Source organism: Nocardia sp. NPDC127606 (assembly GCF_042671725.1).
In the GTDB taxonomy this organism is placed as follows: domain Bacteria; phylum Actinomycetota; class Actinomycetes; order Mycobacteriales; family Mycobacteriaceae; genus Nocardia.
In genome coordinates, this window is the sequence record NZ_JBHXWQ010000006.1 from 339,802 (window position 1) to 381,614 (window position 41,813).

The following is a 41,813-nucleotide window of genomic DNA, read 5'->3' on the forward strand; positions in this document are numbered from 1 at the left end:
TCGCTTGCCTGCCCACCGCGCGAAGGCCTCGGCCTCGAACCAGCACACGTGCACCACCGGCTGATCGAGCCGCAGCGGGGTGCGGACGCCGAAGGCGGTGCGCGTCCACCCGTCGCCGTCGCGCTCCCAGAACTGCGGAGCGACCAAGCCCGCCTCCCTGCGGTGCGCCCAGCCGCGCTCCGACCACAGCTCGGACCGGTCGTAGCCGCCGTCGTCGATGAAGGCGAGGAACTGCCCGTTGGTCACCGGCGCGACATCGATCGCGAAGCCGTCGACGTGCACCGGATGGGCGGGACGTTCGTTGTCCAGCGCCCACGGGTCGGCCGAGGTACCCATCAGGAATTCGCCTGCGGGAAGGATGATTTCGCCACCGGCCGGTACCTGGGCGACCGGCGCGGGCGGGGCCGACAGCACCGGCGCGCCGATCCGCAATTGATGGGTGGCGAGCATGGTCTCGTCGTGCTGCTGTTCGTGCTGAGCGATCATGCCGAACGCGAAACCATTGTCCACCAGCGGATTGCCGGCCAGGTCGCTGGAACCGAGGACGTCGAGGACCTTTTCGCGCACCGAGCCGACGTAACCGCGCGCCTGCTCGGGGTTGAGCAGCGGCAGCGCGGGGCGGTTCGACCTGGCGTGTTTGAACGCGTCGTAGAGCTCGTCGATATCGGCCCGCACCGCATCGCGACCACCGACATCGCGCACCAGCCACAGCTCTTCCTGGTTCCCGATATGCGCCAGGTCCCAGACCAGCGGCGACATCAGTGGCGAATGCTGCGCGACGAGATCGGCTTCGTCCACGCTCTCGGTGAGCAGGGCGGTACGGCGGCGAGCACGCGACAGGACCTCGGCGATGCGGGCGCGCGTCCGGTCGCGGTCACTGTGGTCGGCGGGGGCGGAAAGAGTCACGAGAGCTCCGAAACAGACAGGTCGACTACGACTTCGGGCAGAAAGGCAGCGGCAGGCCGGCCACGGACGGTCGGCGGCGAGACCGTCACGGCCCGCCCGAGCCGTTGCGTGCCGAGTCGACCTCGGCGAGTGGACTGCGGCCCGCACTACATCGGCGGGCCGCGGCGGCCAATTCCGCGGCGGCGGACGGTGTTCGCGCATGGGCAGCGGCCAGGTCGAGGACGTCTACGGCCGCGCGGCGCAATTGCGGGTCGAGCAGGCCGCAACGCGCGGACGTCAACCACTCCCCCGCGGTGGGCGCGGCGAGGGCTGTCGCCTCGGCGACGACAGCGGGGGTCGACAGCAGGGCGTCGAACAGGTGGATCGGGGTGGTCCACGCGTCACCGGGCTGGGTGTCGAGGTAGCGGACCTCGAGGTGACCGGACGCCCGGACCGGAGGAAAGAGGGTGGTCAGGTGGTAGTCCAGATCGGCGCGGGTCGGGCGGCGGCCCACTTCGTCGTCGAGGGCGCCGGACAACCAGTCGGCGAAGGTGGCGCCGGCAGGCGGGGACCAGTCGGCGTCGGCATCGGTGCAGCGCACACACAGCAGCGGCACGTCGAGCGCCCAGTGGGCGTACGAGGTGATCGGGTCGGCCCAGTCGGCCACCGGGGGCCTGGTGCGGGCGGGGTCCAGGCGCAACCAGGTGCGCATTCGCTGAGACGCCCAGTCGCCGCGCGGCACGCCGTGCAGGCGCGGTGAGCAGGCGAAGGCGGCGATGAGGGTGGGGCCGAGGACGTAGAGGGCGGTCCAGCGCGCCCGCACCTCGGCGGGATCGGCGCCCGCGTCCACGCTGACCTGCGTGGCGGCGGTATTGCACATCATCAGGGTGCCGAAGGGGCCGACGCCGTCGAAATGACGTTCCATCGCCGCGTAGCGGGGCAAACGGAGCAGGCGCTCGGCGGGACGGCCCGCATCGGCGGCGGTGGCGAAGATGCTGATCTCTCGGGCGGCGAGCAGGTCCCGCAAACGGGCCGCATCGGCGCGCAGATGCTGCGTCAGCGCGGCCGGATCAGCGAACGGTGCGCTGGAAAGTTCTATCTGACCACCGGGTTCGACGGTGACCAGGCTCCCGCCGGGCAGGGGAACCGCGGCAGAACCGGGAGCGAGGGAAGTCGGTGCGTGCGGCCCGAGGGCCGCTGCCAGCTGGTCGAGCGAGGGCCTCGAACCGGTGGGACCGGCGGTGAGCCACTCCAGTTCGGCGCCGATCAGCGCAGGTGGACCGAGCTTGAAACAGACGCCGCCGACATAGGCCTCCGCCGCCGCCCTGGACGACATTTCGCCCTGGTCGGGAGCATAATCGGGCCACGACGAACGTTCCAGGGTGACCGCCATACCAACCTCCACGTGCTGCGTGCTGCCGGGGAACCTGCGTTTCGCTCATTCCAGAGTAGCGAGGTCCACCGACAGGAAAAGTGACGAAAAGGGGAACGACTCGGGGCGCTATCGTCGACACCATGCTTGACCTCGCCGCGATCAGAGCCGACACCGCAGGACTTGCCAACGGTCAGGTCTTCCTCGACAGCGCCGGATCGTCGCTGCCGCCGAAGATCGTCCTCGACACGATGATCGCCCACTTACACCGCGAAGCCGAGATCGGTGGCTATCGGGCGGCTAACGAGCGCCTGGACGATCTCGCCGCGGTGAAGACCTCGATCGCGACGCTCATCGGCGCCACGCCCGACACCATCGCCCTCAGCGACAGCGCGTCCCGGTCATGGGCCGATTTCGCCTACTCGGTACCGCTGCGCCCCGGCGACCGGATCCTGATCTCCGGCGCCGACTACGCCAGCAACGCGATCGCCGCGCTCCAGCGCGCGAAGCACACCGGCGCGGTGGTCGAGCGCATTCCCAGCGACGACACCGGCCGTCTCGACACCGACGCGCTCGCCGACATGCTCGACGAACGCGTGCGGCTGGTTTCGCTCCAGCACGCCCCGACCAACGGCGGCCTCGTGAACCCGGTCGCCGAAGCCACCCGAATCGCCCACGAAGCCGGTGCGCTGGTGCTGCTCGACGCCTGCCAGTCGACCGGCCAGCTGCCCATCGACGTCACCGAACTCGGGGTCGACGCCATGTCGACGACCGGCCGCAAGTGGTTGCGCGGCCCCCGCGGCACCGGATTCCTGTATGTCCGTTCCGAATTGGCGCAGACGATGGAACCGACCCGCCTCGACCTGCACAGCGCCGCGTGGGTCGGTCCCGACGAATACCGCCTGGCCGACGACGCGGCCCGTTTCGAATTCTGGGAGTGCGGTGTCGCCGCCCGCCTCGGCCTCGGCGCCGCTGTCGACTACCTGCTCGCGCAGGGCCCTGACGAGGTCTACGCGGCGGTGGCCACCCGCGCCGAGTACCTGCGCAAGACCCTGCCGGAACTGCCCGGCGTCACCGTGCGCGATCTGGGCACCGAGCACAGCGGCATCGTCTCGTTCACCGCCGACGGCCACGATCCGGAACAGCTGCGCGATCGGCTCGCCGAGCACACGATCACCGTCACCGTCAGTCACGCGGGCTCCACCCTGCTCGACATGTCCGAGCGCACCCTGCCCGCCGTGCTGCGGGCCTCCCCGCACTGTTTCGTCAGCCCGGCCGACCTGGACCGCTTCGTCGCGACGCTGGCCGAGCTCACCCGCTGAGCCCCGCGAGGTGCTCGCGGACGATCCGGTCCGCGAGCACCCGCGCGTCCTGATCGGGCGCAACGATCTCCAGCGTCCGGTTGACGGCGATCGTCGCCAGCCCGTGCACATTGGTCCACAGGGCCAGCGCGCGCTGCGGCGCCGACTCCGGCGCCACCGCCGCGACCAACTCCACCACCTGCCCGTACAGCGGCCGCGTCGTCGCCCGCAGGTTCTCGCCGGAGCCCGCCAGCAGATCGTGGCGAAACATCAGCGTGAACATCTCGGGCCGCGACACCGCGAAATCCACGTAGTCGACGGCCATTCGACGCAACCGTTCACGCGGGTCGTCGATCGTGGCGAGCACCGCGAACCGCTCGATCAGCTCCCCGAATCCGCGTGCCGCGATCGCCGCGAGCAGCGCCGCGTGGGTGGGAAACCACCGCCGCGGCGCGCCGTGGGAGACACCGGCGGCCCGCGCGATCGCACGCAGCCCGAGTGCGCCGAAGCCGTCGGTCTCGAGCAGATCGACACCGACGTCGACCAGGCGCTCGCGCAACGGTTCAGGCATACCGGCAATTCTGCACACCAGCTCGCAGAGCTTCGCGGTCGCATGCGTAGACAGTGTCTACTAGTCTTTCGTAGACACTGTCTACGAAGGGTCTGCCCATGTGGTACCTGTTGTGCAAATACGTCCTCATCGGCCCGGCGCTGCGCCTGCTCGGACGCCCGCACGTCGAAGGGCTGGAGCACATTCCACGCACCGGCCCGGTGATCATCGCGGCCAATCATCTGGCCTTCATCGACTCGCTCTACCTGGCTCTGGTGATCCCCCGGCCGCTCACCTTCCTCGCGAAGCAGGAGTACTTCACCGGCGCGGGGCTCCGGGGACGATGCAAGCGCTGGTTCTTCTCCGCCGCGGGCCAGGTACCGGTGGACCGAACCGGCGGCGACGCGGCCGCCGACGCGCTCGCGGCGGCCACCGCGATCCTCGATGGCGGCGGCGCCTGGGCAATTCACCCGGAGGGCACACGATCACGGGATGGCAGGGTCTATCGTGGTCGCACCGGGGCGCTGCGCGTTGCCATGGCCACCGGGGCACCGGTGGTGCCTGTGGTCCTGGACGGTACCGATCGCATGAATCCTCGCGGTCGGAAACTGTTGCGTTTCACCAAGGTACGCATCACCGTCCACCCCGCGAGGCACTATCCCGCAGCAGTTCATCACGCCCAGGTCAGAGCGGCAACGGACCTGCTGATGCGGGAAATTGCCACGTTATCGGGTAGACCATATGTAGACCGCTACGCAGCCACCTTCGCTGTCCAGGGCGCAACAGCAGGGGTGCTGGAGTGTCAGCCCGGGTTAACACGCGCGGGGCGGGGCGGGATTTCTTGTTGGGAGTGCAGAGCACGGCCGTAACCGATCGTTGGCGTAAAGGGAGACCGACGTTGAGCAGGTTCACCGACGAAATGTTTGGCACAGCGTTGACCAGCCCCAAGGGGCTGGTCACCGGAGAGCCGGAGGCACCACTGCGGCAGACCTGGGGGGAAATTCACCGTCAGGCGCGGCGGATGGCGGGTGGTCTCGCGGCCGCCGGGATCGGGCACGGCGACGCTGTCGGCGTGCTGGCCGGCCTGCCTGTCGACATCGCGCCTGCCTGCCAGGCCATCTGGATGCGTGGCGCTTCCATCACCATGTTGCATCAACCGACGCCACGCACCGACCTCGCGGTCTGGGTGCGTGACACCGAAACGGTGCTGCACATGATCGACGCGAAGGCTGTCGTCCTCGGCGCGCCGTTCGCGGCCGCCGAGCCGGTGCTGCGGGAACGCGGGATCATCGTGGTGCCGATCGAGGAGCTGCACCAGGGTGTCGATACCGATCCCGTACCGACCACCGAGGGCGACATCGCGTTGCAGCAGTTGACCTCTGGGTCGACCGGATCACCCAAGGCGGTCCGGATCACCCACGGCAACTTCAACACCAACGCGCACGCGATGTTCAACCGGGTCAAATTCCAGCTCGACGACGACGTGATGATCAGCTGGCTGCCGCTGTTCCACGACATGGGCATGGTCGGATTCCTCAGCGTGCCCATGCAGTTCGGCGCCGAGGTGGTGTGCGTGACACCGCTGGACTTCCTTGCCCGGCCACTGCTGTGGGCCGAGCTGATCGACAAGTATCGCGGAACAGTCACCGCCGCACCGAATTTCGCGTACTCCCTGCTGGCCCGGCGCCTGCGTCAGGCCGAACCGGGCACCATGGATCTGTCCAGCGTGCGCTACATGTGGAACGGCGCCGAACCCGTCGACCCCGACACCATGATCGCCCTCGCGGCGGCGGGAAATCAGTTCGGGCTCAATCCGATGGCACTCACGCCGGTGTACGGCATGGCCGAGACCACCCTGGCCGTATCGATTCCCGACCCCGGCAACGGGCAGGTGCTCGATGTGATCGATGCCGACCTGCTCGAGGTTGTCGGCAAGGCGGTACCGATCGCCGAGGACGGCCACCACGGCACCCCGCGCAGGCTGCCGACGCTGGGTCACCTGGTCGACGATCTGGAGGGACGCGTCGTCGACGACGAACGTCAGCCGCTGCCCGTTCGCTCGGTCGGTGTCATCGAATTGCGCGGCCCCGCTGTCACTTCGGGCTATGTCACCGTCGACGGCTTCCGCCCCGCCCAGGACCCCGACGGCTGGCTCGACACCGGCGACATCGGCTACTTCACCGAAGACGGCCTGATGGTGGTGTGTGGGCGCATGAAGGACGTCATCATCATGGGCGGGCGCAACATCTACCCCACCGATATCGAACGAGCCGCACTGCGCGTACCGGGCGTCCGCCCCGGCAACGCGGTCGCGGTGCGCCTGGACGCGGGGGAGAAACGCGAAAGCTTCGCGGTGGTGGTCGAATCCAACGATCACCAGGACGCCGACGAGGTGAAGCGCATCGAGCGGGAGATCGTCCACGAGGTCTTCGCCGAAGTAGGCTCGCGCCCCCGCACGGTCGCCGTCCTCGGGCCGGGAGCCCTGCCGAAGACCTCCTCCGGCAAACTCCGACGCTCTGCCACCGCGGTGCACTTGCGCTGACACCACGACCAACCCCGCACATCCCGACCCCGAGGAGGGATCGCCGACGACGTCGGCGGTTCGCGCCCGTCCCGTCGATCAGGTGCCGTTGCGTAGGCGACGAAGGAGCAAGCAACGGTGCCTGATCGACGGGACCGCCGGGGGCGCGAACTCGAGCGCGCCAGCGCTCCAAAGACTCAGTGCAGGTTGTTCTGGGCCGCTTCCAGCCCGACCTTCAAGAGCAGCTCCACCGCGTCGGCGGCCTGCTCCACGATCACCGGAACCTCTTTGCGCTCCGGCGCGGCGAAGGGCTTGAGGACGTAGTCGGCCGGATCCTGTCGACCGGGCGGGCGTCCGATCCCGATCCTGGTCCGCAGATATTCCTTGGTGGTCAACGCCTGCGAGATCGACCGCAGCCCGTTGTGACCACCTTCGCCGCCGCCCTGCTTGAGCTTGAGCGTCCCGAACGGCAGATCCAGCTCGTCGTGGACCACGATCACCTGATCCACCGGCACCGAGAAGAACTTCGCCAGCGCGGCCACCGGCCGCCCGGACAGGTTCATGTAGGTGCGCGGCTTCGCGATGAGGATCTGGCGTCCGTCCAGTCGCGCCTGGAGCAGGTCGGCGCCGGACTTCTTGTGCACGGCAAAACGGCCGCCGACGCGCTCGGCGAGCACATCGGCGACCAGGAAGCCCACATTGTGGCGGGTGCGCTCGTACTCGGGGCCGGGGTTACCCAGTCCGACTACGAGCGCGGGCCCGGAGGATTCGGTCATTGCCCGAATCGTAGTGCGCGGTCTTACTCGGACTCGGGAGCGGTCTCCGCGGTCTCGGTGTCGGCGGCGGTGCCTTCACCCTCGTCGTCCATCTGCGAGGCGGACGGCGCTTCGATCACGTTGACGATCAGCGCTTCCGGGTCACCGGCCAGGGTGACGCCCTCGGGCAGCGCGATGGTGCCGGCCAGGATCTGGGTGCCGGGCGCGATGCCGTCGACCGAGACCTCGATGGTCTCGGGCAGGTTCATCGCGTCGGCCTCGATCGACAGGGTGTTGAGTTCCTGGGTGATCAGGGCGCCGGAGACGGCATCGCCGGTGACGACGACGTTGACGTCGGTGGTGACGCGCTCGCCACGCTTGACGATCAGCAGGTCGGCGTGCTCGATGTAGCGACGGATCGGGTGGACGACGACCGACTTGGTCATCGCCAGCTGCGGCTGGCCGTCGATCTGCAGGTTCAGGATGGCGTTGGTGCCGTGCAGACGCAGGATCGCGGCGAACGCCTTGGCGTTCAGCGACAGGTGCTGCGGCTCGGCGTGGTGGCCGTACAGCACGGCGGGCACGTTGCCGTCGCGACGGGTACGGCGAGCGGCACCCTTACCGAATTCGGTGCGGACGGCGGCTTCGATCAGATTGGCGTCGGACATACTGAATGCGCTCCTACGGCTGGTCATGGGTGACCCAACTCCGGGGTCAAGGTCTACTCGTCGGACGAAAGAACGAACGAGGACGGCCCAAACAACTCAGCCGAGCCGCGTCGATCACGGTGTGCGCACCAAACGGGCACTCACCCTCGCCGAGACAACCCGCCAACCATACCGCATAGCAATCCGCGATCTAAAACCGCCATGACCGCACTCCGAACCCCGCACCTGCGACCCCTAGGGAGCAGCGGCCACAGAGTGGCCGGTCGCGGCCGGGTCGCCGGTTAGCCGCCGGGGCGTACGCGACGAAGGAGCAAGCCCCGGTGGCTAACCGGCGGCCCCCAGGGGCCGCGACTCGAGCGCGCCAGCGCTCCAAAAAACACAGCGTCAAACCTCCTGGGACTACCGAACAATTGATCCCCCCTGTGACCACCCCTTCAGCCCCTCGTACCCTGGAAAGGCTGCCCCCACCGAAAGGCTCCCCTTTGTCCGAGTCCGGAGAGAACGTCGCCCCCACCCCCCGCGGGTTGCCCGCCGAGGTGGCCCGTCGGCGCACGTTCGCCGTGATCTCGCACCCCGACGCGGGTAAGTCGACGCTCACCGAAGCGCTGGCCCTGCACGCCAGGATGATCTCCGAGGCGGGCGCCATCCACGGTAAAGCCGGTCGCAAGTCGACGGTGTCGGACTGGATGGAAATGGAGAAGGCGCGCGGCATCTCGGTGAGTTCGACCGCGCTGCAGTTCAACTACCGCGTCGCCGGGTCCGATATCGACAATGTGATCAACCTCGTCGACACCCCCGGCCACTCCGATTTCTCCGAGGACACCTACCGGGTGCTCACCGCCGTCGACGCCGCGGTGATGCTGATCGACGCGGCCAAGGGCCTCGAACCACAGACGCTCAAGCTGTTCCAGGTGTGTCGTCACCGCGGTATCCCGGTGATCACCGTGATCAACAAGTGGGACCGGCCGGGTCAGGCCCCGCTCGAACTGCTCGACGAGATCAGCGAGCGGATCGGCCTCACGCCCACTCCCCTGTTCCTGCCGGTCGGCATCGCGGGCGATTTCCGCGGCCTGCTGCGTCGCGGACCGGAAGGCGAGGCGGCCGAGTACATCCACTTCACCCGCACCGCCGGTGGCGCGACCATCGCACCCGAGGAATACCTGACCGCCGACGAAGCCGAGGCGCGCGAGGGTGAGGCGTGGACGACCGCGGCCGAGGAGAGCGAACTGCTCTCGGCGACCGGACAGGACCACGATCAGGAGATGTTCCTGGCGGGCCAGACCTCGCCGGTGATCTACGCCTCGGCGATGCTGAACTTCGGTGTGCGCCAACTGCTCGAGACGCTGGTGGAGCTCGCGCCCGCGCCCGGCTCACGCGAGGACGTGACGGGCAAGGAACGCACGACCGGTGACCCGTTCAGCGCGGTGGTGTTCAAGGTGCAGGCGGGCATGGACACCGCCCACCGCGACCGGCTGGCGTTCATGCGGATCGTCTCCGGCGAATTCGAGCGCGGCATGGTGGTGACCCACGCGCAGACCGGTCGCCCGTTCGCCACCAAATACGCGCTGACGGTCTTCGGCCGCGAGCGCACCACGGTCGACACGGCCTACCCCGGCGATGTGGTCGGTCTGGTCAACGCCACCGCGCTCGCGCCGGGCCACACGCTGTTCGTCGAGAAGAAGGTGGAGTACCCGCCGATCCCGAGCTTCGCGCCCGAACATTTCGCGACGCTGCGCGCGCAGAGCGCGGGCAAGTACAAGCAGTTCCGCAAGGCCATCGACCAGCTCGATTCCGAGGGTGTGGTGCAGGTACTGCGCAACGACGCCCGCGGTGACGCCACCCCGGTACTGGCCGCGGTCGGTCCGATGCAGTTCGAGGTGGTGACCGCCCGGATGCAGGGCGAGTTCAACGTCGAGACCCAGCTGGACTTCCTCCCCTTCACGCTGGCGCGGCGCACCGACGCGGAGTCGGCGCCCGAGCTGGATCGCCAGCGCGGGGTCGAGGTGTTCACCCGCACCGACGGCGTGATCCTGGCGCTGTTCAGCGACAAGTGGCGGCTGCAGTACATCGAGAAGGAACACCCGAAACTCACGCTGGAACCGCTGGTCGCGACCGCGGACTGACGCTGTCTGGGTCGGGAGGGTCAGGCGGCCGGTCCGGGATTGCGTTCCACCGAGGAGATGTGGTTCTCCTGCGCGATCATTCCCCAGCGGCTCGCGGTGAGCCGCAGGCTGGGTAGATCGCTGAGCGAGAGCACTACCTCGTAGGTGCGCTCGTACCCGGTGTGCGAGATGCGCCAGTGCCCGTCCTCGCAGCGCACGTAGCTGTCGGTATAGAAGGCGGCGCCGCGCAGGCACATGTTGTGCTCGGGGATGATCACCGTGTCGGCCAGGTACCAGGTGCCGCTGGCGGTGTCACCGTCGACATCTATCTCGGGGTGGTCGCAGCGATGCTCGGTGATCACGTGTGGCCCGAGGGTGTTGCGCAGGAAAGCCAGGAAGGCCTCGCGCGACTCGAACTGCAGATATTCGCTGTAGGTGGCGGTGGCCTCGGGGACCAGTGTGTCGGCGAACTCGTCCCACGACTTGGTGTCCAGGCTGCGCAGGTAGCGGTACTTCAACCTGCTGATCGCGATGAGGTCGTCGGGGTGATCCGGCGGGCGCTCGATCGGTGCGGGCTGTTCGTCGTCGTCCGACGGCGCTGACGCCATCCAAGCCTCCCCCGGGTCCGACCCGACGACCAACGGCTCGTCCTCGCCGGGCAGCAACGGCACAGGCCCTGTCCACGCGGACGCGACAGGTTCGTCGACGTCCACGTTCGGTGATTCCGGGCCCTGCTCCATCTCTCCACGATCCCACCAGAAACGGCTCGCCGCCCGTTCTGTATCAGATCGCTATCACTGCCGACACCGGAGTGTGACCTCCGGCGCCGGCTGTCCCGGCTGTCTGGGCTACCCGATGGTGAAGCAGGTGCGGCAGAAATCCTCGCCGAATTCCGAGAGACGCAGGCTCTTGCGCACGATCTTGGGCGCGCGGCCCGCCTTCTTGAGTGCGTGCTCCACGACGGGTTGCACTTCCAGCACCATGTACCGGCTCAGCACCACCGGATCGTCGGAGGTGAGCGTGAGTCCGAGCCGGTTGAGATTGATCAGGTAGGACCGAGCGCGGTCCGGGTAGCGCACGCCCGCCTGTTCGGGAACCGAGGTCAGGTCGCCCTGCACCAGCTCCGAGCCGATGCCGAGCGGACGGTTGGTGCGCACGTCGACCGAGGGTTGCGGGCCGTTGAGGGCCATGAAGCGCAGGATGCGGGCCTCGTCGGGAGCGACCTCGTCGAGGATGCGGTCGTAGGCCGGGTGCACGTCTTCGGTGAAGTACACGTCGGCCGAGCGGGCCAGCAGCGCGTCGCCGCGTCGCCGCAGGTCATCGGTAGTGGCCGAGCGCAGGTACGGGCCGACGGTGATGGCCTGCTGCGACGCGCCGTTCGGTGTCGGCACGTAGCTGACGATCTCGCGCACCGACCCCTCGGTGACGCCGAGTGCGCTGCGCGCGATGGAGCGCAGGGCATTGCCGGTGCGCTCGGCGATATCGGCGGAGGATTCGCCGTCCAGCGCCGCCTGCGCCAGTTCCTTGGTGACCTCGTAGGTGGTGCCGACAGCCCACTGACTGCCGCGCACCGCGGTACCGGCGGCCAATCCGGCGGCGCGGAAGACGCCACGGATCAACCGTGCTTCATTACTGATCTGTCGCTGCTCGACATCCGAGCTGCGCTCGACGGCGCGGGTACCGGCACGGGCCAGGTCCTGTCCGGTCCTGTCGTCTGTCACGTCCTACTCCGAAGTCTCGCCATGTGAACAGTGCCACCACCCACCGCGCGTCCCCTCTGCACGGTATTTGTGGCCTGTCACGAAAGGTGGTGGTGGTCATTGTGTCCGACTCGCCAAGGCGAGTACGCCATTCGGGACAGGTTCTGTGACTGATGTCTCAGACACTACCCTGTGGCCTGACGCACGACGAATGGACCCAGTTCCTCATCTCACAGTAGGGTCACCTCGCCGCGGGGGTGATAAATTTTGGTTCTCGGTGAGGCGGTGGTCACCGGGTATCGGCAGGAGGGCGTGTCGTGTTGGAGAGTGTGTTCGGGTTACACCCGACACTCCTGCTAGAAATTCTGACCATTCCTCTTTTCACAGGAATTATCGGCTACATAACCAACTGGTCCGGCATTCTCATGCTGTTCCAGCCGATCAAATTCCATGGATTCCGACTGCCTGGTTTGCGCGCGGTCTTCCCTTATCTACCCAAGCGGATCCAGGTGTTGCCGCTGCTCAGCTATGACGGCCGGATCGGCTGGCAGGGCATCGTGCCCTCGCGCGCCGACAAGATGGCCAGCATCGCGGTCGACAAGGGGCTGTCCAAGCTGGGCAGTGTCGCCGACTTCTACCGCGAGCTCGACCCGGAGAAGCTGGCCGAACATCTGGCCGAGGTGGCCGACGCGCAGATCCGCGACATCGTCGAGGTGATCCTGCGCCGCGAGCATCCGCAGCTCTGGTACAACCTGCCTGTTCAGGTCAGGGAGATGATCCATCAGCGGGTGCGCTCACAACTGCCCGAGATCCTGCGCGACCTCACCATGGAGCTCGGCGCCAATATCGATCAGCTGCTCGATGTGAAGCAGATGGTGATCCGCTACTTCCAGGCCCGACCGCAATTGCTCAACCAGCTGTTCCAGGTGCTCGGCGCCAAAGAACTGCGATTCATGCAGAACTTCGGCTTCTATTTCGGCGCGCCCTGCGGGCTGCTGCTGGTGCTGGCGCTGCACACCACCGGGCTCTCGGCGCTGGTCGTACTGCCGGTCGGCGGGATCATCATCGGCTGGGTGGTGAACTGGATCGGGATCAATATGATCTTCGCGCCCGCCACACCGAAGTGGTGGTGCCCGTGGCGGCAGGGTCTGCTGATCAAGCGCCAACCCGAAATCACCGCGGGATACGCGGCATTGGTGTCCACCGAAGTCGTCACGGTGGCCAACATCGGCGACGAGCTGCTCAACGGCCCCCGCTCGGACCGGACCCTGCAGATGCTGGAGGACACCCTGCGCCCGGCCGCCGACCGTGCGCTCGGGCCCGCGCGGCCCGCGGTGAAATTCATGCTCGGCAGCCGCGAATACGACACGCTGCAAACAACTCTCACCACGCAGGCCATGACGATCGCGCCCATGGCGTTCGCCGACCCCGCGTTCAATGCTCAGCAGAGCAGGCAGGTCAACGATTACATCGCCCGGCAAATGTCCGCACTTTCCCCCCATGACTTCGTGGACATGCTGCGCTCGGCGATCAAACAGGACGAATGGTTACTTTTCGTCCATGGCGGCGCGCTGGGACTGCTCGCCGGATACGCTCACATCCTGGTCTTCGGAACAGGAGTAGCGACGACATGGATGTAGACGACGGGACCCCGTCCACCGACATGGTGCGACGATCGGTACCGCCGCTCGAGGTATCCGCCGACAGGCGTGGCCTGCTGCCCGTCTCCCCGGTGCGCACGGTTCGGGCGGCGACCGGGGTGGCTCGGGTCGCGCTGACCGCCGCCTCGGGAATGACGCTGTGGACCCTGGACACCGCGCTCGGGGTGACCGTCACGGTGTTGCGCGGCAGCATGGCGGGCAACCCGCCCAACGAGGTACTCGCGGAAGCGGAAACCGAAGTGCGCGACCGGCTCCGGCACGCCCTCGGCCTGCCGACTGGTGCCGAACACCACCGGGAGGACGGCACGCCGACCCTGCGTGAGCAGGGCGCCGAACTGCTGCGCCTGTCCGCCAGCACCACCGCCGCGCAGCCCGATACCCATCCGGCCTACCCCGGCATCCTCGCCGAGATCACGCCGGACGAGGCACGGATCCTGCGCTTCCTGCACGTCGACGGACCGCAGCCCGCCATCGATGTGCGCACCGGGCGGCAGCGGGCGTTCGGTGGCGAGCGGTTGATCAGCGGACTCACCATGCTGGGCGACCACGCCGGCCTGCGGTTTCCGAACCGGGTGCCGCAGTACCTGCCCAACCTGCGCAGGCTCGGGCTCATCGAGTCCACCCGCGAACCCGTCGGCAACCCGCACCGCTACCAGGTCATCGAGGCCCAGGAGCAGGTGCGCGAGGCGATGAAGCGCCCCGGTTTCGGGACGAAGGTGAGCTACCGCAGCATCCTGCTCACCGAATTCGGGGCCGACTTCGTCCAGACGTGTTTACCGGTCGTCATCAACGACGGCCGCGAAACCGCGACCTAGCTCTCCCCGAGCTCCGCGAGTTCCATCCAGCGCTCTTCCGCTGCTTCCTTTTCGGCGACGACAGCCTTCAGCTCCGAACCGAGCGTCACCAGCTTGTCCGGGTCGGTCGCGGCGTCGGCGAGGGCGGCATGGAGTTTCTGTTCGCGCTCGTCGAGCTTGGCGATGCTGCGTTCGACCTTCGACAGTTCCTTGCGGGCGGCGCGGCGGTCGGACGAGTCCGTCGAGGTGCCACCGGTCTTCGCGGTGAGCGGCTTGGCGTTGCCTGCCATGGTGGCGCGCTTGGCGAGGTAGGAATCGATGCCGCCGGGCAGGTTGGTGAGTTTGCCGTCGCCGAACAGGGCCCAGGTGGAGTCGCAGATGCGCTCGACCAGATAGCGGTCGTGACTGATGACCACCAGCGTGCCCGCCCAGTTGTCGAGCAGATCCTCGAGCTGCTGCAGGGTGTCGATGTCGAGGTCGTTGGTCGGCTCGTCGAGCAGCAGGACGTTCGGTTCGGCCATCAGGATGCGGGTGAGCTGCAGGCGACGACGTTCACCACCGGAGAGGTCACCGACCGGGGTGCGCTGGCGGGCCGGGGTGAAACCGAGCCGTTCGGCGAGCTGACCGGCCGAGATCTCCTTGTCGCCGAGCATGATTCGCTGCGCGACCTGCTGCACGGCTTCGAGCACCCGCATATCGGTGGGCAGGTCGTCGAGTTCCTGCCGCAGCCAGCCGATCTGTACGGTCTGACCCTGGATCCGCTTGCCCTTGGCGGGTTCGGTCTCCCCGGCCAGCGCGCGCAGCAGCGTGGTCTTGCCCGACCCGTTGACGCCGACCAGGCCGACCCGCTCGCCCGGCGCGAGCCGCCAGGTGAGGTCGTCGACCAGCACCCGGCCGTCGGGGGTGGTGAGGGCGGCATCCTCGAGTTCGATCACCACGCGGCCGAGGCGCTTGCGGGCGAACGCGGCCAGCGAGACCGAGTCGCGCGGTGCGGGCACATCGGCGATCAGTGCCTCGGCGGCCTCGACGCGATAGCGCGGCTTGGAGGTGCGGGCCTTGGCGCCGCGCCGCAGCCAGGCCAGCTCCTTGCGGGCCAGGTTCTGCCTGCGCGACTCCGAGGCGTCGGCCTGCCGCGCGCGTTCGGCGCGGGCGAAGATCCAGTCGCCGTAGCCGCCCTCGTAGACCTCCACCTTGCCGCCGACGACCTCCCAGGTGCGGTTGGCGACGGTGTCGAGGAACCAGCGATCGTGGGTCACGACGACGAGCGCGGTGCGCCGGGCGACCAGGTGTTCGGCCAGCCACTGCACACCCTCGATGTCGAGGTGGTTGGTCGGCTCGTCGAGGACCAGCAGGTCCAGGTCGCGCACCAGCGCCGCCGCCAGGGCGACGCGGCGGCGTTCGCCACCGGAGAGGTTCGTGACGAGGGTGTCCAGGCCGAGATCGGCGATGCCGATGCCTTCGAGGATCGAGCGCACGCGCGAGTCGGCGGCCCACTGGTGGTCGGCGATGTCGGCGGTCGACAGGTCGTCGGACAGCCCGGCGAACACGATCGACCCGATGCTGGCGCCCTCGGGCAGCACGCCGCGCTGGGTGACCACGGCCATCCGCAGGCCACCCACTCGGCTCACTCGGCCCTTGTCGGGCGGCTCCAGTCCGGTCAGGACCTCGAGCAGCGTGGTCTTACCGCCACCGTTGAGGCCCACCACCCCGATCCGTTCCCCCGCGTGAATTCCGAGGGAGACGTCATCCAGCAGCGGCTTGACGCCGAAGCTCTTGGAGACCTGTTCCAGGTTGATCAGGTTGGACATAGGTGTAGCCTGTTCCGCCTCCCCGCGACTTCTGGCCAGACTCAGGCGCGGGGAGGCGGTGCGTCGGCGGCCTACGTTGGATTGCTGGATCAGTGGGCCCGTCCCCGGCGAGTTACCCATGTCCATACGAGATCTGTTACTTGCGATCATAGAGGACCGGCCGTCGGCCGCTCTGGCCCGCCACCGCGGCCGGGCCCATCAGCGTTTGGACGACGCCTCGGCGTCGAGCACTCGCGCGCCTGGAACCGGCCCGCTCGCGGTACGCACGCTGCGACACACGCCCGCGCCTGCCAGCTCCGCGGCGACACCGATCGCGGCCTCCTCGGACTCGCAGAGGAAGGCGCAGGTGGGGCCGGAGCCCGAGACCAGCCCGGCCAGGGCGCCCGCGCCGACGCCCGCGCGCAGGGTGCGGCGCAGTTCCGGCTTCAGCGAGAGGGCCGGGGCCTGCAGGTCGTTGCCCAGCAGCGGCGCGAGGGTGTGCGGGTCGCCCGCGGCCAGTGCCTGCATGAGTTTTTGGGGGTCGCCCAGGCGGGGCGGCTCACCTTCGGCGCGCAGCCGGTCGAGTTCGCGGAAGACCGACGGGGTGGACAGACCCTCCTTGGCCAGCGCGAGGACCCAGTGGAAGGTGTTGCGCGACAGCACCGGAAGCAGGCGTTCGCCGCGGCCGGTGCCCAGCGCGGTGCCGCCGTGCAGGGAGAACGGGACGTCGCTGCCGAGTTCGGCGGCGATCGTGGACAGTTCCTCACGGGTCAGCCCGAGGTCCCACAGCTCGTTCAGCCCGACCAGGGTCGCGGCCGCGTCGGCACTGCCGCCCGCCATGCCACCGGCCACCGGGATGCCCTTGGTGATGTCGATCTCGACCAGCGGGGCACGGCCGGCCAGATGCGCCAGGCGGACCGCGGCCTTCCAGACCAGGTTGGTGCGATCGGTGGGCACCTCGGCGGCGCCTTCGCCGCTGACCCGCACGGAGAGCGAGGCCGAGGGAGCCAATCGGAGGTCGTCGGCGAGGGACAATGCCTGGAAGACGGTGGTCAGGTCGTGGTATCCGTCCGGGCGCAGATCAGCGACTCCGAGATGCAGGTTCACCTTCGACGGAGCTCGCACGACGACCGGGCTGGGCACAACTGACAGCACGATTACCCAGCGTAATAGGTTCCACCGACTAGTACGCACGTCGAATGCCCGGCACCCGATCGAGGGGTTGCGTCAGGTACCCTTGGGGGGTATGTTCATTCGTGTCGGGGACATACCCCTGGACCGTATGTTCGAAGAGCGAAGGAGTCGGCCATGGCCACCACCACCTACACCGTCACGGGGATGACCTGCGGACACTGCGTGAGCTCGGTCAAGCAGGAGATCGGCAAGATCGACGGCGTCACCGGCGTGGATGTCGACCTCGCCAGCGGCCTGGTTCGCGTCGACAGCGCGGGCGAACTGGCCGACACCGAGGTAGCCGCCGCGGTCGACGAAGCGGGCTACGCGCTGAGTGCCTGACTCCACCCCTGCTGGGCGAGCAGGCGCCGCGCGCGTCCAGCTCGCCCAGCATCGACCGAGTCCGTGACTACGCCCCCGTTCACCGTGGGTTCACCCATATCAGGACGTGTCACGAATCATCCACAATGTCATCCACATCCCTCCCCAGACGTGATGGAGGGCGGATTTCCGGGTTCCACCGGGAGCGTCACCCGCGGATCATGATCAACTCCGGATGCGGCGAAAACCGGTTGTCCACAATTGCTTTCACAGGGGCGCCACACCCCGCGCCGGTGAACGGCCGGTGTACTGCGGGTTCTCCTGCGGGAGCCGCAGATTCGTCGAGCGGGGCGGACCGCTCGCGCCGATCAGGTCGTCGCAGCCAACCGGACGAACGCCGCCGTCTCCAGGGTCTCGCCCCGTGCCGTCGGATCGATCCCGGCGGCGACGAGCCTGCGCTCGGCCTCGGCGGGCGAGCCGGCCCATCCGGACAGCGCCGCCCGCAACGTCTTTCGCCGCTGCGCGAACGCCGCGTCGATCACCTCGAACACGCGCCTGCGATGCGCGTCGTCCATCGGCCACGGCGGTTCGGCGTAGCGGTCGATCCGCACCAGACCCGATTCGACGCGCGGCACCGGCCAGAAGACCTGCGTTCCCACGTGACCGGCCCGCCGGACCTTTCCGAAGAAACCCGCCTTGACACTCGGCACCCCGTACACCCGGTTCCCCGGCTCGGCGGCAAGCCGGTCGGCCACTTCCGCCTGGACCATCACCAGCGACACCATGATGCTGGGCAACGTCGCGAGCAGGTGCAACAGCACCGGCACGGCCACGTTGTACGGCAGGTTCGCCACCAGCGCGGTCGGCGCCGCGGGCAACTGCTCCGGACGCACCCGCAGTGCGTCGGCCTCGACCACGCGCAGACGCTCGACCAGGCCGGGCGCGCGATCGGCGACGGTTTCGGGCAGGTAGTTGGCGAGCACGGGATCGATCTCGACGGCGACCACCTGGTCGACCACGTCGAGCAGCGCCAACGTCAGCGAGCCGAGACCCGGGCCCACCTCGAGCACGGTGTCGCCCGCGCCGACACCGGCCGCGGACACGATGCGCCGCACGGTATTGCCGTCGTGCACGAAGTTCTGTCCGAGCTGCTTGGTGGGTCGGACGCCGAAACGTTCGGCCAGGGTCCGCACCTCGGCGGGACCGAGCAATGCGGCACGGCTACCTCGAGCGGAATTCTCTGGTTCGGACACTGCTAGAACCTACCAACCTCGTTGATCGGGCAGCTCAGCGCTGTGTCGGGGCGGCGTTGACGCGCGCGAGGAAACCGTCGATGGCGGCGAGCTGCTCGGGCGAGACCGAGCCGTGCTGGCCGGTGCCGGTGACCACCTGCTGGTCGACGCCGTTGGCCGCGAACTGGGCGACCAGCGCCGCGTGCAACGGGGACGGCACGATCGTGTCGGTGACGTTCATCGTGAGCAGGATCGGAGCGTCGTAGCCGCTGGTCGGCAGCATCATGTACGCGGCGAGGGGGTCACGCAGCGGGGCGAGCGGGCGCGCCAGGAATTCGGCCGAGGTCACGCCCTTGGTCGCGGCGATGATCTCGTCCAGGCACTGGGTGCCCGCGTCGTCGACGAGCGCCTTGCCGCGCTCGGTCAGATAGGAGTCCACGTCGAGTTCCGGGTGGGTGGCGCGCAGCCCGGCCAGGATGCTGACGATGAACGACGTAGTGCCCGAAAGGCCGGGCACCGAGGGAACATCGGGCCCGAGGAACGGCAGGATCTTCTCCACATCCGAGGCCGCGTCGATCGCGGCCGTGCCGCGGAAGTCCAGTTCGGGAGCGTATTCGGCCTGCACATGTGCCGCGCTCAGCGCCGCGTGACCACCCTGGGAGGTGCCCGCGGCACTCCAGGTCCGCGACAGTTCGGGGCTGGCGGCGCGGGCGGCACGCACCAGGTCGATCGTCGCGGTCGCCTCGCTGCGCACCTCGAGATACGGGTGGGGACCGGTGTCGAAACGGCCGAGCCCGAGGTAGTCGGGGGTGACCACGGCGAAGCCCTGGTCGACGAATCGCTTGATCAGCCGGTCCTCGGCGGCGCGGTGCACGGGCAACGGCCCGGTCTCCGGGTCGGCCTGACCACCGCATCCGGGGCCGGAACCCGAGGTGCCGTGGTCGTAGGCCACGATCGGCCAGCCACCGGCCGGTGCGTCACCTTCGGGCAGGAACATCGCGCCGCTGGCCGGGCGCTGGACGCCGGCCGAGTCGGTCATCCAGTACTCCACCGACGAGCCACGGCTGAGCCCGTGCCAGCCCGCGGGTTCGGCCTGCACCGAGATGAGCGAACCGGGAGCCTCGGCGACGGCCGGAGCGAATCCGGCGGCGGTCACCGCACTCGCGACCAGCGTGGCGACGACGGTCGCGCGAATCGGGTTGTTCAGCACAACTCAGTCTCCCTACCAGGCGATCACGATCTTGGACGAGTGTACAGATCAGGACCGGCCGGGCTCCGGATCGACCTGAATCCATGGGGACCGATGGGCAAGGAGCGGCAGGCGATCAGTGCACCCGCGCGAGGAACTCATCGATCGCGGCCCACATCGCCGGATTCAGCTCGCAGTGACTGCCGGTCCCGACCACCGGCGTGTAGTTCACACCGCCCGCGGTGAACTGCGCGGCCAGTGCCGCGTGCAGCGGCGAGGGCACCGTGCGGTCGGTGGCGTTGACCAGCAGCAGGATCGGCGCGTCGTAGCCGCTGGTCGGCACGGTCATGTAGTCGGCCATCACCGACCGCAGCGGCTCGTCGCCGAGCGAGCGGCTGAGCATCGCGCCCAGTGTCAGATCAGCGACCCGGTCGTCGATGGCATCCGAGCACAGGGCACCGATCTCGTCGATGACCTGGCGGCCGAGCGGGCTGAGGTAACTGTCGACCTGCGCGTCCGGGCGGGCGGCGCGCAGTCCGGCCAGGATGCTGGCCGAGAACCCCAGAATCCCGCCGCTGAGGCGATCGGGATTGCCCGGCCCGAGCAGCGTGGCCACCTTCTCCACGTCCGATTCCGGGTCGATCGCGATGGTCCCGCGGAAGTCCAGCTCCGGCGCGTAGCTCGCCTGCCGGTGCGCGGTGCCGAGCGCCGCCTGCCCACCCTGCGACATCCCCGCCGCCACCCACACCGGCGACAGATCATCACGCACAGAACGCGCGGCCCGGAGCATGTCGATCGTGGCTGTGGCCTCGGTGTCGATCCCGAGATATGGATGCGGACCGGTATCGAACCTGCCGAGCCCCAGATAATCCGGCGCGACGACAGCGAACCCCTTCGACACCAGATACCGCAGGAAAACATCCTGCCCCACTTGCGATTCCGGCCACGGCGCCCCCGCCGGATCCGACTGTCCCCCACACCCCGCCCCCAGCCCGGTAGTCCCGTGGTCATAGGTGACAACAGGCCAACCACCCGCGGGCGCGACGCCGGTCGGCAGATACAGCGCACCGCTGGCGGGCTGCGACACACCCCCGACCCCACGCGTCCAGTAGTCGATGACCTGAGCCCCCGACATCCCATGGAACCCGTCCCCCTGCGGAACAACCGCGATGACAGTCCCCGGCGCCTCCGCATGCGCCGCCGGCAGCGGCACACACACCCCGACCCCCACCGACAGAACCGCCGCGGCCGCCGAACGCCACCAGGCCGAAACCCTACGCATCACAACCACCCGTCGACTCGTCAACGACCCGACCCCCGCCGCACGAGCACAGCAGACCCGGCGAAACGAAAGCACGCTAACAGGCTGGGCTGTTCCGCCTCTGCGTGTGTCCAGCGTGTCGCCCGGAGCCCGAGTGCCAGTTCTCGGCCTCACGCCGGAGTGGAGGTGGCTGAGAGTTACCTACTGTTCTTGCGAAATCAGCTGATTCCCAGGCGTCCGGTGCACGCGGGCCAGGCACCCCAGCCCTGACGGGCCCGCGTCACCTCGGCGATCGCGATCTGCTCTTCGCGGCTGGCCAGATCAGCCCGCGGTGCGTACTTCAACCCACCCTGACGTTCCCAGGTGCTCTGATCGAACTGAATACCGCCGTAGTACCCGTTGCCGGTGTTGATCGCCCAGTTCCCCGTCGACTCACACTTCGCCAGCGCATCCCACACCGCACCGTCACGCACCGGCGGAACCTCGGTTCCCGGCTTGGCGCCCTTGCGGATCGTCTTGTTCTGCGCGGGGGTGATCACATTCGAATGCACCTGCACGCGTGAGGCTTCGACCCCGTTCACCATCCTGACCGCGAACGTCGCCTCGTGCAGACCGGGCATGCCCGGGTTCTCCACCACGGTGCGGCTCATGTTCATGGTCACGTCCTCGATCACCGTTTCGGTGGGATCGAGCGGCAGGGTCTCGGTGCGCTGTTCGGTGCGCTGCCGGGTGACGACGACCTGCATGCCCTCGGCGAGCGGGGTCGTGGCGGCGGGCTCGGTGAAGTCCTCGTCCTTCAGCGGAACGCCCGCGGCCGTGAGGAATTCACCGATGGTCGCGGCGGCGAGGCGCACATCGACCGGGGCGGCGCCGCCGTCGACCAGCGAGATGTTGCGCGGGGTGTACACGCTCAGCGCCGCGCCGGCGAGGGGCAGCTTCTCGGTGCGCGAGGGCAACACGTGGGTGTCGGACGGGATCTGCATCGACGCGAGCGCATCGCCCGCGGTGGTGCCGGTGGTCCACACCTTGCGCTCGACACCGTCGACGGTGACCGTGATCTCACGGCCCCGGTTGAAGGTGATGGTGGCGCCGTCGCCGACCTTGGCGCTCGCGGCGGGGATCACCTCGTCGTGTTCGGCGATCTCGTAGCCCGCGTCGGCCAGGATGGCGCGCACATCGCGCGACATCGTCGAGAGTTCGGTCCGTTCGCCGTCGATGACGATCGCGACCGTCTTGTGGTTCACGATGGCCAGCGAGGCGCCGACGAGAAGAATCAGCAGCATGGCCGCCACCGCTGCGAACAGCAGCGGTGAACGTGACGAGTTGATCCGCGCAAAAGCTGACATGATTACAGGACGATAACGACGTGGTGCGCGGTAGACAACACCAGGCCGCCCGAACAGCGGGATCGTAGATCACAATTCGATATAGACAGCGCTGGTAGATAACAACGTGAGCACACGAATGTGAGCCGACTCACGTTTATTGTCCAGCCCCCTGTCGAACAGCCGAAACGGACTACCGAATCCGATACAGCCTGCGCGCGTTGGCGGTGGTGATCTCGGCCAGCGCCTGCGGATCCTGTTCCCGCACTTCGGCCAGCGCGCGGACGGTGTACGGCAGGCAGTACGACTCGTTCGGCGCACCGCGATAGGGGTGCGGCGTCAGATACGGCGCATCGGTTTCCACCAGGATCTGGTCGTCGGGCACCAGCTTGGCGGCCTCGCGCAGTTCGTGCGCGTTCTTGAAACTCACCGTGCCCGAGAAGCTCAGCACGTACCCCTCCGCCACGCACGCCTCGGCCATCGCGGCGTCCGAGGAGAAGCAGTGGAAGATCACCGTGTCGGGCGCGCCCTCGTCGAGCAGAACCGTGAGCAGGTCGTGGTCGGCTTCGCGGTTGTGGATCATCAGCGGTTTGCGCACGCGCTTGGCCAGGTCGATGTGCCAGCGGAAACCCTCGATCTGGGTTTCGATATCGGCGCAGCCGTCGAGCTTGCCCGGCCAGTAGTAGTCGAGGCCGGTCTCACCGACCGCGACCACGCGCGGGTCGGTGGCGAGGTGCTCGAGCTCGGCCTTCGCCTTGTCGTCGAGGGCGTTGGCCCGGGTGGGATGCAACGCGACAGCGGCGTACACCCGCGGATCCCACTGCGCGGCCCGCACGGCCCACTGCGCGGCCGCGAGATCGTCGGCCACGGTCACCACGTGCCCGACACCGGCCGAGGCGGCCCGGTCGACGATGGCCGTGGTCGACGCGGCATCGGTTGCGCCACAGGCATCGAGGTGGGTATGCGCGTCGATCAGGGGCGCGAGCGGCGGCGGAACAGGCGGAGCCGGACGATTCGTATTTGCCACCCGGATTACAGTAATGGGCATCATGAGTGCAGCCGAAGGCGCCGAGGCGCCCGCCTTCTACGTCACGACGGCCATCGCGTACCCCAACGGTGCGCCGCATATCGGCCACGCGTACGAGTACATCTCCACCGACGCGATCGCCCGCTTCAAGCGACTCGACGGTTTCGACGTGTTCTTCATGACCGGCACCGACGAGCACGGTCAGAAGATGCAGCAGACCGCGGCCACCGAAGGCATCGGAGTGCAGGAACTCGCGGCCCGCAACTCCGATGTCTTCGAGGCGATGGACAAGGCGCTCGACATCTCGTTCGACCGCTTCATCCGCACCACCGACGATGACCACCAGGCCGCCTGCGTCGCCATCTGGGAGCGGATGCTCGCCAACGGCGACATCTATCTGGGCAACTACTCCGGCTGGTACTCGGTGCGCGACGAGGCCTTCTACAACGAGGACGAGACCACGCTGCTCGCCGACGGCACCCGCGAGTCCACCGAGACCAAGACCCCGGTCACCTGGACCGAGGAGTCGAACTACTTCTTCAAGCTCTCGGAGTACCAGGACAAACTGCTCGCCCTCTACGAAGAGCGGCCCGAGTTCATCGCGCCCTCGACCCGGCGCAACGAGATCGTCAGCTACGTCAAGGCGGGTCTGAAGGATCTGTCGATCTCGCGCACCACCTTCGACTGGGGCGTTCCGGTCCCCGGCGAGCCCGACCACGTGATGTACGTGTGGGTCGACGCGCTCACCAATTATCTGACGGGCGTGGGCTTTCCGAACACCGACTCCGCGTCGTTCGAGAAGTTCTGGCCGGCGAACCTGCACATTATCGGCAAGGACATCACCCGGTTCCACACGGTGTACTGGCCCGCGTTCCTGATGTCGGCCGGGATCGAACTCCCCGACCGGGTGTTCGTGCACGGGTTCTTGTACAACAAGGGCGAGAAGATGTCGAAGTCGACGGGCAATGTCGTCGACCCGCTCGCGCTGGTGTCCACCTACGGCCTCGACCAGGTGCGGTTCTTCCTGCTGCGCGAGATCTCCTACGGCCAGGACGGCAGCTACAGTAACGACGCCATCGCGGGCCGCATCAACGCCGACCTGGCCAACGAGTTCGGCAACCTGGTCCAGCGCAGCCTGACCATGGTCAACAAGAACTGCGACGCCAAGTCCCCCACGCCGGGCGAATTCACCGACGAGGACCGCGCCCTGCTGGACCGCGCGAACGCGCTACTCGCCAAGTGCCGCACGGAGTTCGACGCGCAGCAGATGCACCTCGCCCTGGAAGCCATCTGGCTCACCCTCGGCGAGACCAACCGCTACTTCTCCGCCAACGCGCCCTGGGCGCTGCGCAAGTCGGGTACCGAGGAAGACCTGGCCCGCATGGCGACGGTCCTCTACGTCACCCTCGAGGTAGTCCGCATCGTCGCCATCCTGGTCCAGCCGGTGATGCCCGGCTCCGCGGCCAAGATCCTGGACCTGCTCGCCCAGGAAGGCCGCACCTTCGCCGACATCACCACTCCCCTGGCCCCCGGTCTCGATCTGCCCGCGCCGGAACCGATCTTCCCGCGCTACATCGAGCCCAAGGAATAGTCGAACGAGCGGTGGCGCACGGCCTTTCGCCGTGCGCCACCGGTTCGGAACCGCCGGGTGTCTCAGGATCGGTTCGTCGCCGCGGACCCGCGCGAACAGTGTTCGCGTCGCCGCGGAGGTCGAGGTATGCCCAGCGGCTATTTCCAAGCAGCCAGCAGGGTGGTCGCTTCGGCGCCCAGCGCGGCCTGAAGGAACGGGCCGAAGCTGATGCGGGCGACGCCGAGGTCGGCGAAGTAGTCCTTGGCCGGGCTACCCGGTTGGCCGATCGCGTTGATCGGCAACGGCAGATCGGTGGTGAGCCGGCGCAGGTCGGCGTCGGCGTGCTTGCCCACCGGGTAGAGAACATCGGCGCCCGCTTCGGCGGCCAGGGTCAGGCGGGCGATGGCACGGTCGAGGCGGTCGGCCTCGTCGCCGTCCTGGCGCAGGAACAGGTCGGTGCGGGCGTTGACCACAACGTGCACGCCCGCCGCGTCGGCGGCTTCGCGCAGGCCGCGGACCAGGTCGGCGTGTTCGGCGGGCGAACGCAGGCGCTTGCCCTCGTTGTGCACGGTGTCCTCGATATTGAGGCCGACGGCACCCGCGGCGAGCAGACCGTCGATCAATTGCAGCGGCTCCAGGCCGTAGCCGGATTCGATGTCGACCGACACCGGAACCTCGACCGAGGCGGTGACCTGGGCGACGCGGGCCAGGAGTTCGTCGAAACTCATCCCCTCACCGTCGGCGCGGCCGATCGAGTCGGCGACCGGGTGGCTGCCCAGGGTCAGGCCCGAAAAACCGGCCGCCACAGCGACATTCGCCGACCACGCGTCCCAGACGGTCGGCAGCACCACCGGATTTCCCGGACGGTGCAGTTCGAGCAGAGTCTTCGCCTTGGCATCCAGAGAAGTCATACCCGCGATGATGCCCGAGGCATCCGACAAGAGCTATACGCAGCCGGATTTCGGCGGGCAGTTCACCTGGACATCGAGCACGCGCGCACCGGGCCCCTCCGCACCGAGCCGGTCGTGTTCGTTGACGAGTTTGCACGAGCCGAGCGACAGGCAGCCGCAGCCGATGCAGCCGGTCAGGTTGTCGCGCAGGCGCACGAGCTGGGTGATGCGATCGTCGAGATCCTCACGCCAGGTGGTCGACAGGTTCTCCCAGTCGCGACGGGTCGGGGTGCGCCCCTCGGGGAGTCGATCCAAGGCCGAGCGAATCTCACTGAGTGGGATACCGACCCGTTGCGAGATACGAATGAAGGCGACCCGGCGCAAGGTTTCGCGAGAATATCGACGTTGATTGCCACTGGTTCGACGGCTCGATATGAGACCTTCGCGTTCGTAGAAGTGCAACGCGGACACTGCAACTCCACTACGATCGGAAAGCTGCCCGGGGGTCAGCTCCTTCGTTTGCCAATCGGCCATCGTCATCTATAGCTCCTCCCACTACCACCTAAACAATACTTCAGGTATTCGTGTCGTGTACGAAAAATGGGCGGAACACGCGCCCGAGCGGCGGACACCGACGAGCAGCCGCGGCCGAACCCAGCGCGTTGCAGCTCGCAGACACGCGGTCCTCGCATTACGGTTTGCAGATGGGAACCGCCCCCGACTCGCGCCTGACCGTCACCTCCGAGGTCGGCCAGCTACGGACGGTGCTGCTGCACCGCCCCGGCGCAGAACTACGCCGACTCACCCCGAGCAACAACGACCAGCTGCTTTTCGACGGCATCCCCTGGGTCGAGCGCGCGCAAGCCGAACACGACGCCTTCGCTACCGTACTGCGCGAGCGCGGCGTAGAGGTGCTGTTACTGGCAGACCTGCTGACCGAAACCCTCAGCGCCAGTGGGGCAGCCAGGATCCAGGGCATTTCGGCTGCGGTCGACGCGCGCAGGCTCGGCCACGGCCTGGCCGACCAACTCGCCGCCGAACTGCGCAAATTCGACGCCCCCGCGCTCGCCGACATCCTGATGGCCGGGATGACCTTCGACGAGCTGCCGTTCGGCCCCGACGCCACCTCGCTGGTGCGGCGCATGCACCATGGCGGCGATTTCGTCGTCGATCCGCTGCCGAATCTGCTGTTCACCCGTGATTCCTCGTTCTGGGTCGGCCCGAAGGTCGCGATCACCTCGCTGGCCCTGCCCGCCCGCAGCCGCGAGACCTCCATCACCGACCTCGTCTACGCGTTCCATCCACGTTTTCTCGGCGTGCGCCGGGCCTACGAGTCGCACACCGCGCCGATCGAGGGCGGCGATGTGCTGCTGCTCGCCAAAGGCGTTGTCGCTGTTGGCGTCGGTGAGCGGACGACGCCCGCGGGCGCGGAAGCGCTGGCGCGCAGCCTGTTCGACGACGAGCTCGCGCACACCGTGCTGGTGGTGCCGATCGCGCAGAACCGGGCCACCATGCATCTCGACACCGTCTGCACCATGGTCGACACCGACGCGGTGGTGATGTATCCAGGCGTGCGGAAGTCGTTGGAGGCGTTCACCATCCGCCGCGAGGACGGCTTCACCGGACGCGGTGACCTCGAGCGCATCAGCATCTCCGGACCCGAACCGTTCCTGCCCGCCGCCGCCGCGGCGATGGGCATCCCGAAGCTGCGCGTGATCGACACCGGCCGCGAGGGACCCGACGCCGAACGCGAACAGTGGGACGACGGCAACAACACCCTCGCCCTCGCGCCCGGTGTGGTCGTGGCCTACGAACGCAACGAGATGACCAACTCGCGCCTGACCGAGGCGGGTATCGAGGTGGTCACCATCAGCGGTTCGGAGCTGGGCTCCGGCCGCGGCGGTCCCCGCTGTATGTCCTGCCCGCTGTCCCGAGACGAGGTGTGAGCATCGTGTTCCACGTCGAGCTGTCCACCGATTCCGCCCAGCCGCCCTACGAACAGCTGCGCATGGCCGTGATCGAACAGGTCCGCGCGGGCACTCTCACCGCGGGCACCAAGATCCCCACGGTCCGCGCGCTGGCCGCCGACCTCGGCATCGCCCCCAACACCGTCGCCCGCGCCTACCGCGAACTGGAAGCCGACGGCGTGCTCGAAACCCGTGGCCGCCAAGGCTCTTTCATCGCCTCCTCCGGCGACCCCACCCGCGACATCGCCAGCCGCGCCGCCGTCGACTACGTGAGCACGATCCGACGGCTCGGACTCGACGACGCCGACGCGATCGCCTTCGTCCACCGCGCCCTGGACTGACCGCCCGGCGCTACCGCCAGCTCGGGAGCCAGAGATGGTCCTGCCAGTTCTGCGGCGTGATCGCCTGACCCGTGAGGATCGGCCACAGCCAGACGAAGTTCGCGATCACCAAGCCCAGATAGATGCTGACGATCAGCAAGCCGAGCGCATACCGCTCGTTCACCGGGGCGGGCAGGTAGGTACCCGTCGGACTGCGCGGTATCCCGGCGGGTCTCGCCGACCCGAGGATGTCGCCGAGCGCCAGCGCCATCCCCATCACCAGGAACGGCGCGAGCACCACCGCGTAGAAGAAGTACATCTGGCGGTCCAGTGTCAGGAACCACGGCAACAGCCCGGCGCCGTACCCCACCAGCACCGCCGCGTAACGCCAGTCGCGGCGCACCACCGAACGCCACACCATCCAGCCGATCAGCGGCAGCGCCAGCCACCACAGCGCGGGCGTGCCGACGGCCATCACCGCCTTCACGCACTGCGCTTCGCCGCACCCGGTGACGGTGCCGTCGGCGTAGTAGTAGAGCATCGGGCGCAGGCCCATCGGCCAGGTCCACGGCTTGGATTCCCACGGATGGTGGTTGCCGGCCGAGTTGGTGAGACTGGAATGGAAGTCGAGGGTCTCGCCCTGGTAGTACCAGAGCGAGCGCAGCGCGTCGGGCACGAACGCGAACGCGCCACCGCTGCCGACCTGATTGCCCACCGCGTACCGGAACACCCCGTTCTCGCTGGCGAACCACGCCCAATACGAGGACAGGTACACCACCAGCGGAATCACCACCAGCGCGTACAGCGCGGGCCCCACGTCGCGCACCATCGCGCCCAGCCACGGCTTGCGCACCCCGTACGCGCGGCGCGCGCTCACGTCGAAGGCCACGCTGAGCAGGCCGAAGAACATGATGTAGTAGATGCCCGACCATTTGGTGCCGCACGCCAGCCCGAGCAGCACGCCCGCGCCGAACCGCCACCAGCGCACGCCCAGCCGCGGACCCCAGTCCGAGACGCCGACCCGGCCGGCCAGATCCGCGCGAGCCATGCGCTCGCGCATGTCGTCGCGGTCGACTATCAGACAGCCGAACGCCGCGGTGACCAGCAGCGACATGAAGATGTCGAGCATGCCGATGCGCGAGGAGACGAAGGTCAGGCTCTCGGCGATGAGCAGCACGCCCGCGAACGCGCCGATCAGCGTCGAGCGGGCCATCCGGCGCACGATCCGCACCACGAGCAGCACCAGGATCGTGCCCGCCAGCGCCGCGGTGCCACGCCAGCCCCACGCGTTGTAGCCGAAGATCGCCTCGCTGAGGGCGATGAACTGTTTGCCGACAGGTGGGTGCACGACCAGGCCGTACGCCGGGTTGTCCTCCACGCCGCCGCCGGTGACCATCTGCCAGGCCTGTGGGGCGTAATGCTTTTCGTCGAAGACGGGAGTGCGCGCGTCGGTCGGATAGTTCAGGTTGGTGAACCGGGTCAGCGCGGCGATAACGGTGAGCACCGCGGTGACCAACCAGCCGCGCGCGGTGTCGAGCGGACCGAAATCGGGGGCCGGGCGCAGCGGCGCGGGACTGACCAACGCCGACACGGGACGCGACGGGGGCATCGCGCGCTCATCGGTCACCGGGATCACGCCCCGATCGTAGGCGGTGCCACCCACGAAGTCCGACCCGACACTTGTGCCCCCTCGTTTCCCCACCTACGCGCCCTCGGGCGCGGTGCCCCCGCCTGACAGAATGAACAGGCGCCATCTACGCACGCGGCTTCCGGGCGACCGAATACCGCCTGGCCGCACTGCTCGCCGCACACGATCGCCTGCGGGGAGAACTTACCGGAGAGGTCGGACAACACTGTGTTGGTCTTAGCGGCAACCCCCATGGGCGACATCGGCGACGCCTCGCAGCGACTGCGCGACGCGCTCGGTTCGGCCGACGTGGTCGCCGCCGAGGACACCCGCCGCACGAAATCGCTCGCGAAGGCGCTCGGCGTCGAGATCACCGGGCGCATCGTCAGCTTCTACGACCACGTGGAAACCGCCCGCATCCCCGCCCTGCTCGACGACATCGCGAGCGGCCTGACGGTCCTGCTGGTCACCGATGCGGGGATGCCGTCGGTGAGCGACCCCGGATACCGGCTGGTCGCCGCCGCCGTCGAACGCGATCTGAAGGTCACCTGCCTGCCCGGCCCCTCCGCGGTCACCACCGCGCTGGCCCTGTCGGGTCTTCCGGTGGAACGCTTCTGTTTCGACGGCTTCGCCCCACGCAAGGGTGGCCAGCGGCGAGAGTGGTTGCGCACCTTGGCCTCCGAACAGCGCGCCATCGTCTTCTTCGAAGCACCCCACCGCCTGGCCGACTGCATGGCCGACGCGGTCACGGTCCTCGGCCCCGACCGTCGCGCCGCGATCTGCCGCGAACTCACCAAAACCTACGAGGAAGTCGTCCGCGGCACCCTCGGCGAACTGGCCGCCTGGTCCGCCGACGGCGCCCGCGGCGAGATCACCGTGGTTCTCGAAGGCTCCCAACCGGTCTCGGCCGAGCCCGCCGAACTGGTCGACGAGGTCGAGACACTGGTCGCAGGCGGCATGCGGCTCAAGGACGCCTGCGCCGAGGTCTCCGCGGGCCGGGGCGCCTCCCGCCGCGAGCTCTACGACGCCGTCCTGGCCGCCCGCTCGGAGAGCTGAGCCCGCACGCCGAGCTGGATCAGCGGCCGAGCACCGCGAGCATCCCCGCGACCGCGCGCGGCCAGCCGAATTCCTCGGCGCGCGAGCGAGCGGCCAGACGGCGGCCGGAGGTGGGCATGGCCAGCACGTCGGTGACGGCTCGGGCGAAAGCGCGGGGGCGGTCCGCGGCGATGGCGCCGCATTCGGCGGTGACGATATCGGCGAGGGCGGACGAACGGCTGGCCACGACCGGGGTGCCCGCGGCCAATGCCTCCAGGGCAGCCAGGCCGAAGGTCTCGTGCGGGCCGGGCGCCAGTGAAACATCCGCGGTGGCAAGGAGCTTAGCCACCATCGCGCGTTCGTTGATGAAGCCGGTGAAATGAACCGCGGGTTCCCCACCGGGCAGGGCGGGCAGAGTGCGGGCGCGACGTTCGAGCGACTCGCGCCGAGGTCCGTCGCCTGCGACGACCAGCCGGGCGGGGACGCCGGCGCGATGCAGGGCGCCGACCGCTTCGATACTGCGGTCGACGCGCTTCTCCACCGACAGCCGACCGCAGTGCACCAGCATCGGATGCCCGGCGACGCCGAGATCGGCGCGCAGGCCGAGGTCACGGCGACGTGGACTGAACAGGTCGAGGTCTACCCCGAGCGGTACCAGTTCCACGTTCGGCGCACCGATCCGCAGGAATTCCTCGCGCGCGAAATCGGTGGTGCACACGACCATGTCGTAGTCGGCGGCCGTGCGCCGGTTGGCCACGTCGGCGCAGCGGCGCGCGGCGGGTCCGGGCAGGAACTGGCCGAGCAGCCGGTCGAGGCGCTCGTGCGAGATCATCACGCTCGCCACCCCGCGCCGCCCCGCCCACCGGCCGAAACCGCGCAGCGTGAGCCGGTCCGACACCTCGAGCACGTCCGGCGACAACCCGGACAGCACATCGGCCACCCGCCGCGGATCCGCCGCGCGATACCCGCCGGTCCACGGAATGCCCAATGCGGGCAAGGTAATTCGCAACGCACCCGTGGGCAGAACCTCTTCCGAACGCCGCGACCCCGGCACGATCAGCACCACTTCGTGCCCCGCGGCCACATAGCCCTCACCGAGGTGGTGCAGGGCAGTGCGCAACCCACCCGATCGCGGGCCATAGAAATTGGCAAGCTGCACGATGCGCACACGCCGATCGTCGCGCCGCGCGGGTTACCTCCGGGTCCTGCCCGAGGAACGGGAGGTGAACAGCGTCGAAAGATGCGGCTCAGTGCTCGACGGGCGAGACCGTCACCCGGCCGACCACACCCGCAGCAGCCCGTGCCCCGTACTCATGGCCACCAGTTGGGCCTGCGCGGTGACCCACTCCCCGGCTGCGAACCGCACCCGCAGCGCCAGTCGCCGACCGGTGCCCGGGGTACGGGCCAGGTCGTGGCAGGCGCCCCGCAACGCGGCGAGATCATCGGGATCGATGACAGGTCGCTCCACCAGCCAGCGATCCAGCGGCGGCAGCGGCGGGCCGGCCCATTCGTAGATCAGGGCGCTGGTCAGCTCGATGATCCCGACGCCGACACCGCTGCTCTGCGAAACGGCGCGCAACATGGCCGCGTCGGGATCGGCGGCGGGCTGGGCCGTGTCGAGCTCGGGAATCGCGTGCATCAGCGCGCTGATCCGGCGTTGCGCGGGCACCGCCCTGGTGATCATCTGGAAGTGGCGGACCTCGTCGTCGTCGCCTGCCATGTCGACCTCGCCCTGCCACTGTCCACCGTCGTCGATGCGCGCGACCATCGCGAAGTAGTCGATCCGCCCGTCGAAGCGCGCCATCCGGCCGAACGCCTCGGGCGGTGTGCGGATCACCCTTACCTGCTCGGGGTCCCTGGCGAAGACGAGTTCCTCCAGACCCGGTCCGTGATGGGCGAGCTCGGTATCGGCATCCCAGTCCCAGGCGGCGACCCGGCGCGGTGGCGGGATCGGGGCATCGACGGCTCCGGCCCACAGCCGCACCCCGTGGACGCCGCCGTACGCGCACGGCACCGGCTCGGTCACGACCAGCGTGTCCGCCTCGACCACGCGCTGCGCTTGCCCCTGCGCGTGGCACCGCCGCACCGCCTCCGTCGCGATCCGTGCGCGGGACGGTCCGAGCACGCGACGCAGCGAGCCGAGCCCGGACCAGTGCCTCGGGTGCGCGCCCGCGGCGACCACCGTCGGCTCATTACCGGAGATGAGGGTCTCCACCAGGAGCCAATCGTCGGACGGCATCGCCGCGATTCAGCTCGACGCCACGCCGCGGCCCGCGCGCGGCAGGTCGAGGTCGAGCGGGATACGTCCTTCGCGCAGGTGCGCCTCGACTTCCTCACCCGGCATCGGCCTGGCGATGAGGAACCCCTGCGCGCGGTAGCAGCCGAGACCGACCAGCGTTCTGGCCGCCATCGGCGTCTCCACACCCTCGCCCACCACGCCGAGGCCGAACGATCCGGCCAGCCCGATGATCGACTTCACGATCGCCAGGTCGTCGTCGCTGTCACCGAGCCGCTGCACGAAACCGCGGTCGATCTTCACGGCGTCGACGGGCAGCGCCTTGAGATGGGAGAGCGAGCTGTAGCCGGTACCGAAATCGTCGATGGCGATCTGCACGCCCATCCGTTTCAGGCCGCGCAGGGTGAGCCTGGTTCGCACCAGGTCCTGCACGACGACGTGCTCGGTGATCTCCAGGCAGACCGAGCTGCCGTCGATGCCGTACAGGCGGAGGATGTCCTCGATGCGCTCGACGAAATCGGCGCTCACCAGCTGGACCGGCGACACATTGATCCGGATCACCACATTGGCGGCCAGCCCGCGGCGGCGCCAGTCGGCGAATTGCGAACAGGCCGAACGGATAACCCACCGGCCGAGCTCACCGGCCAGGTTGGTGGCCTCGGCGACGGCGACGAACGCGCCGGGCGGCAGGAGTCCGCGCGTGGGGTGCTGCCAGCGCACCAGCGCTTCCAGCGCCACGATGCGTCCGGTGCGCAGGTCCACCTCGGGCTGATAGTGCAGCACCATCGACCCGTCGGACACCGCGCTGCGCAGGTTGACCTCGACGTCGTCCTGTAACTCGAACTGGACCCGCATGGCGTCGGTGAACACCGCGATCCCGTTGCCACCACCGGATTTCGCCGAGAGCAACGCGTGGTCGGCACGGCGCAGCACGTCCGACACCGTCGTCTCGCCGGGCACACCGAGCGCCACGCCGACACTGACCCCGCGGCTCACCGACTCCTGCCCGACCGAGACCCGGCGCCCGACCAGCTCCTGGATCCGGTTCGCCTCCAGTTCGGCGGCCACGGCGTCCATCGTCTTGGCGGGCACGATGACGAACTCGTCGCCGCCGAGGCGCGCGATCATGTCCTCGGGGGCGAAGTTCTTGCGCAACCTGGCCGCGAGCGTGCGGATGAAATTGTCGCCCGCGTTGTGACCGAGGAAGTCGTTGAGCGCTTTGAGTCGATCGAGATCGAGGAAGAAGGTCGCGACCGGACCCTCGTTCCCCGGCGCGAGCCGTTCCTCCATGTGTTCGAGCAGCGCGCGCCGATTCGCCAGGCCGGTGAGATCGTCGTGCGAGGCGATGTAGCGCAGCCGGTCCTCGGCCTCCACCCTGGCCTGTAACTGCGCGAACAAGGCCGCGATCGCCTTGAGCACATTGACCTCGCGGGTGGTCCACGCCCGGTCACCGCGCCGGACGAAGCCGAGCGCCCCGGTGGACACCCCGCGTGAGACCAGGGGGACGCACGCGGTCACCATCGAGGGCATGCCGGTGGTCTGCCGGATCATCTCCTGGTAGTCGGGGTATTCGTCGCCGCGACTGACGATGATCGGCTCGACGGCGTTCTCGCTGGCCAGGAACAGCGAATCGGCCTCGGCGAAGTCGATGACGCGTAACGGGTCGGGGTCGGGCACGTACGGCCGACGCGGCCACTCGGCGATCAACACGGTCTGGCGCTGCTCGCGCACGGTGTGGCGCAGATAGGCGAACTCGACGTCGAAATAGTCCACCAGGCTCGCGAGCACGCGCTCGCTGGCCTCGACCATGATCGTGGCGTCGACGCCCATCAACTCCGAGGCGACCTGCGTCACCAACGAGTCGAGGTTTCGCCGAGGCACCGTTTCTCCGATCGTGCTATCTGTCAGTTCCCTGAACCGAGTACCGGGAGCCTGGCGCTCCGTACTGTCGGGGCGGGCGCATAGCTCAGTCGCAATACTGCCGTGACCGTCTCGTGCCCGGGAATTCCCATCAGTGCGGAGAACCGTTTGTGGATCGAGGCCAGTGTATCTGTGAATCCTGCGGATACGTTGCGCAAATCGTTGTCGTCACGGACGTAGAGGAAAACCGGGGACATCGGCTGGACCGCCAGGCCCAGCTTCTGCGCGGCAATCCACACGCGCTCGACGGCAGAACCGCCGCGCACATAATCGGTCAGATCGGCGCCGGCGCCGACTGGACAGGTGACCGCGATCAGCGCGGAACCGGACGAAATCCGCTGGTGCGCGTACTCGCCCAGCGCCGCGCCGCCGGACCAGTCCCGCAGGTAGGCCATCACATCGGCGCGGCCGCCGATGGCCAGTTTGGCGTACTCGTCGGAGGCCAGCTCCATGGTTCGCAGGTCGAGCCCGGTCCGTAAATCGTCAGCGGGCCAGCGCAATTCACCGAACATCTCCGCGTGCAGCCGGGGCGTCAGGTAGCGGACACGGTCGGATTCGGCGAGGAGTTCCGCGACCTCGCCGAGCCCGGCGCGATCGGTGACCCCGCGCACGAACGCACCCTCCGCCGCAGCCGAAACAGCCAGTGCGTCAAGCACTCCCGGTGCGAGCGGACGGCCGTCGCCGAGGTGCCGGTTGGTGGCGCGGGTGAGCGTTCCCGGGTAATCGGCGGCCAGTTCCGGGTCGGCACGCGCACCGAGGTGCAGCACGGCCGACACGGGAGCCGTACCGCCGAGCACGATCTCGTGCGTCCCCAGCAAACCCTGAGCTGCGGCGGCGACGCGGGCGTTGTAGAGGGCGGCGCCGAGAGCCACCGCGCTACCGCGGAATCCGATATCCATCCCGGAAGTACGCGCCGGGTCGACGGCGAGGTGCACGGCGGAACCGTCGACGCGCACCACCCACGGCTGCGCGTTGCCGCCCGACGGCGCGCGTTCGATGCTGTGCAGGATGCGGGCCATCGACGTGTGCGGCTCGTCGAGCTCGTCGAGCGGCGCGGCGTCGGCCGTGAATCTCCGGTCACCTCGATCGGGCTCACCGAGGCTGTCGAGCTCGCGCTCGAGATCGACGCGAATTCGACCGGACGGCAGCGCCTGATCGAGGCCGATCCGGCGCACCGCCGTGGCGATGATGGCCGCGCCGAGCCCGACGTCGCTGCCCAGCTGGGGCCACGTGGTGACCGTCTCGTCGATTTCGGTGAGGCTGGCGGCGAGCCGGGCCGAGAGCTGATCCGGGTCGAGGATCCGCATCACGTGCGGGGCCTTGTCCCGGTTCGACAGTCCGCGCAGGTCCGATCTCGTCGTCTCGCCGAGCAGGCCGTGGAACGGTGGCCGATCGGGTTCGAGATCGAATCGCTCGACATCGAACAGACCTCGATCATTGGTCTCCATCAGCACCGGGATGCGGTGCCGCCTGGCCGCCTCGCGGGCGGCGAGCTTCACGTCGAGGGAATCGCAGACCTCGACCACCACCGACAGCCCGGTCAGGAATTCGTCCATCGAGGACTCGTCGACACCCGCCGGGAAGATCTCGACGGGCAGATACGGGTCGAGTTCGGCGATCCGCCGGCCGGTGACCACGCACTTGTTGAGCCCGATGTCGAACAACCCACCGGGAATCCGATTCAGATTCGACAGCTCGACGGTGTCGAAGTCGGCGATCCGCAGCAGACCGCAGGCGCCCTCCAGCGCGGCGACGTAGGCGATCTCGTGCCCCGCGCTCTGCCCGATGACGCCGACCGACTGCCCGCGCAGCTGCCGTTGCTCGACGATGGTCAGCTTGTTCCGGTTGCGGTCCTGCCGAACAGCGCGAAACGCGGCGGCGCCGACGATGGCGACCAGCGCGCGGCGCCACGGGTAGTACACCCAGCGATCATCGGCCGGGTCAGCGTCGAGCGCGGCTTTGAGCCGGGCCAGTTCCGATCGCATCGCGGGACGCAGATCGCTCACCGAGATACCGGGAAGCTCGCGCAGGCGTGCCAGCTCGGCGGCATCGGCGGGGACCGCGTCGTCGAGCACCGAGGCTCGAAAGACGTCGGTGGGGGCGAGATCCCGGATCATAAGCGTCGCGCTTCGAGCAGTTGCGCGCGCTCGACGGCGATCAGATCGCGCTGTGCCGGTGTCGCCGCCGACAGATCGGACAGATCCCACCACACCGGCACCGTGGTGTACCGCTCGTCCGGGTAGGACACGGCGGGAATGCCGGGATCCTGGCGCGCCCCACTCGATCGGTAGGACTCGAGCTGGTGCAGGGGGCTGACGCCGAACCCGTACCGCACGTCGAGCAGCCAGGTGACGTGGACGACGCCGCGGGCCACCAACGCGCCGAGTTCCGGCCTGCGCGGGACCGACCGTATCGACCACCCGCCCTTGGATTCGACGACTCCGTGCGGCACCTTGGCTTCGACGGAGGCACGCAACGCGGCCTCGCCCGCGGTGCCGAGCCAGGGGTGGAATCCGGGAATATCGTCAGCGGTCGCGTGCGGCCCGTGCGCGCGCAGTCCGGCCACCACCGACCCGTCAGGATCGATCGCGACGAGGAACAGCGACGTCGAACGGCCGTCGGCGAGGGTCTCGACATCGAGCGCGTCCTGAACTCCGTAGTGCCGGTAACCATTCAGCGCACCCTCGAGATACCGATCCCACAGCGCAGGATCTTCCTCTGGTGAACAGATGCGGACCTGACATCCGGAGCTGCTGTCGAGGTACCGCAACCCGCCCGCATTCGCACCGACCACCCGGTGATCCGAGCCGGTGTGAGCCGACACCCTCATACAACTCCGTACCTACACCCACGTCGGCTTTGTCCGACCAGCCAAAGATTTCCTACGCAGTATCCGTCATTCCGCAGGAATGCACCATACGAGTGGCTAATTTTCCGGTAACCTTCTGAGCCAGTTGAAATAACCCCAGGTCAGAACGGGTGAATGCGCGAGAGGCGATCGAGTCCAGACCGATCGGTTCGAATTCGGCTAACTTTCAGCTATCAACTGTGATCGAAACGAACAGTTCCACCGTGTCGGGACCATGCCACACTTCGATCTCCTCGCGGTAGGCGCGGGAGATCTCGGCCGACGCCGTCGCGTCGTCGACCTGCGCCCAGACGTCTTCCACCGGGTCGTGATAGTCGCCATTGGGCGCGAAACGGGCGTAGATGCCCTTGGGGACACGCAGCATGAGATCGCCGACCGGCACGTCGTCCGGAGCCGCGTATTCGCGTGCTACCAGCGCGTTCCAGTTGCCCGCCGGGTCGGGCACGTAGACCGTGTGCAGCGGTTCGCTGCCGCCGGGGCGGTCGCGCAGCCGGTCCTTGAGGAACTCGATCAGGTCGCTGTTGCTCACCTTGAAGCTCGGGTGCACCTTCGGTACCGCCAGGCCGCCGTACAGCGCCGCGCCACGGACCACGATCGAATAGGTCATCGCGGGTCGACCGCCAGGTACAGGTCGATCTTGTAGGCGTGCGGATAGCACTCGAAATCGCCGGTGAAAGTGCGTTTGATCTGGTTGTGCTCTTCGGCGTAGGCGATCTGGGTCCACAGATCCGTCATCACCTGCGGGAAATTACCGACCGAGGAGAAGCGCGCGTAGGTGCCGCGCGGCAACCGAGCCGCCAGATGTCCACGAGTGACCTGATCGAGCGACTCGCACTGATACCCCACGATCTGGGTGTTGTATGTGCTCAGCTCACCGGTGTAGTCGGTATAGGCGCTGGCGAGTGGCCCGCCGAGATCCTGATGCAGAACCGCCGACCATGCCGCTTCGAGGTCACGGTCGCGTAGCTCACCGAGTGCGCGTTTGGGACTGCGAACCGGGAGACCGGCCACCCAGGTCTCGTCCCGCTCGACGATTTCGAACTGCAATTGATGACTCTCTCGAAGGGTCCTGCTCGGGTTGCGCCATGCTATCAAACCCCACCCTAACCATATCTGAGCTGGACAAACGTCCACCACTTCCGCACGGACACCCGGCGCTATTGTTCGATTCATCTCTATGCTCTAAGCTCCCGCGCTCGTGTGGGTACGCGCGGAGCTCGAACCGCGAAAACAAGTCGTGCGGTGGGCCGGGGTCGTCATCGCCGCGGTCCTCATCGGATATCTCGCTGTGTTGCTGGGGGATTCGCGACACTTCTACACCGACGACACCGAGGCGCAATACGTGCCGATGTGGCAGTTGCTCGGTAGCGAATTGCGGGCCGGGCGGTTCCCGGCGATGGTGCCGTGGGAATGGATGGCGGGCAACTACAGCCTCGAGGAAGCCGGGCTCTACAACCCCGCGCAGTTGCTGGTGTACCTGCTGGCGCCCTCGTTCGACAATCTCGCGCTGTACGCGACCGCCGTGAAGTTCGTGTTCTCCGCGATCGCCGCACTCGGCGTCTTCCGCATCTGCCTGGCCTACGGCGCCCGCGCGCCGTGGGCCGCGGTCGCGGGCGTGGCGTTTCCGTTCAGCGGATGGTTCCTGTTCTTCGACGAGGCCAGCTGGTTCACCTCGCAGACCGGCACCGCCTGGCTGGTGCACGCCTGGGCCTCCGCTGTCCTCTACGCGCGCGGCCGTACCGGGCCGATCCCGCTGTTCGTGTTCCTGTACCTGGCGCTGACCATCCAATACGCCTTTCCCGCAGTCGAATCCGGCTTGATGATCGCCACCGTCGCCGCGGGCGAATACCTGTACCAGCGCAAGTGGGCGCCGGTCGTGCGACTGCTCACCGCGTCCGGGCTCGCGGTGCTCGCGTCCATGATCGCCAACCTGCCGATCCTGCTGTCCTCGCAGGCCACCTGGCGCGGTGACGTCTCGACCATCCACAACGACCCGTTCCTGACCGTCCCCTGGTCGGAATCACTCAACGCGAGCCTGCCCAGCACCGTCCCCGCGTTCACCGCGTGGTGGGGCCATGTGCAGCCGCTACCGATGGTCTACATCGCCTGGTTCGTGATTCCCGCGCTCGCCTTCATCGATTGGAAGGCCGCCGCGCGCCATGCCGCCTCGTGGAGCGGCATCGCGCTGTTCGCGGTGGCGACCCTGATGTGGACGGCGGGGCCGGGTGCGATCGGTCCGCTCCGGTGGCCGGCGCGAGTGTTGCCGATGCTCGCGATCGCACTGCTGGTGCTGGTGTGCGTGCTGATCAGCCGCTACGGGGATTTCACCGCGTCACGGCGACGGTACGCGGCGGCGGGTGCGCTGATCGCCCTGTTGTTCATCCGATCGTTCTCCGCCGCACCGAAACTCGTCGAACGCCACGCCCTCGCCGTGTTCGTGGTGGTCGGACTCGGGGCCGGGGTGGTGTGGCTCGCGCGCACACGCGGGATCGCCGCCGCGGCCGCGCTCACCATCGCCGCGACCTTCCCGATCGCGTTCGTCCAGGTGGCGTCCGCGCCGCGAACCCCGATGTCGTACGGATTCGCCGAACAGCGCTCGGACATGACCGCCGCGTTCCCCGATTTCGGCGGTCGCACACTGCAATTGGCGGACCGGATCATGGTGCGCGACGAAGAGCGCACGCTCGCAGGCACTTACGGCTCCATCGCGCTGGGCAGCTACGCCAAGAACCTCGGACTGCAGTACGTGAACGGGTACACGCCCGTCGGGCACGCCGCCTTCGCAGGCTTGCTGTGCATGGCATGGGACGGCGGCACCTGCCCCGACGCGTACAAGCGAGTCTTCGCCGTCGAACCGTCGACCGACACCCCGATCGTCGATCTGATGCGCCTGGATCGCATCGTCCTGCAACGCAGTCAGTATCCCCACGCAGGAAACGACCCCGCCCCCGCAGGCTGGAAGTTCGTCCACTACCCCGGTCACGAACACCAGATCTGGGTCCTCGAACGAGTCAACCCCCTCCCCTCCCCAGGCGACCTGATCGCCCACGAATCCGGCGTCCACGCCACCGTCATGCCCGAAGCAGGCCTCACCAACCGAGCCACCGTCTCCTCCGGCACCGGCGGCCGAATCGTGCTGTCCCGCCTGGCCTGGCCCGGCTACACAGCCACCCTCGGCAACAGCGAGATCCCCATCCGAGCAGTAGCGGGCACCTTCGTAGCGGTAGACATCCCACCCGGCACCCACAACGCCACCCTCACCGTCACCTGGCGCCCACCCGGCCTCCCCGTCAGCCTCACCACAGCCCTACTGGCCCTGATCGGTATCACGTTGCTGCAGTGGTGGTTCCGCAGAACCCGCCAGAACACCCCACCCGAAACCCCCGAACCCGAACCCGAAACCTCGACCCACCCCCCAACCCCCCAACTGGTCACCGTGCTACACACCCCACCGAACTCACCCCCCACACTCCCGACCACACCACACGAACCGGCCAGTCCCCGCCTTCAATAACCACACCGCACACACCCAGCCTGTCCCCCTCTTCCACAACCCACCGCACACACCCAGCCTGTTCCCGTCTTCCACAACCCACCGGGCGCACACCCAGCCTGTCCCCGCCTGCAATAACCACACCGCACACACCCAGCCTGTCCCCCTCTTCCACAACCCACCCAACCCACCCACCGCACTCCCGACCCCTAGGGAGGGACGGCCACGAAGTGGCCGGTCCGCGGCCGGGCCGCCGGTTAGG

The 41,813-nt window shown here is 68.2% G+C and carries 36 protein-coding genes (1 of these 36 running past the window's edge); 12 read left to right on the forward strand and 24 right to left on the reverse strand.

The genetic code is table 11. The features are described from left to right. Together egtB and egtA are read right to left on the reverse strand one after the other, a co-directional pair. A protein-coding gene (gene egtB, locus ACFVJ5_RS26140; RefSeq protein ID WP_379223899.1) for an ergothioneine biosynthesis protein EgtB crosses the window boundary here: on the reverse strand, nt 1-906 show its 5' portion. The gene continues 429 nt to the left of window position 1, outside the view; only the first 906 of its 1,335 coding nucleotides appear in the window; the start codon lies at nt 904-906; the stop codon falls past the left edge of the window. A gap of 85 nt (nt 907-991) precedes the next feature. After that, entirely contained in the window at nt 992-2,278 is a 1,287-nt protein-coding gene (gene egtA, locus ACFVJ5_RS26145) for an ergothioneine biosynthesis glutamate--cysteine ligase EgtA (protein ID WP_379223901.1), read from the reverse strand. A gap of 122 nt (nt 2,279-2,400) precedes the next feature. Here egtA and ACFVJ5_RS26150 point away from each other — a divergent pair, with 122 nt between their 5' ends. Next, entirely contained in the window at nt 2,401-3,579 is a 1,179-nt protein-coding gene (locus ACFVJ5_RS26150) for an aminotransferase class V-fold PLP-dependent enzyme (protein WP_379223903.1), read from the forward strand. Here ACFVJ5_RS26150 and ACFVJ5_RS26155 read toward each other — a convergent pair. Next, nucleotides 3,569-4,129, reverse strand: a complete 561-nt coding sequence (locus ACFVJ5_RS26155) for a TetR/AcrR family transcriptional regulator (RefSeq protein WP_379223905.1) — start codon at nt 4,127-4,129, stop codon at nt 3,569-3,571. The two genes, ACFVJ5_RS26150 and ACFVJ5_RS26155, sit on opposite strands and share 11 nt — an antisense overlap. 98 nt (nt 4,130-4,227) lie before the next feature. Here ACFVJ5_RS26155 and ACFVJ5_RS26160 point away from each other — a divergent pair, with 98 nt between their 5' ends. Beyond that, on the forward strand, nt 4,228-4,977 hold the full coding sequence (locus tag ACFVJ5_RS26160; RefSeq protein ID WP_379223907.1) for a lysophospholipid acyltransferase family protein: 750 nt from the start codon (nt 4,228-4,230) through the stop codon (nt 4,975-4,977). Between the two features lie 29 nt (nt 4,978-5,006). Further along, the gene (locus tag ACFVJ5_RS26165; protein ID WP_379223909.1) at nt 5,007-6,650 is read left to right on the forward strand and encodes a fatty acyl-AMP ligase; all 1,644 of its coding nucleotides are present in this window, start codon (nt 5,007-5,009) and stop codon (nt 6,648-6,650) included. A 176-nt stretch (nt 6,651-6,826) separates the two neighbouring features. Here the strand turns inward: ACFVJ5_RS26165 and pth are convergent, their stop codons facing one another. Together pth and ACFVJ5_RS26175 are read right to left on the reverse strand one after the other, a co-directional pair. Next, nucleotides 6,827-7,405: an aminoacyl-tRNA hydrolase gene (pth, locus tag ACFVJ5_RS26170; RefSeq protein ID WP_266293272.1), complete on the reverse strand. Its 579-nt coding sequence runs from the start codon at nt 7,403-7,405 to the stop codon at nt 6,827-6,829. A gap of 23 nt (nt 7,406-7,428) precedes the next feature. After that, nucleotides 7,429-8,052: a 50S ribosomal protein L25/general stress protein Ctc gene (locus tag ACFVJ5_RS26175; RefSeq protein WP_378664381.1), complete on the reverse strand. Its 624-nt coding sequence runs from the start codon at nt 8,050-8,052 to the stop codon at nt 7,429-7,431. A gap of 482 nt (nt 8,053-8,534) precedes the next feature. Between ACFVJ5_RS26175 and ACFVJ5_RS26180 the strand changes: the two genes are divergently transcribed. After that, nucleotides 8,535-10,175: a peptide chain release factor 3 gene (locus tag ACFVJ5_RS26180; RefSeq protein WP_379223911.1), complete on the forward strand. Its 1,641-nt coding sequence runs from the start codon at nt 8,535-8,537 to the stop codon at nt 10,173-10,175. A 20-nt stretch (nt 10,176-10,195) separates the two neighbouring features. On the opposite strand, the gene ACFVJ5_RS26185 is transcribed toward ACFVJ5_RS26180, so the two are convergent. Next, a complete protein-coding gene (locus ACFVJ5_RS26185; protein ID WP_378636353.1) occupies nt 10,196-10,720 on the reverse strand; it encodes a nuclear transport factor 2 family protein in 525 nt (174 codons plus the stop codon). Between the two features lie 282 nt (nt 10,721-11,002). Next, a complete protein-coding gene (locus ACFVJ5_RS26190; protein ID WP_378636031.1) occupies nt 11,003-11,875 on the reverse strand; it encodes an Abi-alpha family protein in 873 nt (290 codons plus the stop codon). Between the two features lie 404 nt (nt 11,876-12,279). Here ACFVJ5_RS26190 and ACFVJ5_RS26195 point away from each other — a divergent pair, with 404 nt between their 5' ends. Both ACFVJ5_RS26195 and ACFVJ5_RS26200 read left to right on the forward strand, forming a co-directional pair. Then, on the forward strand, nt 12,280-13,494 hold the full coding sequence (locus tag ACFVJ5_RS26195) for a hypothetical protein (RefSeq protein WP_379223913.1): 1,215 nt from the start codon (nt 12,280-12,282) through the stop codon (nt 13,492-13,494). Continuing rightward, nucleotides 13,485-14,330, forward strand: a complete 846-nt coding sequence (locus tag ACFVJ5_RS26200; protein WP_379223915.1) for an Abi-alpha family protein — start codon at nt 13,485-13,487, stop codon at nt 14,328-14,330. The genes ACFVJ5_RS26195 and ACFVJ5_RS26200 overlap by 10 nt, the downstream gene beginning before the upstream one ends. Here ACFVJ5_RS26200 and ACFVJ5_RS26205 read toward each other — a convergent pair. Together ACFVJ5_RS26205 and ACFVJ5_RS26210 are read right to left on the reverse strand one after the other, a co-directional pair. Then, nucleotides 14,327-16,117: an ABC-F family ATP-binding cassette domain-containing protein gene (locus tag ACFVJ5_RS26205; RefSeq protein ID WP_379223917.1), complete on the reverse strand. Its 1,791-nt coding sequence runs from the start codon at nt 16,115-16,117 to the stop codon at nt 14,327-14,329. The genes ACFVJ5_RS26200 and ACFVJ5_RS26205 overlap by 4 nt on opposite strands. A gap of 198 nt (nt 16,118-16,315) precedes the next feature. Further along, nucleotides 16,316-17,251: a 4-(cytidine 5'-diphospho)-2-C-methyl-D-erythritol kinase gene (locus tag ACFVJ5_RS26210; RefSeq protein WP_379223919.1), complete on the reverse strand. Its 936-nt coding sequence runs from the start codon at nt 17,249-17,251 to the stop codon at nt 16,316-16,318. Nucleotides 17,252-17,404: 153 nt separating this feature from the next. Here ACFVJ5_RS26210 and ACFVJ5_RS26215 point away from each other — a divergent pair, with 153 nt between their 5' ends. After that, nucleotides 17,405-17,611: a heavy-metal-associated domain-containing protein gene (locus tag ACFVJ5_RS26215; RefSeq protein ID WP_379223921.1), complete on the forward strand. Its 207-nt coding sequence runs from the start codon at nt 17,405-17,407 to the stop codon at nt 17,609-17,611. Nucleotides 17,612-17,958: 347 nt separating this feature from the next. Here the strand turns inward: ACFVJ5_RS26215 and rsmA are convergent, their stop codons facing one another. The 5 genes from rsmA to ACFVJ5_RS26240 all read right to left on the reverse strand — a co-directional run bounded on the left by rsmA (nt 17,959) and on the right by ACFVJ5_RS26240 (nt 23,645). Beyond that, a complete protein-coding gene (rsmA, locus tag ACFVJ5_RS26220; RefSeq protein ID WP_379223923.1) occupies nt 17,959-18,843 on the reverse strand; it encodes a 16S rRNA (adenine(1518)-N(6)/adenine(1519)-N(6))-dimethyltransferase RsmA in 885 nt (294 codons plus the stop codon). A 34-nt stretch (nt 18,844-18,877) separates the two neighbouring features. Continuing rightward, entirely contained in the window at nt 18,878-20,029 is a 1,152-nt protein-coding gene (locus tag ACFVJ5_RS26225; RefSeq protein ID WP_379223969.1) for a lipase family protein, read from the reverse strand. Between the two features lie 118 nt (nt 20,030-20,147). Further along, entirely contained in the window at nt 20,148-21,293 is a 1,146-nt protein-coding gene (locus ACFVJ5_RS26230; RefSeq protein ID WP_379223924.1) for an alpha/beta fold hydrolase, read from the reverse strand. A 197-nt stretch (nt 21,294-21,490) separates the two neighbouring features. Further along, complete coding sequence (locus ACFVJ5_RS26235) at nt 21,491-22,618, reverse strand: transglycosylase family protein (protein ID WP_379223926.1); 1,128 nt, start codon at nt 22,616-22,618, stop codon at nt 21,491-21,493. Between the two features lie 172 nt (nt 22,619-22,790). Next, entirely contained in the window at nt 22,791-23,645 is an 855-nt protein-coding gene (locus ACFVJ5_RS26240) for a TatD family hydrolase (RefSeq protein WP_379223928.1), read from the reverse strand. A gap of 1 nt (nt 23,646) precedes the next feature. Here ACFVJ5_RS26240 and metG point away from each other — a divergent pair, with 1 nt between their 5' ends. Then, on the forward strand, nt 23,647-25,215 hold the full coding sequence (gene metG, locus ACFVJ5_RS26245; protein WP_379223930.1) for a methionine--tRNA ligase: 1,569 nt from the start codon (nt 23,647-23,649) through the stop codon (nt 25,213-25,215). 137 nt (nt 25,216-25,352) lie between these two features. On the opposite strand, the gene ACFVJ5_RS26250 is transcribed toward metG, so the two are convergent. Together ACFVJ5_RS26250 and soxR are read right to left on the reverse strand one after the other, a co-directional pair. Continuing rightward, on the reverse strand, nt 25,353-26,105 hold the full coding sequence (locus ACFVJ5_RS26250) for an isocitrate lyase/phosphoenolpyruvate mutase family protein (RefSeq protein ID WP_379223932.1): 753 nt from the start codon (nt 26,103-26,105) through the stop codon (nt 25,353-25,355). A 33-nt stretch (nt 26,106-26,138) separates the two neighbouring features. Next, nucleotides 26,139-26,624, reverse strand: a complete 486-nt coding sequence (gene soxR / locus ACFVJ5_RS26255; RefSeq protein ID WP_101465780.1) for a redox-sensitive transcriptional activator SoxR — start codon at nt 26,622-26,624, stop codon at nt 26,139-26,141. Nucleotides 26,625-26,788: 164 nt separating this feature from the next. On the opposite strand from soxR, the gene arcA reads away from it, so the two are divergent. Together arcA and ACFVJ5_RS26265 are read left to right on the forward strand one after the other, a co-directional pair. Further along, nucleotides 26,789-28,030 carry an arginine deiminase gene (gene arcA, locus ACFVJ5_RS26260; RefSeq protein WP_379223934.1) on the forward strand — a complete coding sequence of 414 codons (1,242 nt, stop codon included), beginning with the start codon at nt 26,789-26,791 and terminating at the stop codon, nt 28,028-28,030. Between the two features lie 5 nt (nt 28,031-28,035). Beyond that, nucleotides 28,036-28,392 (forward strand): GntR family transcriptional regulator, encoded by a 357-nt coding sequence (locus tag ACFVJ5_RS26265; protein WP_379223971.1) that lies wholly within the window; start codon nt 28,036-28,038, stop codon nt 28,390-28,392. Nucleotides 28,393-28,402: 10 nt separating this feature from the next. Here the strand turns inward: ACFVJ5_RS26265 and ACFVJ5_RS26270 are convergent, their stop codons facing one another. After that, complete coding sequence (locus ACFVJ5_RS26270) at nt 28,403-30,007, reverse strand: dolichyl-phosphate-mannose--protein mannosyltransferase (RefSeq protein ID WP_379223936.1); 1,605 nt, start codon at nt 30,005-30,007, stop codon at nt 28,403-28,405. A 177-nt stretch (nt 30,008-30,184) separates the two neighbouring features. Here ACFVJ5_RS26270 and rsmI point away from each other — a divergent pair, with 177 nt between their 5' ends. Then, nucleotides 30,185-31,054 (forward strand): 16S rRNA (cytidine(1402)-2'-O)-methyltransferase, encoded by an 870-nt coding sequence (rsmI, locus tag ACFVJ5_RS26275; RefSeq protein ID WP_379223973.1) that lies wholly within the window; start codon nt 30,185-30,187, stop codon nt 31,052-31,054. A 19-nt stretch (nt 31,055-31,073) separates the two neighbouring features. Here the strand turns inward: rsmI and ACFVJ5_RS26280 are convergent, their stop codons facing one another. The 7 genes from ACFVJ5_RS26280 to ACFVJ5_RS26310 all read right to left on the reverse strand — a co-directional run bounded on the left by ACFVJ5_RS26280 (nt 31,074) and on the right by ACFVJ5_RS26310 (nt 39,105). Beyond that, nucleotides 31,074-32,201 (reverse strand): glycosyltransferase, encoded by a 1,128-nt coding sequence (locus ACFVJ5_RS26280; RefSeq protein WP_379223938.1) that lies wholly within the window; start codon nt 32,199-32,201, stop codon nt 31,074-31,076. A 102-nt stretch (nt 32,202-32,303) separates the two neighbouring features. Continuing rightward, nucleotides 32,304-33,272 carry a GAF domain-containing protein gene (locus tag ACFVJ5_RS26285; protein ID WP_379223940.1) on the reverse strand — a complete coding sequence of 323 codons (969 nt, stop codon included), beginning with the start codon at nt 33,270-33,272 and terminating at the stop codon, nt 32,304-32,306. 9 nt (nt 33,273-33,281) lie between these two features. Next, nucleotides 33,282-35,099 carry a putative bifunctional diguanylate cyclase/phosphodiesterase gene (locus tag ACFVJ5_RS26290; RefSeq protein ID WP_379223974.1) on the reverse strand — a complete coding sequence of 606 codons (1,818 nt, stop codon included), beginning with the start codon at nt 35,097-35,099 and terminating at the stop codon, nt 33,282-33,284. 74 nt (nt 35,100-35,173) lie between these two features. Then, nucleotides 35,174-37,306, reverse strand: coding sequence for an Rv1355c family protein (locus tag ACFVJ5_RS26295; RefSeq protein WP_379223942.1), 2,133 nt, complete (start codon nt 37,304-37,306; stop codon nt 35,174-35,176). Beyond that, nucleotides 37,303-38,019, reverse strand: coding sequence for a hypothetical protein (locus ACFVJ5_RS26300; protein WP_379223943.1), 717 nt, complete (start codon nt 38,017-38,019; stop codon nt 37,303-37,305). The genes ACFVJ5_RS26295 and ACFVJ5_RS26300 overlap by 4 nt, the downstream gene beginning before the upstream one ends. A gap of 205 nt (nt 38,020-38,224) precedes the next feature. Continuing rightward, entirely contained in the window at nt 38,225-38,665 is a 441-nt protein-coding gene (locus tag ACFVJ5_RS26305) for an AraC family transcriptional regulator (protein ID WP_379223945.1), read from the reverse strand. Continuing rightward, nucleotides 38,662-39,105 carry a GyrI-like domain-containing protein gene (locus tag ACFVJ5_RS26310; RefSeq protein WP_101465771.1) on the reverse strand — a complete coding sequence of 148 codons (444 nt, stop codon included), beginning with the start codon at nt 39,103-39,105 and terminating at the stop codon, nt 38,662-38,664. Before ACFVJ5_RS26310 ends, ACFVJ5_RS26305 begins: the two co-directional genes overlap by 4 nt. Nucleotides 39,106-39,295: 190 nt before the next feature. Between ACFVJ5_RS26310 and ACFVJ5_RS26315 the strand changes: the two genes are divergently transcribed. Continuing rightward, entirely contained in the window at nt 39,296-41,572 is a 2,277-nt protein-coding gene (locus ACFVJ5_RS26315; protein WP_379223946.1) for a hypothetical protein, read from the forward strand. The last annotated feature ends 241 nt before the right edge of the window (nt 41,573-41,813 follow it).

Coding starts and splice junctions, on each gene's coding strand:
- soxR (WP_101465780.1), bottom strand. CDS start 26,624: ATGACGATGGCCGATTGGCAAACGAAGGAGCTGACCCCCGGGCAGCTT.
- ACFVJ5_RS26285 (WP_379223940.1), bottom strand. CDS start 33,272: ATGCCGTCCGACGATTGGCTCCTGGTGGAGACCCTCATCTCCGGTAAT.
- ACFVJ5_RS26205 (WP_379223917.1), bottom strand. CDS start 16,117: ATGTCCAACCTGATCAACCTGGAACAGGTCTCCAAGAGCTTCGGCGTC.
- ACFVJ5_RS26150 (WP_379223903.1), top strand. CDS start 2,401: ATGCTTGACCTCGCCGCGATCAGAGCCGACACCGCAGGACTTGCCAAC.
- ACFVJ5_RS26200 (WP_379223915.1), top strand. CDS start 13,485: ATGGATGTAGACGACGGGACCCCGTCCACCGACATGGTGCGACGATCG.
- ACFVJ5_RS26230 (WP_379223924.1), bottom strand. CDS start 21,293: ATGCGTAGGGTTTCGGCCTGGTGGCGTTCGGCGGCCGCGGCGGTTCTG.
- ACFVJ5_RS26305 (WP_379223945.1), bottom strand. CDS start 38,665: ATGACCTATTCGATCGTGGTCCGTGGCGCGGCGCTGTACGGCGGCCTG.
- ACFVJ5_RS26175 (WP_378664381.1), bottom strand. CDS start 8,052: ATGTCCGACGCCAATCTGATCGAAGCCGCCGTCCGCACCGAATTCGGT.
- metG (WP_379223930.1), top strand. CDS start 23,647: ATGAGTGCAGCCGAAGGCGCCGAGGCGCCCGCCTTCTACGTCACGACG.
- ACFVJ5_RS26300 (WP_379223943.1), bottom strand. CDS start 38,019: ATGAGGGTGTCGGCTCACACCGGCTCGGATCACCGGGTGGTCGGTGCG.
- ACFVJ5_RS26290 (WP_379223974.1), bottom strand. CDS start 35,099: ATGGGCGTCGACGCCACGATCATGGTCGAGGCCAGCGAGCGCGTGCTC.
- ACFVJ5_RS26155 (WP_379223905.1), bottom strand. CDS start 4,129: ATGCCTGAACCGTTGCGCGAGCGCCTGGTCGACGTCGGTGTCGATCTG.
- ACFVJ5_RS26195 (WP_379223913.1), top strand. CDS start 12,280: ATGCTGTTCCAGCCGATCAAATTCCATGGATTCCGACTGCCTGGTTTG.
- ACFVJ5_RS26215 (WP_379223921.1), top strand. CDS start 17,405: ATGGCCACCACCACCTACACCGTCACGGGGATGACCTGCGGACACTGC.
- ACFVJ5_RS26235 (WP_379223926.1), bottom strand. CDS start 22,618: ATGTCAGCTTTTGCGCGGATCAACTCGTCACGTTCACCGCTGCTGTTC.
- ACFVJ5_RS26160 (WP_379223907.1), top strand. CDS start 4,228: ATGTGGTACCTGTTGTGCAAATACGTCCTCATCGGCCCGGCGCTGCGC.
- arcA (WP_379223934.1), top strand. CDS start 26,789: ATGGGAACCGCCCCCGACTCGCGCCTGACCGTCACCTCCGAGGTCGGC.
- pth (WP_266293272.1), bottom strand. CDS start 7,405: ATGACCGAATCCTCCGGGCCCGCGCTCGTAGTCGGACTGGGTAACCCC.
- ACFVJ5_RS26295 (WP_379223942.1), bottom strand. CDS start 37,306: ATGATCCGGGATCTCGCCCCCACCGACGTCTTTCGAGCCTCGGTGCTC.
- ACFVJ5_RS26240 (WP_379223928.1), bottom strand. CDS start 23,645: ATGCCCATTACTGTAATCCGGGTGGCAAATACGAATCGTCCGGCTCCG.
- egtA (WP_379223901.1), bottom strand. CDS start 2,278: ATGGCGGTCACCCTGGAACGTTCGTCGTGGCCCGATTATGCTCCCGAC.
- ACFVJ5_RS26250 (WP_379223932.1), bottom strand. CDS start 26,105: ATGACTTCTCTGGATGCCAAGGCGAAGACTCTGCTCGAACTGCACCGT.